The 56,504-nt window shown below is 61.4% G+C and carries 53 protein-coding genes and 1 tRNA gene (2 of these 54 cut by a window edge); 44 read left to right on the forward strand and 10 right to left on the reverse strand.

Annotated features, from left to right (window positions below):
- From Q5H92_RS22860 to Q5H92_RS22930, 15 genes are all read left to right on the forward strand, one after another.
- On the forward strand, positions 1–982 hold the 3' portion of the coding sequence (locus Q5H92_RS22860) for a hypothetical protein (protein WP_305013890.1). It extends 32 nt beyond the left edge of the window; 982 of the gene's 1,014 nt are visible here — the last part of the coding sequence; its start codon lies beyond the left edge, outside the window; its stop codon occupies positions 980–982.
- A gap of 102 nt (positions 983–1,084) precedes the next feature.
- Complete coding sequence (locus Q5H92_RS22865; protein WP_305013891.1) at positions 1,085–2,464, forward strand: S49 family peptidase; 1,380 nt, start codon at positions 1,085–1,087, stop codon at positions 2,462–2,464.
- A 50-nt stretch (positions 2,465–2,514) separates the two neighbouring features.
- On the forward strand, positions 2,515–3,522 hold the full coding sequence (locus tag Q5H92_RS22870) for a hypothetical protein (RefSeq protein WP_305013892.1): 1,008 nt from the start codon (positions 2,515–2,517) through the stop codon (positions 3,520–3,522).
- Positions 3,523–3,575: 53 nt separating this feature from the next.
- Positions 3,576–3,860 carry a hypothetical protein gene (locus tag Q5H92_RS22875; protein ID WP_305013893.1) on the forward strand — a complete coding sequence of 95 codons (285 nt, stop codon included), beginning with the start codon at positions 3,576–3,578 and terminating at the stop codon, positions 3,858–3,860.
- 27 nt (positions 3,861–3,887) lie between these two features.
- On the forward strand, positions 3,888–4,457 hold the full coding sequence (locus Q5H92_RS22880; protein ID WP_305013894.1) for a hypothetical protein: 570 nt from the start codon (positions 3,888–3,890) through the stop codon (positions 4,455–4,457).
- A 124-nt stretch (positions 4,458–4,581) separates the two neighbouring features.
- Complete coding sequence (locus tag Q5H92_RS22885) at positions 4,582–5,277, forward strand: hypothetical protein (RefSeq protein ID WP_305013895.1); 696 nt, start codon at positions 4,582–4,584, stop codon at positions 5,275–5,277.
- Complete coding sequence (locus Q5H92_RS22890; RefSeq protein WP_305013896.1) at positions 5,267–5,920, forward strand: hypothetical protein; 654 nt, start codon at positions 5,267–5,269, stop codon at positions 5,918–5,920. The genes Q5H92_RS22885 and Q5H92_RS22890 overlap by 11 nt, the downstream gene beginning before the upstream one ends.
- Positions 5,917–7,575, forward strand: a complete 1,659-nt coding sequence (locus Q5H92_RS22895; RefSeq protein WP_305013897.1) for a hypothetical protein — start codon at positions 5,917–5,919, stop codon at positions 7,573–7,575. Before Q5H92_RS22890 ends, Q5H92_RS22895 begins: the two co-directional genes overlap by 4 nt.
- Positions 7,576–7,877: 302 nt before the next feature.
- Positions 7,878–8,210 (forward strand): hypothetical protein, encoded by a 333-nt coding sequence (locus Q5H92_RS22900; protein WP_305013898.1) that lies wholly within the window; start codon positions 7,878–7,880, stop codon positions 8,208–8,210.
- Between the two features lies 1 nt (position 8,211).
- Positions 8,212–9,543 carry a hypothetical protein gene (locus tag Q5H92_RS22905; protein WP_305013899.1) on the forward strand — a complete coding sequence of 444 codons (1,332 nt, stop codon included), beginning with the start codon at positions 8,212–8,214 and terminating at the stop codon, positions 9,541–9,543.
- The gene (locus Q5H92_RS22910) at positions 9,543–10,556 is read left to right on the forward strand and encodes a DUF6712 family protein (protein WP_305013900.1); all 1,014 of its coding nucleotides are present in this window, start codon (positions 9,543–9,545) and stop codon (positions 10,554–10,556) included. The genes Q5H92_RS22905 and Q5H92_RS22910 overlap by 1 nt, the downstream gene beginning before the upstream one ends.
- A gap of 1 nt (position 10,557) precedes the next feature.
- Positions 10,558–10,851, forward strand: a complete 294-nt coding sequence (locus Q5H92_RS22915) for a hypothetical protein (RefSeq protein WP_305013901.1) — start codon at positions 10,558–10,560, stop codon at positions 10,849–10,851.
- A 10-nt stretch (positions 10,852–10,861) separates the two neighbouring features.
- Positions 10,862–11,335 (forward strand): hypothetical protein, encoded by a 474-nt coding sequence (locus Q5H92_RS22920; RefSeq protein WP_305013902.1) that lies wholly within the window; start codon positions 10,862–10,864, stop codon positions 11,333–11,335.
- Positions 11,254–11,802 (forward strand): CHAP domain-containing protein, encoded by a 549-nt coding sequence (locus Q5H92_RS22925; protein WP_305013903.1) that lies wholly within the window; start codon positions 11,254–11,256, stop codon positions 11,800–11,802. The genes Q5H92_RS22920 and Q5H92_RS22925 overlap by 82 nt, the downstream gene beginning before the upstream one ends.
- 4 nt (positions 11,803–11,806) lie before the next feature.
- Entirely contained in the window at positions 11,807–12,157 is a 351-nt protein-coding gene (locus Q5H92_RS22930; protein WP_305013904.1) for a hypothetical protein, read from the forward strand.
- On the opposite strand, the gene Q5H92_RS22935 is transcribed toward Q5H92_RS22930, so the two are convergent.
- Positions 12,154–12,528, reverse strand: a complete 375-nt coding sequence (locus Q5H92_RS22935; RefSeq protein WP_305013905.1) for a hypothetical protein — start codon at positions 12,526–12,528, stop codon at positions 12,154–12,156. The genes Q5H92_RS22930 and Q5H92_RS22935 overlap by 4 nt on opposite strands.
- A gap of 86 nt (positions 12,529–12,614) precedes the next feature.
- Here Q5H92_RS22935 and Q5H92_RS22940 point away from each other — a divergent pair, with 86 nt between their 5' ends.
- The 11 genes from Q5H92_RS22940 (at position 12,615) to Q5H92_RS22990 (ending at position 23,950) form a co-directional block, all read left to right on the forward strand.
- Entirely contained in the window at positions 12,615–13,442 is an 828-nt protein-coding gene (locus Q5H92_RS22940) for a hypothetical protein (RefSeq protein ID WP_305013906.1), read from the forward strand.
- Between the two features lie 8 nt (positions 13,443–13,450).
- Positions 13,451–13,993, forward strand: a complete 543-nt coding sequence (locus tag Q5H92_RS22945; protein WP_305013907.1) for a hypothetical protein — start codon at positions 13,451–13,453, stop codon at positions 13,991–13,993.
- Positions 13,993–15,933, forward strand: a complete 1,941-nt coding sequence (locus Q5H92_RS22950) for a SprB repeat-containing protein (RefSeq protein WP_305013908.1) — start codon at positions 13,993–13,995, stop codon at positions 15,931–15,933. The genes Q5H92_RS22945 and Q5H92_RS22950 overlap by 1 nt, the downstream gene beginning before the upstream one ends.
- On the forward strand, positions 15,934–17,424 hold the full coding sequence (locus tag Q5H92_RS22955) for a hypothetical protein (protein WP_305013909.1): 1,491 nt from the start codon (positions 15,934–15,936) through the stop codon (positions 17,422–17,424).
- 1 nt (position 17,425) lies between these two features.
- Positions 17,426–17,857 carry a hypothetical protein gene (locus Q5H92_RS22960; RefSeq protein WP_305013910.1) on the forward strand — a complete coding sequence of 144 codons (432 nt, stop codon included), beginning with the start codon at positions 17,426–17,428 and terminating at the stop codon, positions 17,855–17,857.
- A gap of 1 nt (position 17,858) precedes the next feature.
- Positions 17,859–18,029: a hypothetical protein gene (locus tag Q5H92_RS22965; protein WP_305013911.1), complete on the forward strand. Its 171-nt coding sequence runs from the start codon at positions 17,859–17,861 to the stop codon at positions 18,027–18,029.
- A gap of 17 nt (positions 18,030–18,046) precedes the next feature.
- Positions 18,047–21,505: a phage tail tape measure protein gene (locus Q5H92_RS22970; RefSeq protein ID WP_305013912.1), complete on the forward strand. Its 3,459-nt coding sequence runs from the start codon at positions 18,047–18,049 to the stop codon at positions 21,503–21,505.
- Between the two features lie 112 nt (positions 21,506–21,617).
- Entirely contained in the window at positions 21,618–22,346 is a 729-nt protein-coding gene (locus Q5H92_RS22975; protein WP_305013913.1) for a hypothetical protein, read from the forward strand.
- On the forward strand, positions 22,343–22,924 hold the full coding sequence (locus Q5H92_RS22980) for a recombinase family protein (RefSeq protein ID WP_305013914.1): 582 nt from the start codon (positions 22,343–22,345) through the stop codon (positions 22,922–22,924). The genes Q5H92_RS22975 and Q5H92_RS22980 overlap by 4 nt, the downstream gene beginning before the upstream one ends.
- Positions 22,925–23,013: 89 nt before the next feature.
- Complete coding sequence (locus tag Q5H92_RS22985; protein ID WP_305013915.1) at positions 23,014–23,295, forward strand: hypothetical protein; 282 nt, start codon at positions 23,014–23,016, stop codon at positions 23,293–23,295.
- A 70-nt stretch (positions 23,296–23,365) separates the two neighbouring features.
- Positions 23,366–23,950: a hypothetical protein gene (locus tag Q5H92_RS22990; protein ID WP_305013916.1), complete on the forward strand. Its 585-nt coding sequence runs from the start codon at positions 23,366–23,368 to the stop codon at positions 23,948–23,950.
- Between the two features lie 18 nt (positions 23,951–23,968).
- Here Q5H92_RS22990 and Q5H92_RS22995 read toward each other — a convergent pair whose 3' ends face one another.
- The 3 genes from Q5H92_RS22995 to Q5H92_RS23005 all read right to left on the reverse strand — a co-directional run bounded on the left by Q5H92_RS22995 (position 23,969) and on the right by Q5H92_RS23005 (position 25,990).
- Positions 23,969–25,216 (reverse strand): tyrosine-type recombinase/integrase, encoded by a 1,248-nt coding sequence (locus tag Q5H92_RS22995; RefSeq protein ID WP_305013917.1) that lies wholly within the window; start codon positions 25,214–25,216, stop codon positions 23,969–23,971.
- A gap of 110 nt (positions 25,217–25,326) precedes the next feature.
- Positions 25,327–25,408, reverse strand: a tRNA-Leu gene (locus Q5H92_RS23000).
- A gap of 36 nt (positions 25,409–25,444) precedes the next feature.
- Positions 25,445–25,990, reverse strand: coding sequence for an iron-sulfur cluster co-chaperone HscB C-terminal domain-containing protein (locus tag Q5H92_RS23005; protein ID WP_305013918.1), 546 nt, complete (start codon positions 25,988–25,990; stop codon positions 25,445–25,447).
- A 207-nt stretch (positions 25,991–26,197) separates the two neighbouring features.
- Between Q5H92_RS23005 and Q5H92_RS23010 the strand changes: the two genes are divergently transcribed.
- The 3 genes from Q5H92_RS23010 (at position 26,198) to Q5H92_RS23020 (ending at position 32,517) form a co-directional block, all read left to right on the forward strand.
- Positions 26,198–27,421, forward strand: coding sequence for an efflux RND transporter periplasmic adaptor subunit (locus tag Q5H92_RS23010; RefSeq protein WP_305013919.1), 1,224 nt, complete (start codon positions 26,198–26,200; stop codon positions 27,419–27,421).
- Positions 27,422–27,582: 161 nt separating this feature from the next.
- On the forward strand, positions 27,583–30,909 hold the full coding sequence (locus Q5H92_RS23015) for an efflux RND transporter permease subunit (protein WP_305013920.1): 3,327 nt from the start codon (positions 27,583–27,585) through the stop codon (positions 30,907–30,909).
- Between the two features lie 39 nt (positions 30,910–30,948).
- Positions 30,949–32,517 carry a TolC family protein gene (locus Q5H92_RS23020; RefSeq protein ID WP_305013921.1) on the forward strand — a complete coding sequence of 523 codons (1,569 nt, stop codon included), beginning with the start codon at positions 30,949–30,951 and terminating at the stop codon, positions 32,515–32,517.
- Positions 32,518–32,571: 54 nt separating this feature from the next.
- Here the strand turns inward: Q5H92_RS23020 and Q5H92_RS23025 are convergent, their stop codons facing one another.
- Positions 32,572–32,859, reverse strand: a complete 288-nt coding sequence (locus Q5H92_RS23025) for a putative quinol monooxygenase (RefSeq protein WP_305013922.1) — start codon at positions 32,857–32,859, stop codon at positions 32,572–32,574.
- A gap of 98 nt (positions 32,860–32,957) precedes the next feature.
- Complete coding sequence (locus tag Q5H92_RS23030; RefSeq protein ID WP_305013923.1) at positions 32,958–36,653, reverse strand: alpha-amylase family glycosyl hydrolase; 3,696 nt, start codon at positions 36,651–36,653, stop codon at positions 32,958–32,960.
- Between the two features lie 239 nt (positions 36,654–36,892).
- On the opposite strand from Q5H92_RS23030, the gene Q5H92_RS23035 reads away from it, so the two are divergent.
- Both Q5H92_RS23035 and Q5H92_RS23040 read left to right on the forward strand, forming a co-directional pair.
- Positions 36,893–37,117: a hypothetical protein gene (locus tag Q5H92_RS23035; protein ID WP_305013924.1), complete on the forward strand. Its 225-nt coding sequence runs from the start codon at positions 36,893–36,895 to the stop codon at positions 37,115–37,117.
- A 261-nt stretch (positions 37,118–37,378) separates the two neighbouring features.
- On the forward strand, positions 37,379–38,542 hold the full coding sequence (locus Q5H92_RS23040) for an alpha/beta hydrolase (protein ID WP_305013925.1): 1,164 nt from the start codon (positions 37,379–37,381) through the stop codon (positions 38,540–38,542).
- A gap of 154 nt (positions 38,543–38,696) precedes the next feature.
- Here Q5H92_RS23040 and Q5H92_RS23045 read toward each other — a convergent pair whose 3' ends face one another.
- The gene (locus tag Q5H92_RS23045; RefSeq protein ID WP_305013926.1) at positions 38,697–39,467 is read right to left on the reverse strand and encodes an SAM hydrolase/SAM-dependent halogenase family protein; all 771 of its coding nucleotides are present in this window, start codon (positions 39,465–39,467) and stop codon (positions 38,697–38,699) included.
- Positions 39,468–39,594: 127 nt separating this feature from the next.
- On the opposite strand from Q5H92_RS23045, the gene Q5H92_RS23050 reads away from it, so the two are divergent.
- The 7 genes from Q5H92_RS23050 (at position 39,595) to Q5H92_RS23080 (ending at position 47,091) form a co-directional block, all read left to right on the forward strand.
- Positions 39,595–40,695 carry a PhoH family protein gene (locus Q5H92_RS23050; RefSeq protein ID WP_305013927.1) on the forward strand — a complete coding sequence of 367 codons (1,101 nt, stop codon included), beginning with the start codon at positions 39,595–39,597 and terminating at the stop codon, positions 40,693–40,695.
- Between the two features lie 127 nt (positions 40,696–40,822).
- Complete coding sequence (locus tag Q5H92_RS23055; protein ID WP_305013928.1) at positions 40,823–41,257, forward strand: GNAT family N-acetyltransferase; 435 nt, start codon at positions 40,823–40,825, stop codon at positions 41,255–41,257.
- A 98-nt stretch (positions 41,258–41,355) separates the two neighbouring features.
- Positions 41,356–43,623, forward strand: a complete 2,268-nt coding sequence (locus tag Q5H92_RS23060) for a ComEC/Rec2 family competence protein (RefSeq protein WP_305013929.1) — start codon at positions 41,356–41,358, stop codon at positions 43,621–43,623.
- Between the two features lie 240 nt (positions 43,624–43,863).
- Positions 43,864–44,670: an enoyl-CoA hydratase/isomerase family protein gene (locus tag Q5H92_RS23065; protein WP_305013930.1), complete on the forward strand. Its 807-nt coding sequence runs from the start codon at positions 43,864–43,866 to the stop codon at positions 44,668–44,670.
- 127 nt (positions 44,671–44,797) lie between these two features.
- On the forward strand, positions 44,798–45,325 hold the full coding sequence (locus Q5H92_RS23070) for a sterol desaturase family protein (protein WP_305013931.1): 528 nt from the start codon (positions 44,798–44,800) through the stop codon (positions 45,323–45,325).
- Positions 45,326–45,413: 88 nt separating this feature from the next.
- Positions 45,414–46,313 (forward strand): MerR family transcriptional regulator, encoded by a 900-nt coding sequence (locus tag Q5H92_RS23075; RefSeq protein ID WP_305013932.1) that lies wholly within the window; start codon positions 45,414–45,416, stop codon positions 46,311–46,313.
- A gap of 232 nt (positions 46,314–46,545) precedes the next feature.
- Positions 46,546–47,091, forward strand: coding sequence for a sigma-70 family RNA polymerase sigma factor (locus tag Q5H92_RS23080; RefSeq protein ID WP_305013933.1), 546 nt, complete (start codon positions 46,546–46,548; stop codon positions 47,089–47,091).
- 142 nt (positions 47,092–47,233) lie between these two features.
- On the opposite strand, the gene Q5H92_RS23085 is transcribed toward Q5H92_RS23080, so the two are convergent.
- Positions 47,234–48,757: a phenylacetate--CoA ligase family protein gene (locus Q5H92_RS23085; RefSeq protein ID WP_305013934.1), complete on the reverse strand. Its 1,524-nt coding sequence runs from the start codon at positions 48,755–48,757 to the stop codon at positions 47,234–47,236.
- A 3-nt stretch (positions 48,758–48,760) separates the two neighbouring features.
- Positions 48,761–49,888, reverse strand: coding sequence for a nitroreductase family protein (locus Q5H92_RS23090; RefSeq protein ID WP_305013935.1), 1,128 nt, complete (start codon positions 49,886–49,888; stop codon positions 48,761–48,763).
- Between the two features lie 307 nt (positions 49,889–50,195).
- Between Q5H92_RS23090 and crtID the strand changes: the two genes are divergently transcribed.
- The 5 genes from crtID to Q5H92_RS23115 all read left to right on the forward strand — a co-directional run bounded on the left by crtID (position 50,196) and on the right by Q5H92_RS23115 (position 55,113).
- On the forward strand, positions 50,196–51,683 hold the full coding sequence (gene crtID, locus Q5H92_RS23095) for a bifunctional phytoene desaturase/3,4-desaturase (RefSeq protein WP_305013936.1): 1,488 nt from the start codon (positions 50,196–50,198) through the stop codon (positions 51,681–51,683).
- A gap of 117 nt (positions 51,684–51,800) precedes the next feature.
- Complete coding sequence (locus Q5H92_RS23100) at positions 51,801–52,643, forward strand: phytoene/squalene synthase family protein (protein WP_305013937.1); 843 nt, start codon at positions 51,801–51,803, stop codon at positions 52,641–52,643.
- Between the two features lie 189 nt (positions 52,644–52,832).
- A complete protein-coding gene (locus tag Q5H92_RS23105) occupies positions 52,833–53,366 on the forward strand; it encodes a hypothetical protein (protein ID WP_305013938.1) in 534 nt (177 codons plus the stop codon).
- Between the two features lie 159 nt (positions 53,367–53,525).
- The gene (locus Q5H92_RS23110) at positions 53,526–54,377 is read left to right on the forward strand and encodes a 4-hydroxy-3-methylbut-2-enyl diphosphate reductase (RefSeq protein WP_305013939.1); all 852 of its coding nucleotides are present in this window, start codon (positions 53,526–53,528) and stop codon (positions 54,375–54,377) included.
- Positions 54,378–54,384: 7 nt separating this feature from the next.
- On the forward strand, positions 54,385–55,113 hold the full coding sequence (locus Q5H92_RS23115) for a fatty acid desaturase (RefSeq protein WP_305013940.1): 729 nt from the start codon (positions 54,385–54,387) through the stop codon (positions 55,111–55,113).
- A 90-nt stretch (positions 55,114–55,203) separates the two neighbouring features.
- On the opposite strand, the gene Q5H92_RS23120 is transcribed toward Q5H92_RS23115, so the two are convergent.
- Complete coding sequence (locus tag Q5H92_RS23120; protein WP_305013941.1) at positions 55,204–55,761, reverse strand: hypothetical protein; 558 nt, start codon at positions 55,759–55,761, stop codon at positions 55,204–55,206.
- A gap of 137 nt (positions 55,762–55,898) precedes the next feature.
- Between Q5H92_RS23120 and Q5H92_RS23125 the strand changes: the two genes are divergently transcribed.
- A protein-coding gene (locus tag Q5H92_RS23125) for a thymidylate synthase (protein WP_305013942.1) crosses the window boundary here: on the forward strand, positions 55,899–56,504 show its 5' portion. Its footprint extends 189 nt past the window's final position; 606 of the gene's 795 nt are visible here — the first part of the coding sequence; its start codon is at positions 55,899–55,901; its stop codon lies off the right edge, out of view.

Consider the following 56,504-nt stretch of genomic DNA (forward strand, 5'->3'; position numbering starts at 1 on the left):
CCTGACCCAAGCCGTGGACTTGCCCGCGGAAATGGGCCCAATGGCCAGCGTCGACGCGCGGCTGGAGGCGCAGCGCATTGCCATCACCGGCCAGCAAACGCCGATTGGGCCGCGCATGCAAAACCGCAACAACGCCCTGCGGCTGGACTTTGTGGAGTCGCGTATGGATTCGGCGGAGGCCGCCCTGCTCACCGAACAGCAAGCCACCCGCCTGCAGCAGCAGGTGATTGAGCAGCTGACGTTAGGGGCCAGCGCCACCGGCGCGGAAGTCGTGGCCCTGCGCGCCCGCATCGAGCTGGTGCGCGCCGCCGGCGTGACCACGCAGGCCCAGCTCGACGCCAATGCCGCCGCCGACGCGCTGACGGTGGCCCGGGTGCAGCAGCTCGAAACGCAGGAGGCCGCCGACCACCTGGCCGACGCCGCCGTGCTGGCCTACGAGCAGCAGAACGACGCCCGCGTGGCCCTGCTGGAGGCCCGCCTCACGAAGGACGAGGCGGCCATTGCCACGGCCCAAGCCAAAGTCGACGCCGCTGAGGCCCACGCCCAGCAGGGCATTGCGGCGGCGGCCACCGCGCAAAGCAAAGCCGACACGGCCCAGGCAGCGGCCGCCGCGGCGCAGGCCAGCGCGACCACGGCCCTGGCCAACGCCGCCACCAACGCCACGGCCCTGGCCACGCTCGCGGCCGAGGTGGTCACCAAGCTGCCGGCGGCCCTGGTGCAGCGCTTCAGCATCAACACGCCCGGCGTGACGTTGCAGGCCCTCACGCCGGCCACCTTCCCCGTGGTGCTGCCCAAGGCCTTCAGCGACAACAACTACTTCGTGTTCTTCACCAAGGCCAGCGGCGCCGCGCTGCTCAACGTGCAGCTCAGCGACACGGCCACCAAAACGGCCACCTCCTTCACCTGCAGCATGCAGCAGACCGGCCTGGCCTCGCTGCTGGTGGCTGCCAGCACGGCCGAGGTGCTCGTGGTGCACGCCTGAAATACCCGGTAAGACCAACGCCCGCCCCATCCGGCGGGGCTTTTTTCTGTCCTTCGCTTCGGGCCGGCGGGCCGGCAGTTTTGCATCGTCCAATTCCCTACGATGCGATTCAATAGCCCCTTATCGGCCGCGCTCAGCGGCCAGTTCCTGTTGGAAGACTCGGCCGTGCCGGGCTTCCTCGCGCAACTGGCCCAGCTGCTCACGGCCACGAGCACCGCGCCGGGCCAGCCCCGGCCCGACGGCGCGCTGCAGCCCGCGGCGTGCTTTGCCATTTCGGCCGACGCCACGAGCGTGCAGCTGCGCGGCTACGGCTCGCTCGACGAGGTGCCCGCCGGCTCGGTGGCCGTGACCGTGGTGCGCGGCGTGATGATGCCGGAGGACGACTACGATTGGGATTACGGCTACGTGCCCGGCACCCGCACCCTGGGGGCTCGCATCCAGCAGGCCGACGCCCACCCCAACATCATCGCCCACGTGGGCCACTTCATCACGCCCGGCGGCAGCGTCATGGGCGTGGAGTCGTTTGCCGACATCGTGGCCGGCACCACCAAGCCGTTCGTGAGCTTCGTGGACATGATGTGCTCGGCCGGCGCGTGGAGCGGCTGCGGCGCTGATAAAATCGTGGTGGGCAAAACCGGCATCACCGGCAGCATCGGCACGAAGTGGGACGGCCTCGACATGTCGGGCTACCTCGAAAAAATGGGCTTGAAGCAAGTGACCGTAACGGCCACGGAATCAACCGAAAAAACGCGGGCGTTCGACGAGGCCTTGAAAGGCAAGCCGGCCCTGCTGCGCTCGCAGATGCTCGACCCGCTCAACGACGTGTTCGTGGCGGCCATCAAACAATACCGCCCCAACGCCACGCCCGACACCCTCACCGGCAAGCTGTTCGTGGGCCAGGCCGCCGTCGACGCCGGCCTGGCCGACCAGGTGGGCTCGCTTCAAGATGCCATCCAGCTCGCTTTCGACCTGGCCGGCGAGGCCGGTTCGGTGGTGGGCTCTACTACTGCTTCATCTTTTTCTTCCACCAACCCCCAATCCCCAACCATGTCGCTTTTCGGCAACAAAAACAAAACCACGGCCTTGACGGCCGTATTGGCGCTTTCGGGCCAAACCGGCCTGACGGCCGAGACCACGAAAGCCGCAAACGAGGAGCTGGCAGCTGCCGGCATCACCGACGCGGCCATCATCACACAGTCGGAATACACCGACCTCGTGGCCAAAGCCGGCCAGGTAGCCACCCTCACCGCTTCGGTGAACACGCTGACGGCCGACAAAACCAAGCTGACCACCGACCTGGCCACCGCCAACACGGCGCTGACGGCCTCGCAGGCTGAGGTGACGCGCCTCGGTGCCCTCGGTGGTGCTGCCCCCACCACGGCCGGCAAGGCTGAGGGTGACCAGCAGGATGCCCCCAAGGCACACGCCTGGTTCGACAAAAATGCCGACCACAACAAGGATGCTGAGGCTCTGCTGAGCTAATCAACATCCTCTCACACGCTTTTTCTCACCCTTTTTCTGCAAAATCCCAAATGGGCATTAACGTAACCCAACTGGCCGCTGAGCTTGGCGCTTACAGCCGGACCAACAACAAGGAGATTCGCCAGATGGCGACTCAAAAGTCGTTCACGGCTAAATTCATGAAGACCGTGATGTCGGTGAAAGGCAAGTTTCCGGCCTTGCAAAGCATCACCGGCCGCCTGGTGCAAGGCTTCACCGCTGTGTGGAGCCCCCTCGGTGTGACAAAGTTCAAGGTGAACCCCCTGGTGAACTATCAGCAGAAGGTGAACTACGAATTTGTGCCGGCTGACATCAACGCCAGCTGGGTGGCTCACCTCTACGAGGAGAACAAAAAGCCCGCTGATATGCCTATCTCGAAGTACCTCATCGAGCAGGAAATCATGCCCGCCGTGGTGCGTGACCGCGAATACCTGCTGGGCCAGGGCGTGTACGATGCCAACGACAAAGGCACGTTCGGTAAGTCGATGGACGGCATTGCCACCATCATCACCAAAGGCCTGGCCGCGAACAGCGAGAACCCGGTGTATCAGATTCCGCTGGAGCCGGTGACCCTGGCCAACATCGTCGACCAGGTGAACGAGTTCGAGCAGAAGTTGCCCATCGAGGTGAAGTCGGACATCAACAAAATCTACATGTCGGAGACGTTCACCGACCAGTACGCGCTGAACTTCTTCAAGACATACGGCGTGCACCCCACCTACACGCCGGAAGGCGGCTTGAAGACCATCGTGGGCAAACGCCAACTCATCGGCCTGCCTTCGCTGAACGGCACCAGCGTGATTTTTGCCACGCCGGACGCCAACTTCCTGCGCCTCATCGACCTGAACGACGAGCCCATCTTGAACGATGTGCAGTCGCTCGACTACAAAGTGAAGGTGTTCATGGAGTGGTGGGAAGGCCCGGCCTTCTGGACGAACCAGATGGTTATCGCCGGCGTCATCGACGGCAACATTGAAGGCCTGGCCCCGGCCGGCGCCAACCTGGAATACTACGGCAAGGCTGCCGTGGTAACGGCCTAACCTGAAACCCGCCCGCCTCCCTGCTCAGGGAGGCGGGCACATTTCAATTCAGTATGCCACTTATCGTAAAAATCACTTCGGAAACGAAGGACAAGGGTGTGTTCCGCGCTTCGGGTGTGGTGACGGCTCCGGACGGCTCCGAAAAGGGCAAGGCCGTGGTTTACGTCACCACCGGCGTGAAAGGCCCCAAGCTGGTGCTCGCAGAGGCCGGCAAAACCACTATCCTCGGCAACGAGGTGACCGAGTACAAGAGCTTCGAAGGCCCCACGGCCGCTGAGACTCCCGAGCTGGCAAAAGATGTCGAGCTGACTTTCTCCAAACTATCCTTCGCCATCTAAGCGGTTTAGCTTAGAGTAAACATCATTATGCCACTCGATTTCGAAGACATCGAAGGAACTGCCGGCCAGGACAACACCGCCGGCATCCAGCAGAACATTTACCTCGTCGACTTTAAGGATGTGCTGACGCACCCCACCTTTCCGAAGATTGAGGACGGCACCGACCTGGCCAGCCTGGCAACGGTAACCAGCAATCTGGTGCTGAAACCCACCAAAAAAGCGCACCAACTGTATTGCACGCTGGAAGCCGGCGCGGCCACGAGCGACTCGCAAGGCGAGCTCGATGGCATGAGCTTCAAAAACGGCCTGAAGTTCCTGATTCCGGGCAACAAAGCCAATGCCGATGGTTTCGTGCGTTTGGCCAAAAACGGGTCGTTCTACCTCATCTATTTCGAGCAGGACGGCACGGTGCGCATCCTCGGTCACCCGGGCTACCCGGCCAAGATGGCCAGCGCCCCCGGCACCAGCGGCGAGAAAACCAGCGACCGCAAGGGCCGCACCATTACTTTCCAGAGCGTATGGAGCGGCCCGGCCCCCGTATTCGAAGGCAAGGTGATGGTGGACACCGTGGAGCAGGTGCTGGTGTATCTGGCGTAGCTTTGCTGCACTTCATGGGGCAATAGCTGCCACATGATGAGATAAATCCTGAAAGCCCCTTGGCCTTGCCGAGGGGCTTTTTCGTGTCCTTTCAACTGGCAATTGCCGGCCGGAATTTCGGGGCATGACGGTAAAAGAATGGCTCGATTCGGAGCGTGATTACGAGGCGGGCCGGCAGCTCTACGCCGCCCTGGGGGACAACGACCGGCTCAAGCGGCTCTTTGCCGATGGGCCCACCCGCTACAACCGCGAGGCGGTGGCGTGGGAACTGACGAAGCTGGCCCGGGCGGGAAGTGGGCAGCTATCAGTTATCAGTTATCAGTTAGCAGTTATCAGCATAGATGCTTCGGCTGCCGAAAAGGATACAAGCTCAGAGCCCGAAAGCAGCCCAAACGCAACGTTTTCGTTGCAAAAGGATACAAGCTCGGCCGAAAAAGGGACCGAGCTGCTCGACGAGCTGAAGGCTGAGCAGCGCGGGCTCTACGATGAGCGGGCCGGCGTGCATGCCCAGCTGGAGGGCGCGAAGGACGAGGAAGAGCGCCGGCTGATGGCCGTGCGCGTCATGACGCTGAGCCGGCAGCTAAACACGAATTGGGAGACTTACCACTACGTGGAGGCCCACGGCGAACTGCCGCCGGCGCCGGCCCCTGCGCCCGGCCTCGACCAGCTGGCCCCGGCCGACCTGGTGAAGAAGCGCAACAACCTGCGCAGCCAGGCGAGCAAACTCAAAAAACAGCCCCACCGCGCCGATGACCTGCTGCGCGTGGAGGCCGAACTGGCACAGGTCGAACAACTACTCAACCCGACCAATGGCCAGTAAAGACCAATCGGTGATGGCCCGGGTGCAGGCCATCGTGCCCACCGAACTCACCACCAGCTTTGACCGCATTTACTACTCCTACCTCAGCGAGGAGGTGGAAGCCCTGCTCACCGAGGAGGAGCTGGAGCGGCGCGCGCGCATCGATGACGCCTGGCACTACATGGTGAAGCGCAAATCGCCGTTGGCCGCTGCGCAGTGGCTGCAGGAGAAGCTCGACGTGAGCCGGGCCACTGCCTACCGCATCGTGCGCGAGGCCCTGCAGGTGTTTGGCGATGTGGTGAAAACCAGCAAGGATGCCAAGCGCCGGCTGCTGTGGGAGTACTCGCTAAAGGGACTGGATAAGTGCCTGAAGATTGACGACATGCGTGCCTACGCGGCCATTCTGAAGAACATGACCACGTTCGAGGGCTTGAACCTGGAAGACAACACGTTCGACGGCGAAGCCATCCAGGCCCACACCTACATCATCCAAGTGGGCCGGGCCGACGGCGGGGAGCTGCGCTTCAACGCCAACGCCATCGAGGAGCTGCCCGAAACCGAGTACACCGAAGTGCTCGAGGCGGTGGAGAACATGACCACCAGCGTGGCGGAGATGGAAGAGTTGTTGGACAGGGCCGCGCAGAAAGGGAAGAAAAAGTCGTGAGCAAGCCCAAAATCAGCCCTCTGCACTTCAACCGGCCGCAGCTGCGCTTCATTGTGACGCTGATGATGTCGGCCATCTCGATTTGGGGCCGCGCCACGGGCAAATCGTCGCTCATTGCCTGGCTGATGCACCTGATTGTGGAGAATTTGCCGCGCAGCGCCTGGGGCCTGTGCGGGCAGACCTACGAGCAGATTCTGACGCGCACGCTGCCCTCCACCATTGCCAGCCTGGCCCGCATCGGCTACGTGCAGGGCATTCACTACGTGATAGGGGTGAAGCCGCTGAAGCACTTTGGCATGCCCTACGAGACGCCGCAGAAGTGGAACCACGCCATCACGTTCTACAACGGCACCGTTTTTCACATGATTTCCCTCGATGGCGGCGGGGGCTCGGCGCGGGGCCTGAACCTCGACGGCATCCTGGCCGACGAGTCGCTGCTGCTCAACAAGGAGAAGTTTGACGACGAGGTGCTGCCGGCCAACCGCGGCAACGAACGCCAGGCGTGGGCGGGCCACCGCCTGCACCACGGCGTGTTTCATTTTACCTCGATGCCCTACGGCAACCAGGGCAAGTGGCTGCTGGAGGGCGCCAAGCACTACCAGAACAGCGGCAAGGATTATGAGTCGCTCAGCCGGCAGCTCATCACGCTCCAGCTGAAGTACATCGACAACAAGGACCGCGAGGCCCGCCGCAGGGTGTGGCTCGAAATCCAGCAACTCACCAAGGAGCTGCGCTACTACTGCGACGAGAACGGCCAGCTCTACAGCGAGGCCAACGTGTTCGAGAACCTGACCAACGTGGGCATCCGGTTTCTGGAGCAGGCCCGCCGCTCGCTGACGGATTTCACGTTTCGGGTGGAAATGCTCAACCAGAAGCCCTCGACCGTGGAGGCGGGTTTCTACCCCACGCTCGACCTGGCCAAGCATACCTACGAGGCCTTCAACTACAACCACCTCGACGGGGAGGACTTCAACCTGAAGCGCCTGCTTCGCCTGCAGGAGTACCCCGATAGTAGGCAGGATGCCGATTGCGACAGCGCCCTGCCGCTGCGCATTGCGCCCGACTGGGGCGGCCGGGCCAGCTTCATCACCGTGGCGCAGGTGCACGCCAAGCAGCGCGAGTACCGCATGCTCAACGCCTACCACGTCAAGCACCCGGAGCTGATTCGGCACATTGCCGAGAAGTTCATCACCTACTACGCCTACCACCTGAACAAGCGCGTGGTGTTCATCGAGGATGCCGAGTACGGCAACAGCCGCGTGGGCAACAGCACCGAGACCTACAACCAGTTGTTCGTGCGCCTGCTGCGGGAGGCCAAGTGGAAGGTGGAGGTGAAGAAGCTGGGGCGTGCTCCCAGCTACCAGGTGCGCTACCTGCTGGCCCACGACCTGCTGGCCGAGATTGACCCCAACTGCTGGCGCATCCGCTTCAACAAGCACCACTGCAAGGACCTGCTCATTGCCATGCAGCTCACCTCCATCAAGGAAGGCTCACGTGGCATCGAGAAGGACAAGGATGCCGAGAAGGATGCCAGCGTGCCCAGCGAGGAGGCGCCGCACTACACAGACACGTTCGACCTGCACCTGGCCAGCATCGACGACACGATACTCAAGCCGTCGACCGACTGGAATGGCTTCGTGATGGTCAGCAACTGATTGGACACTGGCAATTGAGGTTAAAGGGCCGTTTCCATAGTGGAAACGGCCTTTTTGTTTGGGTGCAGCCCATTCATATACCCCTTTTTTGCCGATGGCAATTGCCAAAAAGTGATAGGGCAAGCTGGGGTACAAATCGGCGCAATGAGACGCAGTATTCTAAAAATCGCCCATAATCTGCGATTCCAGCGCGTGGGGGCACATTGGTGTGAGACGGGTTTTTTCGGGTGATTTCTGAAGGGGTGTAGGGGCTTTTTCCTGTCCTTTCAAACGGTAGGGGCCGGCGGGAATTTCGCAGGGCAATGGGAGGTAAAAAAGTCATAACGATAAAGCAGGTGCTGGCCGAAATGGCCGCGGCGGTGGAGCCGTTTGCGCTGCGCTTCGTGAAGCTCAACGAGTCGAAAGGCACCGGTGGCGAAGTCGTGGAGCTGGCGGGCCAGCTGCTCAGCGGCCGCGGCTCATCGAAAGCCCCCTCTCCAAAGGAGGGGGGTGAGGAGGTGAGCGCGCACCAGGTGCGCAAGCCCAACCACTACGACAACATGACCCGCAACCTGGTGAGCACGCTGAATGGCAACTACAGCAAGGTGCACTACCCCCTCATTCTGGAATTCAACGGCCAAAAAGTCATTCTCTAACGTGTCAGTATACATCAATCCATCCGGCTCGTTTGGCTTTATCGAGGGCACCAATGCTCTGGTGAAGCTCGGCACGGCTACCGGGCCCACGCCCGGCGCCGCCACCACCAACTCGCTGGTGAAACCTATTGGCGGCAATGCCGACGTGGCCTTTTGGGGCGAAGACAATCTGTTTCCGCAGCAGGTGGTGGCCGATATGGAGGAAAATACTTCCCTGGCCACCATGCTCCAGTGGAAGGCTAAGGCTTGGTACGGCGGTGGCCTCATCTACGGGCTGGTGACGTTCGACGAGAAAGGCGAGGAGGTGTTCAAGCAGGTGCGCCTGCCGGAAGTGCAGGAGTTCATCCGGCGTTCCAACCTGAAGCGGTTCGGCATCGAGGCGCTGGTGGACATTTCGGTGTTCAGCCAAGCCTTCCCGGAGCTGATTCTAAGCCGCGACCGCAAGCAAATCGTGTCGGTGTCGACGCAGGACGCCTGCTACTGCCGCTACGCCAAGGCGAAGACGGCCAACGACATCATGAAGCGCCTCTACATCAACGCCAACTGGGCGAATGGTGGGCGCTACGATGACGAGTACACCACCACCGTGCCGGTGCTCGACCCCTACTACGACGCCGTGGAGGGCCTGCGCGCCCGCACCGATGGCTTCAAATACATCTATCCGATTTCGTTTCCGTCGCCGGACAAATCGGAATACCAGCTGGCCAGCTGGAACACCGTGCGCCGCTCCGGCTGGCTCGACATGGCCAAGGCCGTGCTGGAGTTCAAGCGCAACCTGATGAAGCAGTACCTCAGCATCGAGTGGATGATTGAGGTGCACCCCGAATACTGGAAGTGGAAATTCAAGGATTGGGACGACAAGGACGAGGAGGAGCGCCGCCGGCTGATTAAGCAGGAGCTGACCACCTTCAGCGACGTGATGACCGGCTCCAACGGCGCCGGCAAGTCGCTCATGACCACCACCGTCCAGAACAGCAAAGGGGAGGACGTGGCCGCCTTCAAGGTGACGCCCATGGACAAGAAGATGAGCGAGGGCCTGCTGAACGAAGATTCGCAGGAAGCCCACTCGCACGTCTTCACCGCCGGCGGCGTGGCGCCCACGCTCATGGGCATCCAGCCCGGCAAAAACATGGGGGCCGGCTCCGGCTCCGACGCCCGGGTGGCCTTCAACAACTTCATCAGCACCTCCACTTTCGAGCAGGACCTGGTGCTGGAGGTGCTGCACTTCATCCGCGACTACAACGGCTGGCCCGAAAACCTGGAATTCCGCTTCAAGCAGCCCCTCATCATGACCATGGACAAAGGCAAACAAGTCCAGCAACAGACCTCGTAATGCGCTCCCTCATCACCACCCTCGACCAATTCCGGGCGCACGTGCGGCTCAATGCCTCCACGGAAGACCAGGACTATTTCCTCAGCCTGCAGGCCGATATCCTGCTGGCCGAGGATGACCACCTGCGCCCGCTGCTCGGTGACTCTTTTTACGACGGCCTGCTCGATACCGTGGCCGCGGAGGGCGACGTGGTGCAGGAGCGCCTGCGCTACCTGCTCACCAGCGCCTTGGCCAACCTGGCCATGCTCAGCTTTGCCGACCTGGCCCAACTGCAAATCAGCGGCAGCGGCGTACAGATTATCAGCAACGAACGCGAGAAAACGGCCTTTCAGTGGCAGATTGACGCCCTGAAAGCCAGCTGCGCCACGAAGGGCTTCAACCAACTGGAGAAGGCCTTGGCGTATCTGGAAGCCCACCGCACCGACTTCCCGACGTGGAACGGCGTGCCCGCGGCCGACAGCGCCCGGGCCCTGTTTCTGAACACGGCCGCGCAGTTTTCGGAGCACTACAACATCAGCAACTCGCGGCTCACCTTCCTGAATCTGCTCAGCATCAACCGCAAGATGGAGCGGTTTGCGCTGGTGCCGGTGCTCGGCCAGGCCTACTACGACGAGCTGAAGGCGCAGCACGCCTCCGGCACGCTCAGCCCCGAAAACGCGGCCGTGGTGGCCGACTACCTGCGCCCGGCCCTGGCCCATATCACCATGGGCTCGGCCATCGGGGAAATGAGCTTCGCCCTGAACGGGGCCAACTTCGAGCTGAACGTGTTCCGCCCGGATGCGTCCAACGCGAAGGAGTCGGACCCGGGCCTGCAGCAACTCCTCGAAACCAAGGGGCACGATGCGCTGCGTGACGGCGAACGGTTCCTGCGCCAACTGCGCAAGCTGCTCAACAGCGAGGCCTCGGCCCAGAAATACGCCACCTACTTCGCTTCCAGTGCCTACGACGCGCCGGCTTCGGAACTGGCTTACATCACCACCGACGCCAAGGCGCCGATTTTCTTCGGGTTCTAGGATGGGGCCATACTGGGAATACTTCTTTAAAGCAGTGACGGCCATCGGCGTCATCGCCGCCATCTACAACATCTTCTCCTCGCGCACCATCGTGTCGGAGCAGGGCCAGAAAAACAAGGTTGAGCAGGCCCTGAAGCTCGGCGAGGAGAACAAACGAGACATCGAGCACCTGAAGGAGCTGGCCGGCATTCGCGACGATGCCACCGAAAAGCGCCTCAACCAAATCGGCGACGACATCGGCTTCGTGAAAGACCTGCTGGTGAAGTGGCTCCTCGACCCCAACCGCAAATCTTAATTCTGTAACGATGCCCATTCCCAACTACTTGCGCCGGGCTGCTTCCGGCCTGCTCATGGCCGGCGCCATCTTCCTCGGCCTGCCCTTCCTGATTCGCTTTTACGACCCGACCGCCGGCAGCTTCGGGGCCGACCTGCTCAACGCCTTGGGCCTGGCCGCGCTGCTCTTCAGCGGCGTGCTGCACATGGGCCTCTACGCTTACGAAAAGTTTTTCCCGCGCTTCCAGCTCTACCAGGCCGAGAGTTTGGAAGGGGAGGGCAAGCTGTTCGAAAACCTCACCGATGCGCTGGTGAAGCCGCTTTTTACGGAAGACAACATTTACCCCAACCGGTTGGCCCAGCTCACCGAGCGGCGCAAAGTCCACCAATTTATTTTTCTAATGCGATGCGTCCGTTTATCCTTTTGCTTGCTCTGTTTGGGCTTCTTGCTGTCCCTGGCCGCCTTCATGCTCTACCTGGCGATGGTGGCCGTGCCCGGGTCGTAGCCGAAGCCCAAAAGCTGCTGGCCCAGCGCATCCGCGAGCACGGCGGCGCCAACCGGGGCCCACAGGTCGATGCCCTCATCAAGGAAGCCGGCGGCCAGATGGGCCAGCCCTGGTGCTCCTGGTCGGTGGTGGTGGAGTTCCGCCGGGCCGGCATCAAGGCCCCGCGCTTCGGCCGGGCCCGCGATTGGTTCGATAAGGTGCACACCGTTTGGCGGGCCGGCCGGCAGGTGCTCAGCCGCCCCCCGCCCCAGCCCGGCGACGTGGTGGGCTTCACCTGGGGCGCCGCTGTCATCGGCCACGTGGAGCTGCTCATTGCCTGGGGCACCGGCCCCAGCGCCCGCTGCATCGGCGGCAACACCGGCGGGGGCGGGGCCCTGCAGCGCGAAGGGGAGGGCATGTACGAGAATTGGCGCCTGAAGCGCATGATAGCCGCCGTGGCCAACGTGGTCGACAATCCGAAATACTGAACCCATGAAAGCCTGTTTTCTCCTCCTGCTCCTCATTATGGCCGGCTGCGCCCGCGAGGCCTGGCACGCCCCCATGACGGTGCCCACCGACAGCACGGCGCTGTTGCTGCCGGCCCTGCCGCCCGGCAAGTACAAGTTCACCGGCCCGGTGAACATCACCATGCAGGCCGGCAACAACAACGTGGCCACGCCCACGGCCACCGCCAAAGTGAAGGCCACGGCCGCCGCCGTGGGCCCGGGCAGCTCCGCCGCCGCGCCCATCAAAAATGGGTTGCCTTGGTGGTGGCTGCTGGTCGTGGTTGCCCTGGCTCTGCTCATTCTCAATAAGCTGGTGCGCCGCCGTTGGCTTTTTTAGCGCCCAAACTTCCGGGCCACCAGCACCTTCGCCCCGCCGATTTCGGCCCCCTTTTCCAGCATGGCCACCACGGCCGAGTAAAGCGACTCCACCGCCGTGTCGTAGCCCTCGAACCCGCTGGCCTGCGACACCTGGTAGTTGCGCCACCCCAAGGCCCCGCCACCGGCCACCGTGCGCTGAATGTCCACCCAATGAATGGCCTGGTACTCGCGCACGGCATCCAGCTCGCCCTGCCATATCACCGTCACGTTTCCCTGCTTCTCCAGCGCCTTGCGCACTTCATAAAGCGTGCGCCCGGGTAGCGGCGCGTACAGCATGAGGGTGCCGACCGGGCCGAAGCTGTAGGAGGTTTTGAGTTCGATTTGTGGCATACGTGCCGCAAAGCTGGGGCTTTTTCCTGTCCTTTCAAACGGGCCATTGCCAGGGGAATTTCGGGACAAATCACCCCCGAAACGCCATGCTAAACGTGGAATTCGGCCGCCGCCTCTACCTGGTGCCCAGCGCCTGGAACGAGCTAAGCCGCCGCCAATTGCTGCAAATCACCCGGCTACACGGCCAGGGCTTCGCCTCCGACCGGGCCCTCGACGATGCGTTCCGCCGCGTCATCCTCGGCGTGCCCGGCCGCCTGTGGGCCCGGCTCAACGGCGTGCAGCGCGTCGAGCTGCGCCACCTGGTGCCGGTGCGCTTCCTGCGCGAGCCGGCCGACTTCGCCCCGCTCACCGAGCAGCTGCTGCCGCACCTGCCCTACCTGAAGTGGTACCAGGGCCTGGGCTGCCGCTACTTCGGCCCGCGCGAAAACTTCCGCAACCTGAGCTTTGCCGAATTCATCTTCGCCGACGCCTTCTTCCTGCGCTACCTGCAGACCAACGACGAAACCCAGCTTGACCGCCTGGTGGCCACCCTCTACCGGCCCCAGCGCGCCGGCTACGCGCCGCTGGCCCCGGACTACGCCGGCGACCGCCGCGAGCCCTTCAACGAAAACCTGCTCGATGCCCGCGCCCGCCACGTGGCCCGGCTGGAGCACCACGTCAAGTACGCCGTCATGCTCTGGTACCGCGGCTGCCGCAAGGCCCTCGAAACCCGCTTCGAGTACGTGTTCACCGGCGAAAACAATCGCAAGGCCAGCGCCGGCAGCTGGGCCGACGTGCTCCACGAGCTGGCCGGCGGCGTGCACCGCATCGACGCCACCGCCGGCCAGCACCTGCTCACCGTGCTGCGCGAGATGAACCGCGTGCTCCGGCAGGCCGAGGAGCGCGCCGAAGCATCTCGCTCGCAAAATCACTAGCCCCCGTCATGCTCAACAACTCCGACTACACCGCCCTGCTCAAAGACCTGGCCGAGCGCCACAAATCCGTTTGCCGCGTGGACGGCAAGCGCGTTTTTACCAAGGTCATTGTCTCGGCCGACCCGGTGGCCAAGCAGGTCAACCTGACCACGTTTTACGCGCTGCTGAAGGATTCCTTCGGCGAGCGGCCCTTCGTGGTGGCCATGTCCTACGACACCGTGCACGAAGACAAGGGCGACGGCGCCATGCTGGCCCACCGGCGCGGCGGCTTCATGGTGCTGGCCAAAGCCAAGAACACCGAGGCCGGCCGCGACCTGGTGCTCGACGCCACCCAAACCATCGGCTACCAGCTCATGGCCGCCGTGGCCGAGGCCTTCCGCGGGCCGGTGGGCCGCCGCGCCGGCCGCATGCTCAACCTCGGCTCCCTGGCCGTCGACAGCATCGGCCCGGTGGGCGACGGCTTTACCGGCACCCGCTTTGAGTTCGATTTCACCGAGTCGGCCACCCTGGCCCTGCAGCACGACGCCACCCACTTCAACCCCGCCCCCTAATGCCCGGCCAACGTTTTGCTTCCCTCACGGCGCGCTGCGCGTCGAACAATTCCTTCAACAACGTGTACCTGCGCCTCAACGGCGTGGTGGAATCCTTCCTGCTGCAGCCCTTCGGCACGGCGCAGGTGGTGGCGGGCCGGCTGGTGGCCGCCATTCAGCAGAAGCTCACCGACACCGGCCAGGCCAGCAGCTACAGCCTGCTCAGCCGGCCGGCCGCCGACCCTGCCTTCTGGGAAGTGGTGGTGACCGGCACCACCTACGCCAGCACCCAAGACTTCACCGGCTCCAGTGGCCCCGCCGGCATTGCCCTCGTCGAGCAGCTCGACGCCATCAAGCCGGTGTTCATCGCCTACACCCGCACGCTGGCCACCTGCTTCGGCTCCAGCACCGGCACCATCGGCCTCACCATCACCAACGGCACCACCGAGCCCAGCGGCCCCTACACTTACCTCTGGGACGACGGCGTGACCACGGCCAACCGCTCCGGCCTGCCCGCCGGCCCCTACGGCGTGCGCACCACCGACACGGCCACCGGCGCCTACGCCGAGGCCACCGTCGTCGTGGGCCAGAACCCCCAGTTGGTGGTCACGCTCGCCCGTGTGGGCACCGGCCTGCAGTCCACCGTCGCCGGCGGCGTGGCGCCCTACACGTATTTGTGGGACGACGCCAGCACCGGGCCCGACCGGGCCAACGTGGTGGGCGCCGTCACCTACACGCTCACCGTCACCGACGCCAACGGCTGCAGCCAGGATGCCTCGCTGCGCTTCGAGCTGCTGCGCTACTGGTTTTCCGGCAACGCCATTCCCCTCGCCCTCGACGCCGGCGCCGCCTACCGGGCCGACCCCACCACCAAGCCCGACCTGCGCTTCGCCTGCGAAGTGTTCGTCGAGCGCGACTACCTCAGCGGCGCGTTCGAGCGGGTGGGCCCGGTGCTGGAGCAGCCGGCCGACGCCGGCGGCCGCACCACCTTCGAGGTGCAGGAGCTGCTGGAGCCCTACGTGGCCCACCACCTGCCGGCCGTGCGGCAGCCCTACATCGCGCCGGCCACCGGCCTGTTCTGCCGCTTCTACCTGCGCCACTACGAAATCACCACCGCCGGCCCAGGCGCGGCCGTCACCCTCGACGACAACTACCTGCTGCGCGGCGGCCTTGACTTCGCCGAGGCCGCCCGCGCCACCTGGTTTTCGTCGTACCAGGCCCGACAGCTGCCGTTCCTGACGTGGGAGCCGGCCACCAAGGCCGTGCTGGCCGACCAGCCGGAGTACCTCTACTGCCTGGTGCCCCGGGCCGACGTGACCGAGCTGCGCTACTGCCTGCGCCTGCTCTTCGAAGACGGCAGCACCGCCGACGTGCTGCAGGCCACCCGGTTCGACGTGCGCGTGTTCGAAGTGTACTGCCTGCCGGCGGGCTACCAGCAGCTGGGCCTTATCGATTACGAGTCGACCAGCCAGGTGCTCCAGTCCTGGGAAGTGGTGGTGAAGGACCAAAACGACGTGGCCGTAACCGAGCGCCGCACCTTTGAGCTCGACCGCCGCGCGGTGCCCACCCGCCGCTACTTCCACTACGCCAACTCGCTGGGGGGCGTCAACACGCTCTGCGCCCGGGGCCGGGCCCAGCAGCAGGACGCCACCACCACCCTCAGCGGAGAGGTGGCGCGGGCCAGCGGCTATAACCCGCTCGATGGCGACGTGGCCATCACCCGCAAAACCAAGCTGCCCACCCTCAAGTGCTACGCCGGCGCGCGCGACGTGGCCCAGCAGCTGGCCGACCAGGACTTCCTGCTCAGCGAAAAGGTGGTGCTGCTCGACGTCGACCGCTACCGGGCCGGCACGGTGAAGGACCGCACCCACACGCCGCTCGACGAGTACGACACGCGCCGGGTGCTGGAGTTTGATTTCGAGCTGCCCCGCGAACGCTTCTACACGCCCCGGCTCTCCTAAATGACTGGCTACAAAGTTTCCGACGAATGGCTGGACTTCTCCGGCACGGTGGGCCTCGAAATCCGCAGCCCGCTGTTCGACACCGCCTCGGTGCCGGGCACGCTCTCGTACCCCAACACGTTTGCCGACACGCCCCGCAACCGGCGCCTGCTGCGCTTCCCCGCCACCCGGAGCCGGCAGGCCGGCCCGGTGCCGGTGGTGGAGGCCGACTACTACATCGGCGGCACGCTGTGGCGCCGCGGCACGCTGCGCTACCAGGAGTTCGACAGCAAGGCGCGCGAATACGTGTACCAGTTCGAAGCCGACGCCGACGCGCTGGCCAGCCGGCTCGACGGCGCCACCCTGCCCGATGTGGTGAGCGCCCCCGAAGCCGTGGCCACCGCGCCCGAAACCGACGACTACGTGCTGGCCCCGGTGCGCAACAACACGTTCTACGGCGAGAAAAACCCCGATTGGGGCCGCGTGGTCAACTACTTCGCGCCCGGCGCCCCCACCGCCTCGGTCAACAACGCCGCCGGGCCGCACCGCTACGCCCTTGCCCCCATGCTGAAGGTGGTGCCCTTGCTGCGCCGCGCCCTGGGCCAGTACGGCTACGAGGTGCGGGGGTCCTGGCTCGACGACGCCGAAATCCAGCAGCTGGTGCTCTACTCCACCCGCGCCCTCGACAGCGCCGCCGGGCCAGAGCCGGCCGTGAGCTTCACGTTGGCCGAAGCCGCGCCCAACGTGCGCATCGCCGATTTGCTGCTGGCCCTGCAGCAGCTCTTTTGCCTGGGCTTCGTGTTCAACCCGGTGCGCCGGCAGGTGAGCATCGTCGCCCTGCGCGACGTGGCCACGGCCCCCGCCGCCACCCGCCGCACTGCCGGCGCCTACTTCAAGGACGTGGCCAACGCCACCGATGGCTTCCTGCTGGCCTTCGCGCCCGACGGCAACGACGAGCTGCTGAAGGCCGCGCCCTGGCCGGAGCTGCGCATCGGCGGCGCCAAGGAAAGCATCAAGCCCGAAGCCGACACGCTGCGCATGGTGCGCGAGCCCGACCCGTTGAGCCCCGGCCGCAGTTGGCTGGTGCCGGCGGCCGGGCAGGCGGGCCAGTCCCCCCGCCTCGATTTTGAGCAAGTTGACAACCGGCTGGAGCACCTGCGCTTCCTGTTCTATCGCGGCCTGCAGGCCGACTCCACCGGTGCCCTCTACCCGCTGGCCAGCAGCGGCGTGGTCGATTACGCCAACCTGCCGGTGGGCCGGTACGCCCTGGCCTGGGACGGCCCCGCCGGCCTCTACCAGCAGTGGCACAAACCCTGGCTCGACTTCCGGGCGGCCGCCCGCATCGAGGAGCGCGACATGCCGCTGAGCGTGGCCGACTTCCTGAGCCTCGACCCGACCCGCAAAGACCTGGTGCAGGGCCTCAAATTCCTGTGGGAGCGCATCAGCATCACCGCCGGCGGCGACGGCGCGCTGAGCGCGGCCACCGTCACCTACCACCAGATAGCCTCCTGACATGGCCACGCAGCGCGGCACCCTTGAATCGTGGCTGGAATTCACGCTCAGCAACCTGCGCGAGCGGCTGCGCACGCTCAAAGCCGTGGACACCGGCGAGCTGCTGGAGTCGGTGAAGGGCGTGCTCATCGGCGGGGCCGGCGACGATGTGCAGCGGCTCACCATTGCCTACGCCATCTACGGCAAGTACGTGGACATGGGCGTGGGCCGTGGCATGGGCGCCGGTGTGCGCAAGTCCAACTCCGATTACGCCCGCATCCGGGACGAGCGCGGCCAGCTCTACAAACACAGCCGTAAGGAGCGGCCCTGGTCGAGCAAAGAACTCGGCCGGCAATCGGTGCGCCTCGGCGTGCTGCTGAGCGAATACTACGGCAAAACTACCATCGTCAACCTCACGGATGCCCTGCCGGCTTCCGTGGAAATCAACCTCTAAAATGAGCCTCTCCCAACTAGCCGGCCAACGGGCCGCCCTTGAAATCCAACTGAAGGCCTGTGCGCTCAGCGACCCGCGCCGGCCCCAGCTGCTGGCCGACTATCAGCGCGTGAGCCTGGCCCTGCGCAGCGTCACCGAATCCATCCGCGGCATCGGTGGAATTAACTTATAAGTTAAGTTTTACCCCAAATGGCTGATAATAAAGAACAGCGGGTTGTTGAGATAATCCTCAAAGCCCAAGAAGCCAACGCCAGCATCAAAGACATGGCGGCCGGTGCGGCCGTGATGACGGCCCAGCTGAAGAAGATGGGCGCCGATGACCCGGGCCGCGCCGCGCTGCTGGCCGACCTGCAGGGCCTGAACGGGCGCCTGCGCACGGCCAACCAGGAAATCCGGGCCGTGGCCAAAAGCCAGGAAGAGTTGGCGGCTGAAACCAAAGCGGCCGCTGATGCCCTGGCCAAACAGGAGCAGGAGGCCGAGGCCGCCGCCGCCGCCGTGGAGGAGCTGGCCCGGGCCAATGAGCAGGCCGTGACCACCGGCAAAAAGGCAACCGCTTCGCTCACCGAGATGAAGACGGCGGCTTCGTTGATGGAAAAAGAGCTGGCCAGCCTCAGCGCCGATAACCCCAAGCGGGCCGCGCTGCAGCAGGATTTTGCCGTGCTCACGCAGCGCATCACCGCCACCAACGCGGCCATGCGCACCGTCATCAAAACCGAGGCCGAGCTGGCCGAGGAGCAGCGCCAACTCGCGGCCGCCGCCGAAAAGCTGAACCAGGAGAATATCCAGGTAGTGGTGAACGGCAAGAAGGTGGCCGCGAGCTACAATGAAATTCAGGCAGCCGTCAACCAGCTGGAAAAGGAGTTGAAAGACTTGCCCACCGGCACGCAGGAATTCATCAAGAAAAGCCAGGAACTCCAGCAGGTCCGGGAGCGCCTCGGTGAGGTGAATGAGGAAATGGGGCAAATCCCCAAGAATGCCATCCTGGCTGCGCTGGGTCTGGAAGGGGTGACCACGGCCAGCGGGCTCATGAAGTTTGCCTTCAAAGCCGCCATGGAAGCCCTGCTGCCGCTGCTGGCCATTCAGCAGATTTGGGAGTGGGCCAAGGCCTTCGTGGGGGTGGTGGAGGAAGTGGACAAGGTGCGTGCGGCCGTGAACACGGCCACCGGTGCGCAGGGCGAAATGCTCGAAACACTCACGGCCCGCACCCGGGCGCTGAGCGCCACCTTCGGCGTGGAGTATGCCGACGCGCTGAAGGGCGTGGACGTGCTGGCCAAACAGATGGGCATCAGCCACGAACAGGCGTTCGACTTGATGGAGAAGGGATACGTGGCCGGCGCCAACCGCAGCGAGGAACTGCTCGACAACATCAAGGAATACTCGGTGCAGTTCAAAGCCGCCGGCTACTCGGCCGCGGAAATGATGGAGTACCTCACCAAAGCCGAGTTGGGGGGCGTGTTCTCCGACAAGGGGGCCGACGTGGTGAAGGAATTCGGGCTCCGGATTCGGGAGCAGACGGTGGCCACGTCGGACGCGATGGACGGCGCGTTCGGCAAGAAATTCACCGACCGCATTTTCAAGGGCATCAACGACGGCTCGATGACCACCAAGCAGGCCCTGCAGGAGGTGAGCCAGGCCATGAACAACACGGCCATTCCGGCCAGCAAGCTCCAGACCGTGGTGGCCGACGTGTTCGGCGGCCCGGGTGAGGACGCCGGCACCAAGTATCTGCAGTCCCTATATAAGGTAGGGGCGGGCATGGATTCGCTGATTGACAAAACCAACGACTACACCCGCCTGCAGCTGGAGCTGCTGGAGGCCAACAAGTGGCTGGCCACAGAGCAGGAGGAGTTGGCCGTGCACTTCAGCGGCACCGGCACCGCGCTGGGCAACCTGTGGACCACGTTCAAGGCGCGGCTCTACGCCGATATCAACAACATCGTGGACGGCATCAGCCAGATTGGGTGGGTGGCCGAGGGCTCGGTGGCGGCCCTGAAGTCGTGGGCCAACAGCTTCGTGGAAACGTTCGACCGCCTGGCCAGTCGCGACTGGAGCGGGGCCAAGCAGGCGCTGAGCAACCTGGGCCGCGACGGCGGCAACGCCTACACGGCCGCCTACAACGCGGCCATGGAGCGCGCCCACCAGAACCGCCTGGCCGTGGAGCAGGCCCGCAACAAGGAAACGCGCGACGCCGAAAAAGCCGCCGCTGAAGCCGCGGCCAAAGACCAATTCGAGGGGGAAGAAAAAACCCGGAAGGAGCGCGAGGCGGCCGACAAAGCCGCCGCCACCACGCGCCTGGCCGATGCCAAAAAGCACGCGGCCGATTTGAAGAAAGCCCGCGAGGAGGCGGCCAAGGCGGAATTGGCGCTGCAGCACTCGATTGAGGATTTGCGGGTGGCGACGATTAAGGATGCCCACCTGCGCGAATTGGCCGAACTTGACCTGCAAACGCAACGCAAAATCGACGTCCTGAAAGGCTCCGAAGGGCAAATTGCCGAGCAAACGTCCTACCTGCTGCTGGCCAAGCAGGCCAAGATTGACGAGTTGACGGCGAAGTGGGAGGAGGAGAACGCCAAGAAAGCCGAGGAGGAAGCCCAGAAACGGGCCGACCGTAGTGCGGCCGCCGATGAGGAGTACCTGGCCTACCTCGAAAACAAGGTGGCCAACGGCGTGCTGAGTGAACAGGCCTACCAGGACGCCATCTACGAAGTGAAGCGGGCCGCCCTGGAAAGCCAGCTGGCCCTGCTGGTGGAGGCCGGCAACAGCGAAACGGCCGAGGCCAAGCGCGTGCGCGCGGCGCTGCTGAAGGGCGAAACCGAGCACACGTTGGGCGTAAAGAAAACCGACGAAGACCTGCGCAAATTCAAGCTGGCCATGGCGGGCCAGGCCCGCTCGCTGCTGGCCGACTCGCTGAACTTCCTCGTCGACAACCTCAGCCAGCAGAGCACCGCCTACGGCCTGTTCAAACAGGCCATGAAAGCCCTCCAGATTGCCGAAATTGGCATCAACCTGCAGGGCGAACTCGCGGCCAACGCCAAAGCCGCGGCCGAGAACCCGGCCAACGGCCCCACGGCGGGCTTCGCCGGCATCAGCCAGCTGGCCCTGGCCAACGGCCTGTCCATCGGCCGCGCCATTCTCTCTACTATTAAGGTATCCGCATTTGAGAAAGGCGGCCGCACCGACAGCGGGTTGAATCAGTTCACGCTGGCCTCGGTTGCCAGCCTGCTCAGCGGGGCCAGCGGCGGCAGCCAGGTGGGCAGCTTCGCCGGCGGCGGCGTGGTGCCCGGCGCCCAAATCGGCCTCATCGGGGAAGCCGGTGCCGAACTGGTAATTCCGAACTGGCTGTTCACCGACCCCAAGCAGGCCAACGTGATGGGCTACCTGGAAGCGCAGATTGCCAGCCGGGGCAATGCCTTTGCCGACGGCGGCCGCACCGTCGAGCGAGGCGCCGGCGTGGTGAGCGGGCCGGGCGTTGAGCTGAGTGGTGGTGCGGTGGTCGAGCTACTGCAGCAGCTGGTGCATAGCCACCAGGACTTCCGCGACGAAATCACCACGTGGCAGCGCGAGCTGGATGCGAACGTCGATTTGTTCAAAGTCAAAAAAGGACTGGAGACCATCGAGAAAACCCAAAGCGGTGGCGGGCTGAAGTAGCGCCCAGAAAACGCCTGATTAATGGGCGCAAAAAAGACCCTCAAAAATGAGCCCGCCAAGGCCGTTTTTGAGGGTCTTTTTTTGAACCGTTAAATGGGCACTATTTTCGGGTATGGATGACAACCCAAACTTGACGCTGGGCCAGTTGCAGGAAATGCGACGTGACATCAACAGTACCGATATTTCAAAACTGTATTTCATGCCAGCACTTCCTTTCCCAACCGTTGCAGAATACCAGGCCGAGCTAAAGCCGTTTACCGATGCCGACTGGCAAGTGGAATTTGTCAGCCCAAAGGATGCGCCTTTCGTGTGCATTTTTCAAGGGCATAACCCGCGGTACAATATGAACTACCGGGTGCACGTCGATACCGAGGCCCGCGCGGTACCGGACCTGATGCGCCAATACCTGCAGGAAATATGGCGCGACCTGAGGCGGGATGTTGACAAGAAGTTCTCGTTCCCGGAAATGATGGTTTACAAGCAAAGCTGGACGCACAAACCCACTGATTGGAACACATTAGCCGCTATTCTTGGAATGCAGCCGGGGCCAATTGACCGATTGCGCGATGAATTGCAGAAGCCCGATTTTCGACGATTGCATCAAATCGTCATTGGCTCGCCATTCAAGGATGCACTTGGCGACACGGTGTATGAGCATGACGTGGTGGAGCTTGCACACGGCCGCGGCAAACTGGAACTGCGCTTTGATGAGCAAGGAGGGGAATGGTGGGCCCACGACTTAATTGATGGAATTCGTAGGGTGCCGAATGCGGTGAGCGATGGGTACCGCGTGGCGCGCATCAACACCAGCGGGGGCATGGCTCGATTGCGTCAATTATGAGAGTCGCCATCTACGCCCGGGTATCGACCCGCGACAAAGGCCAGAGCACCGATAACCAGCTGCCGGACTTGCGGCGCTACGCTGAGGTGCAGGGCTGGTCTATATATAAGGAGTATGCCGAGGAAGAATCGGGCGGTACCGCCAACCGCTCCAAATTCCAGAAGCTGTTTGCCGATGCCCACCAGCGCAAGTTTGACCTGGTGCTGTTCTGGAGCCTCGACCGATTCAGCCGCGAGGGCGTGCTGCCCACGCTGCAGCACCTGAATTTGCTGGAGAGCTACGGCGTGGGCTTCAAGTCCTACACCGAGCAGTACCTGGACTCGACCGGCATTTTCAAAGATGCTGTCATTTCCATCCTGGCCGTGGTGGCCAAGCAGGAGCGGGTGCGCCTGAGCGAGCGCACGAAGGCCGGCCTGGCCCGCACGGTGGCCAAGGGCACGGTGCTCGGCCGCAAAGCCGTAGCGCCAAACGTCATCGAGGAAATCCGGCGCCTGAGCGGGGAGGGGCGCAGCGAGCGGGCCATCGCGCTGGAACTCGGCGTGAGCAAAGGCATCGTCGGCAAATACAAGGTGGCGTAGGGGCTTTTTTCTGTCCTTCGCTTCGAGGCGGTGGGTGAGGAGTTTTGAATCCCAAACCGGATTCACGTCCTCACTTTCATCATTCTTTTATGAAGCGTCACCTCCTCGCTCTCGCTGGCCTAGCCCTCCTCGGTGCTCACCTGCCCACTGCCACCACATCTTCGAAAACTCGTTCGGGTAACGAAGTATCTGTGAAGCGCACCCACTCCAGCCAACGCGTTCCTCAATCAGATTCGACGCAGGCCACGCAGCCGGCCCGCCGGGCGACTGCTCAGGTGGCGCCCTTCCTTGGTGATTCGGCCCGCTACTTCCCCAAGCAGGGCCCGCGCAAAGTGAAGTATGGCAAAAGCCGCTGGATTGTCCTTTCGTAGTTACCACGTTTTATAAGCTAAGAAGCCCCGTTCCACAGAAGGAGCGGGGCTTCTTAGCTTAATTAGAGGCATGGGAACCAACTTCACATTAATTGCTGCGTGCATAGCAGCTTTTGCGGCCTTGATTGCAGCAAGCATGTCAGCTTATGTCGCGCTCAAGGGAAAGGACACAGACTTTAAAAACGATTATTATAAGCGGATGATAGACCGAAGACTGTTGGCTTACGAGCAGTTAGAGTCTTTTATGGTATTATTCAATCGACGTAGCCCCGTCCTTATTTCAACATCCGTAGGCAGGTCTAAGCAGGAACTGTATCAATTCTTCCTGTCAGACGAAGAGTTTGAAGCATTTTATACTCGTGTTCAAGAAGTTTCAGATAAAACGCTATGGGTTAGTCATGATATTTTAACGGAACTCTATAAGTTGCACATGTGCTTGGCAGCAATCGTGAATGGCATGGGAGTCCAAGGACAAGTATTTGCACAAGAACAAAAATTAGAGGTTGAGAAACTTATTAGAGCTGGCATCGAACATGATAATGAACTCAGGGGGTATAAACTTAGAATCAGCTCTTTAATTAGAAAGGAGTTGGTAGAAATTGCCGATGTTAAAAAATTCTTTGAAGGCCTTAAAAGAAAAGTGACATTAATATAAAATTGATTAACTCGTCTTCTACGAAGCACTATCGAGCGCATCGATGCGGTCTATTTCAGCCTGCTTCATGTCCTCGTCCACGTGCACGTAGCGCATCGTCATGCTGAGCTTAGTGTGGCCCATCAGCTTTTGCAGCACTTCCACGCGGCCGCCGTGCCGGATGAACTCGGTGGCAAAGGTTTCGCGGCCCACGTGATGGTGCAGGTTCGTTTCAATGCCCAGCACGCCGGCGATGGCTTTGAGGGTGCGGTTCTCGTATTGGTCGGCGTAGTTGAAAAAGCCCTCGGTGCCGTTCTCTGTCTGTGCTTCCTGCAGGTAGCGCAGTGCCTTTCGGGTAAGCGGTAGCAGCAGTTCCTTACCCGTTTTCTCCTGGCCCTTCATCGGCCGGAACTTCAACTTGCGGTCGGTGAGCTTGGCCTGGCCGATGTGCACCAGGTCGCTGAGGCGCAGCGACGAATTGCAGCTGAAGAGAAACTTCTGTAAAATGCGGCGGTGGGGCGTTCGGGGCGCACACATTTTATAGTATGCTTCCAAGTCAGTCAGCTCGCCCGGTGTCATGGGCTTCCAACTGCTTTCGCCGATAGGCACCTTGAAGTAGGCATATGGCGGCTCGAACGCAATCCGCTCGCGTTTCGCGCGGGCCAGGTAGGTCTTCACATCTTTGTGCCGGGCCCAGCGGGTATTGAGGTCGGTCACGCCCTGCTTCCGTAGCCACCCATCAAACTCTTCCGGAAAATCAAAATTGAAGGAGTTGAAGGGTATTTTCTTGCGAAATTCCTTCAGCGCATTCAGCGTGGAGCGGTGGTTTTTCCACGTGTTCTTTTTGATTTCGCCCCGGTTCCACCGCTCGGTGATGCTGGTTTCCATGAATACCAAGAAGTCGAGCTTGCTGCCGCTGCTCTGGTAGTCGCGCAGGAATTTGGTTTTGTCCAGCTCGTAGCCACCGAGGCGGGCATCGACGAATACTTTGTTGGCCTTGGCCAGGGCTTGGCCGATGGCCAGATTATAGTCGGCCGCCTGCTGCTCCCACTTCGGGCCATACACGCGCCGGGCCACCGCCACCGCCTCAGCATAGCCTTCGGGCTGCTGGGCTTTTGGCAGTTTGGTGAGCAGCACGCCCTCTTTTTCGTCGACCAGCAGCGCCGGCCAGGTGATTTTAAGACTGATGGGTACGATTTCCCGGTTGACGATGACGCGCATCCGCACCTGCGTGGTGCCATCGGCCCGCGCGGGGGGCACCACCTTGATTTTTGCTGTTCCCGACATTTTGTAAACGACTTGTAAACATTTGTATGCGCAGGACCAAAAAATAAGGGGCCCCGGCGTGTGCCGTAGGCCCCTTATTGAGGTTTTTCCACTCATATCGTGGAAAAAAGTACCCGGAGCCGGAGTCGAACCGGCACATCTTGCGATATTGGTGTTTGAGACCAACGCGTCTACCGGTTCCGCCATCCGGGCAGGATGCTTATTCAGAACAATTCCGCTCTGCCGGTATCAGGAGCGGGCTGCAAAGGTAGCTAGCTGTTGCTGGATGCGCAACAGATAGCGCTTTTTTAGGTAGTAGGTGCGGATTTGTTGGAGCGCGGCCGGGCGGTGGTCGGCCGGGAGCTGCTCATAGCCAGCGAGAACGGGCTCGATGCCGGCGTCGAGGGTATCGGCCAGGGCCTGCGCTTCGGCGGATACTTTAGCTTGCGCCGAGGCATCAGGTTCCATTTCCAGCTCCATCAGTTGCTCATTGAGGTCCATCATGTCCATCAGGAAATCGGGCGGCAACTGCTCCTGTTTGCCTTCTTCGAGTAGGCCGTGCTGGCGCAGCAGGTAGGCCATGCGGTGGTCGGCATTTGAAAGTGTACGGTAGGCATCGGTATTGAGAGTGGCCTGGCGCAGCATCTCGGCCTGATTCTCGGGCGAGGAAGTAGCGTGGAAGTCGGGGTGCGTTTCGCGGCTCTTGGCGTAGTAGAGGCGCTTGAGGGCCGCTTCGTCGGGGCGGAAAGATTCGGGCAGGCCGTAGAAGGAGAAGTAGTCGGGGGCGTCGGGCATGGTACGAAGGTAGGGGAGCAGGGAGGCGCTCGGGCTCTTTTACCCACAATGCGGCCCGATGGTTTGGGCAGTTTCGGCTTCACAAAGCACGGGTTGGCCGATTATCTTCCCACCGGCCTCAACCCTGAGCGCGAACCCTTTCGTAACTGTTCTCATACGGCTCTTTCTCTTTTTCTAATGCTGGTGGCTTTGGGTCCAAAATATTCTGTGCTACGATACGTACTGCTGGGCTTGCTGCTGAGTACGGTGGCTTGCGGCGGTAAAAAAGGCGATGATGGCGGCGACGCTGCCGGGGGCGGCAAAGGTGGCGGGGGCAAAGGCCCCGACGGCAAGGACAGCGGCTCGCCCAAAATCCTCCCCTATGCCGTGGTGGCCGTGCAGCCCCGCTCCACGGTACTCTACAACGACTTTCCGGCCACGATTCAAGGCCAGCAAAACGTGGAGATTCGGCCCAAAGTGGACGGCTTTCTGGATGCCATTTTTGTCGACGAAGGCGCTTCCGTGAAGAAAGGCCAGCCGCTGTTTCACATCAGCGCGCCGCAGTATGAGGAGGAAGTGCGCACGGCCCAGGCGGGCATCAAAACCGCTGTGGCCGATGCGAATACGGCCCGTATGGGCGTGGAAAAACTGCGGCCGCTGGTCGAAAAAGACATTATCAGCCCCTACGCGCTGAAGGAAGCGCAGTACAACCTGCAGGCCAAGGAGGCGGCGCTAGCCCAGGCCCAAGCCACGCTGGCCAACGCCCGTACCAACGTGGGCTACACCCGCATCCTGAGCCCTGTGGATGGCGTGGTGGGCACCATCCCCAACAAAATCGGCAGCCTGGTGACCAGCGCGGCGGCCGACCCGCTCACCACCGTCACGGGCATAGCCAATGTGTACGCCTACTTCTCCGTCAACGAGAAAAGCCTGCTCAATTTCACCCGCGACATTCCCGGCAACACCTTGCAGGACAAGCTGGCCCGCATGCCCGAAGTGCAACTGCTGCTCGCCGACGGCACGCTGTACCCGCGCCAGGGCCGGGTCGAAACGGCCATTGGCCAAATCAACACCGAAACGGGTTCCAGCGGTTTCCGCGCCTCGTTTGCCAACCCGCAGGGGCTGCTGCGCAACGGCGGCAGCGGCACGGTGCGGGCGCCGCGCACGCTGCCCCAGGCGCTGCTCGTGCCCCAGAGCGCCACTTATGAGCTGCAGGGCAAGCGCTTTATCTACACGGTGGGGGCGGGCGGCAAGGTGAAAAACACCGAGGTAACCGTGGTGCCCACGCCCGACGGCCAGTTTTTCGTGGTGCAGGCCGGCCTGAAAGCGGGTCAGACGGTGGTGCTCGAAGGCGTAAACGGCCTCAAGGACAACATGCAAATCAAGCCCCGCCCGGTAAGCGCCGACAGTGTTTTTGCCGAGCATAAGGCGGGCGGCGGCGAGAATAAATGAACAATGTAGCGTGGACTCTGCGAGTCCGCGCCTGGGCAAACATCTGGGCAATGCGCGGACTCGCAGAGTCCACGCTACAATCGTCCGGCTCCCCTCTCCAAGGGAGATGGGACGGGGTGAGGTTTCACGCAAGCGCAAATGACAAGTAGTCAATTCTGATTATGCTGAAAATATTCATTGAGCGGCCGGTTTTGTCCACGGTAATTTCCGTGCTCATTGTGCTGCTGGGCTTGCTGGGGCTGTATGCGCTGCCCATTGCGCAGTACCCCGACATTTCGCCGCCCACGGTGCAGGTGTCGGCCAGCTACGGCGGGGCCAGCGCCGACGTGGTGCAGAAAAGCGTGATTGTGCCCCTCGAAGAGCAAATCAACGGCGTGGAAGGCATGACCTACATGACCTCGACGGCCACCAACGAAGGCGGCGCCAACATCCAAGTCTACTTCAAGGTGGGCACCAACGGCGACCAGGCCGCCGTGAACGTGCAGAACCGCGTGGCCAGCGCCACCAGCGTGCTGCCGCAGGAGGTGACGCAGGCCGGCGTGCAGGTGCGCAAGCGCCAGACCAGCAACCTGATAACGGCCTCCATCTACAGCGACAACCCGGCCTACGACCAGACTTTCCTGCAGAACTACGCCGAAATCAACATCATCCCGCAGCTCAAGCGGGTGAACGGCGTGGGCGACGCCACGGCCTCGGGCCAGCGCACCTACTCCATGCGCATCTGGCTGAAGCCTGACGTGATGGCCAACTACGGCCTCACGCCGGCCGACATCAGCACGGCCCTCAACCAGCAGAGCCTGGAAGCGGCCCCCGGCAAATTCGGCGAAAACGGCGACCAGTCGTTCCAATACATCATCAAGTACAGCGGCAAGCTGAAATCGCCGGAAGCCTTCGGCAACATCATCCTGCGCGACCAGGCCCAGGGCCAGATTCTGCGCCTCAAGGACGTGGCCCGCATCGAGCTCGGCGCCCAGGCCTACAACACCCGCGTCACGGTGAACGGCAAGCCCTCCGTCAGCGTATCGGTGAACCAGGTGGCGGGTTCCAACGCCTCGCAGGTCATCGAGGATTCCAAGAAAGCGCTGGCGCTGGCGGCCAAAGACTTCCCCTCCGGCGTGCATTACACACTGCTAGTCGACATCAACAAGTTCCTGGATGCCAGCATTGATAAGGTGATTCACACCTTGCTCGAATGCTTCGCGCTGGTGTTTCTGGTGATTTTTATTTTCCTGCAGGATTTCCGGTCCACCATCATTCACGGCGTGTCGGTGCCGGTGTCCATCATCGGCACGTTTTTCTTTCTCTACGTTTTCGGATTCAGCATCAACCTGCTGACGCTCTTTGCGATGGTGCTGGCTATTGGCATTGTGGTCGACGACGCCATTGTTGTGGTGGAGGCCGTGCACGCCAAGCTGGAAAACGGCTATAAGTCGCCGCGCAAGGCGGCCATTGATGCGATGAGCGAAATCAGCGGGGCCATTGTGAGCATCACGCTGGTGATGGCGGCGGTGTTTCTGCCGGTCACGTTTATCACCGGCTCGTCGGGCGTTTTCTACCGGCAGTTCGGCATTACGCTGGCCATTGCCATCCTGATTTCGGCCGTGAACGCCCTCACGCTGTGCCCGGCGCTGGCGGCGCTGTTTCTCAAGGTGCCAGAGCACCAGAAAGGGACGGAGGGCGAGGCTGCGAAGGACGGTGAAAAGCCCAAGGAAGGTGAGGACGGGGAAGACAAATCCAAGAATGGCGCACCAGCCGAACCCGATAAAAAGCCCGGCCTGATGAAGCGGTTCAGCATCGCCTTCAATGCTGGCTACGATGCTCTGGTAGAAAAATACAGCGGTGTTATTGGTTTCCTGGCAGCCCGCAAGTGGGTGGCGCTGGTGGCAGTGGGCGTGTTCGGCGGGGCTTTGTTTTTGTTGATGAAAAACACGCCGTCGAGCTTCGTGCCGCGCGAGGACATGGGCGTGATTTTCGTCAACATCACCCTGCCGCCGGCCGCTTCGCTGGAACGCAGCGCCGCCGTGGCCGATGAGGTGGACAGCCTGGCCCGCACCATTCCGCAAGTCCAAAACGCCCTGCGCACGGTGGGCCAGAACGCCCTGGCGGGCCAGGGCAGCTCTTATGCTCAGGAAATCATCGCCCTCAAAAACTGGGACGACCGCAAGGATGTGAGCAACGAGGACGTCATCGCTCTCATGAAAAAGAAAACCGCACACATCCGCGACGCCAAGCTGGTGTTCACCTCGCTGCCCACCATCTCGGGCTTCGGACTGAACGGCGGATTCGAGTTTCAGCTGCAGGACCGGGGCGCCCACAGCGTGGACGAGTTCTACAAAGTGGCGCAGAGCTTCCTGGCCGCGCTGGCCAAGCGCGAGGAAATCCAGTACGCCACCACCTCCTTCAACCCCACGTTTCCGCAGTATTTGATGACGGTAAACGCTGTGAAATGCGCCGAGGCCGGCGTGCCCGTGAGCGGCGTGCTGGCCGTTATGCAGGGTTACTACGGCAGCCTGTACGCGTCCAACTTCAACGATTTTGGCAAGCAGTACCGTGTTATCATTCAGGCCGATACAAACTACCGGGCTAACATTGCCGGATTGGGCAAGGTGCAGGTGCGCACCGGCAACAATGTGATGGCGCCCATCACCGAGTTCGTGAGCCTGGAGCGCGTGTACGGCCCCGAAAGCGTGGCCCGCTTCAACCTCTACAACTCCATGGCCGTGCAGGGCTCGCCCAATGAGGGCTTCAGCACGGGCCAGGCCCTCACGGCCATCGAGGAAGTGGCCAAGCAAAGCCTGCCGCCCGGCTACAGCTACGAGTTTTCGGGCCTGAGCCGGGAGGAGCAGAACAGTGGCTCGCAGGCCACCTATGTGTTTGCGCTGTGTCTGATTTTTGTGTACCTGCTGTTGAGCGCGCAGTACGAGAGTTACTTGCTGCCATTTGCAGTGCTGCTGTCGCTGCCCGTGGGCCTGACGGGTACGTATGTGTTTGCCAAGCTTTTCGGCATCGATAACAACATCTACCTCCAGATTTCGGTGATTATGCTCATCGGCCTGCTTTCCAAGAATGCCATCCTCATCGTGGAGTTTGCCGCTGAGCGTCGGCTCACTGGCATGAGTATTCAGGATGCGGCCCTGGAGGGCGCCAAAGCGCGCCTGCGGCCTATTTTGATGACGTCGTTTGCCTTTATTTTTGGGCTGATGCCGCTGCTGTTTGCCAGCGGCGCAGGCGCAAACGGTAACCGCTCCATCGGGGCTGGGGCCATCGGGGGCATGCTGTTCGGCACCCTGCTGGGCGTGTTCGTGATTCCGGTGCTCTACATGGTTTTCGAGGGATTGCAGGAGCGGATTAGCGGCGAGCCCAAGGAAAAAATGGAGCAGATGAAGCGTGAGGAGGAAGAACCAGGGGCGGCACCAGCGCCGGAAAACAAACCGGCCAATGACGAGAAACTATCCCCAGCGCCTCAGCCCGCACCGGCGGCCGGATAGGCAACCGGCGTTTTTTCTAAGCTTAAAATAGAGGGCATCATGTTGAACCCGAAATCAATAAATCTTACGCAATACAGTCCCGGGCGCCACCGGAAACTGTGGTTCTGGCTGCTGCCGCTGCTGGCCTCGTGCGCCACGCTGCACCCTTACAAAAAGCCCGATGAGGCCGCCGCCAACCTCTACCGCGGCGTGAGCACCACCGATACTACCTCTGTGGCCACCATGCCTTGGCGCGCCGTGTTTGCCGATGCCCAGCTGCAAAAGCTGCTCGAAGAAGGCCTCAACCAGAACCTGGATTTGCGCATTGCCCTCACCCGCATTCAGCGAGCCGAGGCCAACCTGGCGCAGAGCCGGGCAGCTTTTCTACCCAGCTTGTCGGCGCGCGGCACGGCCACAGTGGCCCGCGTGTCGAACGGCAACACCGGTGTGGGTACGGTGACGGGCACAGGAACAACGGGCACAGGCGGAACGGGCACCGGCGGTACCGGTGGCACAGGCACCGGTGGTACCGGGACTGGTGGAACGGGTGGCACTACGGGCACCGGCGGCACGGGCACCACCGACCCCAGCGCCGTTGTCACCAGCCGCTTCAGCGAGCAATACCTGCTCACGCTCAGCTCCAGCTGGGAGGCCGATGTGTGGGGCAAGTTGCGCAGCACCAAGCGCAGCTACGTGGCGGCTTTGATGCAAAGCGAAGCCTACCGCCGCGCCGTGCAAACCCAGCTGCTGGCCGACATCGCCAACAATTATTACCTGCTGCTGGCCTACGATGCGCAGCTGGAAATCACGCGCCAGACGGTCGAGTTCCGCCTCAAAGACGTGGAGGTGACCAAGTTGCTGAAAACCGCCGCCATCGTAACCGGTGCCGCCGTGGCCCAGAGCGAGGCCAACCTCTACGCCGCTCAGGTGTCGATTCCGGACCTGCAGCGCAGCATCCGCGAAACGGAAAATACCCTCAGCATCCTCGTCAACCGCGCGCCGGGGGCTATCGAGCGCAGCACGCTGGCGGCCCAGGCCCAGCCCGAATTGCTGCAAACCGGCGTGCCCAGCCAGTTGCTGCGCAACCGCCCCGACGTGCAGGAGGCTGAAGCCGCCTACCGTTCTTATTTCGAGCAAACCAACGCCGCGCGGGCTTATTTCTACCCCTCGTTCACCATTACCGCCAATGGCGGCCTTACTAACACTACCATCTCCGACCTGTTTTCGCCCAATGCCATTTTTGGTACCTTGGTGGGCGGCGTGCTTCAGCCCATTTTCAACCAAGGTCTCAACCGGGCGCGGCTGCGCAATGCCCAGGCCCTGCAGGAAGAGTACCGCTACACTTACCAGCAAACGCTGCTCACGGCCGGACAGGAGGTTTCCAACGCACTGTTTGCCTATCAGACGGCCGGCGAAAAGGCCGCCATCCGCGTCAACCAGCTGGCCTCTCTGCGCCGGGCCGTCGATTTTACACAGGAGTTATTGCGATACAGCTCGGCTAACTATACCGACGTGCTTACCTCACAGCAAAGTTTACTCGCGGCCGAACTCAGCAGCATCAACGACCGCCTGCAGCAGCTGCAAGCCACCACCGACCTTTACCACGCGCTGGGCGGCGGCTGGCGCTAGAGGCAGCAAAAAGAACGTCATGTCTCGGCAAACCCGACATGACGGCCTGCTTTATCAAGCCACAACGTGCGACGAAAAAGCCACCGGCGGGGCCGCAAACAGCTTCTTCGTCGCCGGCCATACCTCGCCGAAGAGCGCCGATTTTCGGTAATCGTTGAGCGCATCCTCGTCGTCCCAGTGGCTGTGGGTGCAGTAGATGTGCGGGTCCTCAGCATCCTGCCAAAGCTCCAAGTGCCGGCAGCCCGGCTGCTGCCGGATGCGCTGCCTGGTGGCGTGGAAAAGCGTGAGAAACGCAGGCACCTGCTCCGGCACAAACGTCATGCGTACAATGCGAATCAGCATCTAAAATTGATTTTTGGAAGCCGCAAAAATAGAAATCCCCGACCTCGCCAGATGAGGCCGGGGATTTCTATTCAATCCAACCAAGGTCGGTCAGGGTTTTAATCGCGCACCACGCGCAGGCGCTGGCTCGCGCCATCGGGCCCGGTGATGGTGAGCAGATAGATGCCCGGCGCGGCGCTCCCGAGTGCATGGCTGAGTGACTCGGCCAGCGCAATGCGGGAAGCCGGCGCCGGCGCAAACAGCGTGCGCCCGAGTACGTTGCTGAGCGTAATACGCAATGGGGTGTCCTCGTTCGAAATCGGCCCGCCTAACAGCTGCAGCGTTTCGCCGTGGCTGGGATTGGGCACCAGCGCGTAGGGGCTGGCCGCGGCCGAAACGTAAACCACAGCGCTAAAATGCGCGCTGCCGTCGAGGTCGCGCTGGCGCAACCGGTAGAATGCGGCAGTCGTTGCGTCCGCGTCCTGGTAGCTATAAGTGGCGGGCTGGCTGCCGCCGTGGGCCGGTACAGTGCCCACGCGGCTAAATGCTTTGGCATCAATTGATTTCTCAACTTCGAAACCAGCATTGTTTTTTTCCTGCGCCGTGGCCCAACTCACCCGCACGGCGTTCAGGCCGGTGCGTTGAGCGGCAAACTGCGTGAGCGTCACCGGCAGGGGAGCGGCGCCATTGCCAAGGGCAAACAGCGGGAAGGAATTCACGCCGCTGCGCGTAGCCACGTAAGGCCCCGCGCCACTGATGCTGACGCGGCCCAATTCTGTCCAGGTGCTGCTAGAGGTACCCGCGTTGCCGAACAGGCTGGCCTGGGCGGGCGCGAAGCTGGCGTTCTGGTCGGCGGCATCGAACTGCACGCTCACATCTATCACCGGGCCGGTGGCCAGGGCCGGTGTGGCCTCCCAGGTGCGGTTCACAAAATCGGCCTGCCGGGCGTAGGGTGCACCGCTGCGCCCATTGGTCAGCAGCCCGCTGAAAGTGCGGACTTGGAACGTGGTGCCGGCGCCCGAATTAGCCAGCGTCATCGGCGTGTAGGAGGCCGCCGTGCCCACCGGAAATACCACGGCCGCTCCGCCCGCAGGCACGGGCCGGGCCACGTAGCCCCCGCTGGCTGCCACATCAGGCGTCACCACGTAGCGGTTGGCATCGGCGCCGCTAATGGTGGCGGTGCTGCTCAAGGTTAGGCTCTGGTTAGCAACCACTAGGTGGCCGGCCGTGAAGGTCAGCCCCTCACTCACGCTCACGGGACTGAGCAGTCGAACATCTGCGGCATTGTTAATTTTAAGGTTGTTAATAGCCAGCGCCGCGCTGCTGCCAGTGCTAAGTGTTTGCGCCATGCTGCCGTTAAGTTCCAGCGTGCCTGCGCCGGCGATGGCACCGGCGGCCGTCACGTTGCCGCTCACCTGCCAGGTGGTGCCGGCGGCCAGCGTGAGGCTGGCGCCACTTTCCACCGTCAAATCGTGCGCGGCGAGGGTGCCGGCGCCCAACTGCGGGGCGAAGCTGGTGCCGGCCGGAATCAGCACGTCGGTGCTGGCGGTGGGCGTCACGCCGGCTTCCCAGTTGCGGCAGTCGGCGGGGTCGGCCGAGGCGTCGTTGCTGGTCCAGATGGCCACTTGGTTGGTGGGCAGCGGAGCTGTGAGGGTATTCACAGCCAGAGGGGCGGTGTAGCTCACTTTCACGAAGCCGCGCTGGCCGGCCGCGGTGGCGGTGGTGTTGCGCACTTTCAGGGCCAGCCAGCCGGTGGTGCCAGGGGTGTAGGTGCCAGTGGCGGCGGCCGTGCCGGTGGCGCTGCTCAGCAGTTGCCCGCGCAGGTCATACACCCCAATGGTGAGGCTGCGGGTGTTGCCGCTGGCCTCGGGAAGCAGGCTATAATTGACCGGCTGGCCGGCCTGGACGAAGATTTTGCCCGCCAGTCGGGTGTTGGTCGAGTTGCTGGGCAGGGCGCCGCCCTGGCCCAGGCCGCCGCAGTTCAGGTCGCCGAGGTCGTCGGCCATTTCCCACTCCTGGGTGGTTTCGGCGGCGCGGGGCGGGTTGTAAGTCGAATTATCCTGGCCCACCGGCGCCCACACCGAGTAGCCTCGGCGGCCCAGCAAGGCGGTGCCGTTACAGGGCGGCGTGTTCACGTCGACGTACGCGTTGCCGTCGTTGCCCCTAAACACGGTGTGCACGGCCGTGCCATTGGCACCCGAATAGTCCTTGAGCTGCGTGCCCACCGCAAAATCGGTCCGCACCGTGTTGTTCTGCCAGGTGTTATAGTTGTCGTTTATGCCAATCAGCGCCTTGGTGCTGCGTTCCATCACTAGATGGTCGTTGGAGGCAAAGGGCACTTTGTAGGCTCCGTTCTTGAAATTAAGGTGCTGGTGGCACCAGAGCAGATTCACCAGGTCGTCGCGCACGGGCAGGTCGGCGGCGGAGGTGGGCAGGTGGGTGTAACGCTTCCCGGTACTGCCCACGTTGAATAAGTCCTCGAAATACAGGTGCGGGTTGCCATCCACGGCAAAGGCCACCGCGTAGGCCGCCGACAGCCGCACATCAAACGGGTCGATGTGGGCGGCCAGCTCCTGGCCGGTGTTCCAGCCCGTGTAGTTGCCGTTGGCGTCGAGCTGGGGCCGGAAGGTGTCGTGGTTGTTCACGAAGGGCGCCGTGCGGTGCACGTAGGTGTTCGAGGCCGCGTAATGGGCTACGCGCAGGCCCTGCTGCTGGCCCGGAATATCGGCCAGGTTATAGCCGCCATTGCCGCTCACCATGTTGTAGATGGCCCCGCGCAAACTAAAATCGAAGGTGCCCATCAGGAAATCCTGGCCGCCGTTCTGCCCGTTCACGTCGTTGGTGTACCGGTCCTCGTCGGCGGCGCTGCCGATGTATTCGCCCACGTTGAACATGCTTTCGCCGCCGTTGGCCCAGCCAGCGTAGTACTTCAGGTTGAAGCTCAAATCCTGCTGCGCGTTGTAGCTGAAGTGCTTCACCGCGTCCCAGCGGAAGCCGTCGACGCCGGTCTGCTTCTTCATCCACACTATCCAGTTGCGGGCCTGGGTTTGGCTGTAGCCTTGGGTTTGGGCCGGGTTGAAAGCGCCAGGGTAGAGGGCCAGGTACTGGGGGCTGAGGGGGCCGTAGCCGTCGGTGCTGCCCAGGCCGTCGTTGCCGTAGCAAAAATCGGGACCGAAGTAGGGCGCCGTCATCTCGCTGCCCGTATCGTTGTGGCCCAGGTGGGGGTGGAAGTTGGCGTAGTTCTTGGGCCAGCGGCCCTGGCGGGCAGCGTAGGCGGCGCCGTTGTCGCCGGTTTCGGGCTGCGGGGTGGCAAAGGAGCTGTAGCGGAAGGTTTTGTAGCCCGAGTTGGTGGCCATCGAGTAGGTGGGCTCGGGGTCCTGGCCGCCGTCGCCGGTGGCCGTGCCAGCCCCGTCGGTGTGGTTCAGCACCACGTCCTGAATCACCTCAATGCCGTTGGCGTGCAGCACGGCCACCATGCGCAGAAACTCGTCCTTCGAGCCGAAGCGGGTCCGCACGTCGCCCTTCTGGAACTTGTCGCCCAGGTCGTAAGGGTCGAAAGGCGAGTAGCCCACGTCGTTGGTGGCGTTCTTGTTTTTGGGCGTGGGCGGAATCCAAACGGCATCAATGCCCATGCTTTTCAGGCGCGGGGCCAGCTCGGTCAGGTAGTCGGCCCATTTAAAGCGATAGTTGCCGTTGTAATAATCCCACCAAAAAGCTTGCAGCACCACGCGCTTCACGGTGGTTTGGGCGGCGGCGGGGAAGTGGCTCAGCGAAGCCAGCAGCCACAATGCCAGCAGGGCGTAACGTCTTCTCATCTAAACTATAAAATGCAGGGTGGGATGGACCACAAATTTACAAATACTTAGCCTTCGTCAGGAGTTCCCCAAAAGGCCGTTTACACCCCTTCACAAAGGTTTGCGGAACCTGAGATAAACGAATTTTCAACTACGACTTGACCGCTAAATCGCAGTCTTATAGCCAACTATTGGCTCATCCAGCCGTTATGCATCCTGAAAACTGTTCTTTCAAATTCCACATTCACCGTTTACTTACCATGAAATCTTCCCTCATTCGTTCCGCTGCATCCGCCTGGTTTTTGGTTCCCGCCCTGGCCGGCGGCTTGCTGCTAAGCAGCTGCAACAGCGAGCCCAAAGCCACCGAAGCCGATAAAACCGCCACCGTGGTTTCGAGCGACACCAACGCGGCTTCCGATAGCACCGCCACCACCGCCAGCCCCGACAGCGCCGGTATGGGCACCGATACCACGATGGCCAAGTAAAGCTTGTGTTGTCAGCCTCTTCTGGCTTAAATTACATATTCCTGCTGCATCCCGTCAGGCGATGTCAGCGGGAATATTTGGTTTATAACGGGTTTGATTTAAGCTCATCTGTAAAAATAATTCGATTCGCGGACAAGTCCCTCGGGCTTTGATATAGCGTAATGGGTTGAAAAAATGCAATGATTCCAACCTCCGATTAAAGGATTCGTAAGGGTTAAACATCCATTTTTTGCTAATCACCATCACACTCTTTTTACGTTCATGAAACACCCTATCCGCCGCCCGTTAGCCCTGCTGATTGCCCCGGTACTCACCGGCGGCCTGCTCCTGAGCAGCTGCAACAGCAGCACTACCTCCACCGAAACCACTACCCCAGGCGCCACGGCCGACACCACCGCCACGGCCGCCAAGCCCGACAGTGCCGGCATGGCCAGCACGCCCGGCGAGGTGAAGCCCACCATGGCCAAGCCCGCCTGGGGCCCCAACATCAAGCCCGAGATGCAGGCCGTGATTGAGCAGCTCATGAGCTTCAACAACAAGCCCTTCCCCGAGCTCACCGCCGCCCAGGCCCGCAAGCAGCCCAGCGCCGCCGACGCCGCCATGAAGCAGATGCGCGTGAGCGGCATCCCCGCGCCGCCCCTGAACTGCGACACAATGACGATGAAGCTGATGCCCGGCGTGAGCGCCCGTGTTTACACGCCCAAGGGCGGCGCCGGCCCGTTCCCGGTTATCGTGTACTACCACGGCGGCGGCTGGGTGATTGCCACGAATGATACCTACGCCGCGTCGGCCCAGGCCCTATGCGAGCAGGTGGGTGCCATCGTGGTATCGGTAGAATACCGCAAAGGCCCCGAGCACAAATTCCCGACCGCCCACGACGATTCCTTCGCCGCGTACCAGTACGTGCTGAAAAACGCCGCCAGCATGAAGGGCGACCCCAACAAAATTGCCGTGGTGGGCGAAAGCGCCGGCGGCAACCTGGCCTGCAACGTGAGCATCATGGCCCGCGACAAAAAAGTGGCCCTGCCCAAGTACCAGGTGCTGGTGTACCCCATCGCCGGCTCCGACACCAACACGCCGTCGTACCAAGCCAACACCGAAACCGCGCCGCTCAACAAGGGCGGCATGGAGTGGTTCTTCAAGAACTACCAGCGCACGGCAGCTGATTTGAAAGACCCGCGCATCAACCTCGTAGCCGCCAACCTGAAAGGCCTAGAGCCCACCACCATCATCGCCGCCGACTACGACCCGCTCACGAGCGAAGGCAAAACCCTGGCCGACAAGCTGACCGCCGCCGGCGTGAAAACCAACTACAAGAAATACGACGGCACTACCCACGAATTCTTCGGCATGGCCGCCGTGGTTCCCGAAGCTAAAGAGGCCCAAGGCGTCGCCGTTAGCGACCTGAAAGGCGCGCTGAAATAGGCTTCGGCTACCTTAGCTGGCTGACATAGAACGTCATGCTGAGCGGAGTCGAAGCATCTCTACCGCAATAGTAAATGAATTACTGGCGCGGTAGAGATGCTTCGACTCCGCTCAGCATGACGTTTTTTTTAATGCTTGGCTGACCACAAAAGCGCTACTCCACCGGAAACCGCACGTCCACCTGCGAGTCAAAATGCAAGCCCAGCAGCTCCGCAGCGTTGCCCTGGCAGATGCCCAGGCACAGGCAGTTCTGGCTGTTGAACACGGCCACGGCCTCACCGGGAGGGGCGGCCGAGAAGTGCGGGTGTACCTCGCGCACCACGTCGCGCCCGAAATGCACGGCGAATTTGCGGCCGTGGCCCACGGCCTCTACCGCCGTGCGGGAAATGTTGGTAATCAGGTTGCCGTAGTGGTCCACGTGGGCCACGTGGCCCGTGATGCGGTGGTCCTGAATGCGCACCTGCCGGTTGTTGAGGCGGTGGAAATCCTGCACCACGGGGCCCAGTGAGGTCATTGGCTCGCCCTGGGCTAGGGCCACGGCGGCGGGCAGTAGCACGTCGCGGGTGGGGGAGGCCGTGACGGCGGCGGGCAGGGCCACCAGCTCTTCGGGGGCGCTGTTGGTGAGCAGTGCCAGGATGCCGTTGTCGCCGGCCAGGAAATAGTGGCCCTCGAAGCGCGCCACTTGCCAGCCCGGCTCGGGGCCCGCGCCGTGGTCATCAACGCCGATGACGTGCGCCGTGCCCTCGGGGAAATCTCGAAACACGGATTGGAGAACGTGAACGGCGTGCGCGATGTTGAAGGGTTCGACGCCGTGGCTGATATCGACCACGGTGGTGGCCGGGGCCAATTGCAGAAGTCGCGCTTTCAGCGCCGCCACGTAATGGTCGCGGTAGCCAAAATCGGTCAGCAATGTTATCAAGCCCATGCCTGCGTTCGGTAGTTTTTCGTAGTATTGTCGGGCCGCCCGAACCGGGGCAAAAGTAGCCGGTTTATGCGGAAAGGCCCGTTTCTTTTTGCCTGCTCACTCCGTTTCTTTCCCCCTCTCCCCGTCCTTGGTCGAAAAAATCATCACCCTCGAAAACATGTCCCTGGTCGACTTTCTCGGCCCCGACAATCAGAATATCCGCCAGTTAGCCGCCGCTTTCCCGGGTTCTAAAATCATCAGCCGCGGCAATGAAATCAAGATTCAGGGCCAGCCGGCAGTCATCTCCCGTATCAACGATTTATTGTCGTCGCTCATCGAGCACTACCACCAGTACGGCCAGATTACCGACAAAACGGTGAACCAGTACCTCTCCGCCACCTCCGAGGAGGCCGAGGGCCGGGTGCTGGCCGCCTCGCCCGACGTGCTCTTGTTCGGGGCCAAGGGCGGCGTCATCAAAGCCAAAACGCCCAACCAGCAAAAGCTGATTGACACGGTGATGGCCCACGATTTGACCTTCACCCTGGGCCCCGCCGGCACCGGCAAAACCTATATTTCGGTGGCGCTGGCCGTGCGGGCGCTCAAAAACAAAGAGGTGAAGAAAATCATCATCTCGCGCCCCGTGGTGGAGGCCGGCGAAAGCCTGGGCTTCCTGCCCGGCGACATGAAGGAGAAGGTCGACCCCTACCTGCGGCCGATTTACGACGCCCTGGAGGACATGATTCCGGCTGAAAAGCTGAAGTTCTACCAGGAAAATAAAATCATCGAAATCGCCCCGCTGGCCTACATGCGCGGCCGGACGCTGAACAACGCCTTTGTGCTCCTCGACGAGGCCCAGAACACCACGCCCTCGCAGTTGAAGATGTTCCTGACCCGCATGGGCCCGACGGCCAAGGTGATGGTGAACGGCGACCGCAGCCAGATTGACCTGCCCACCCGCCAGAAATCGGGCCTGATGCAGGCGCTGGATATTCTGAAGAATGTGCAAGGCATCGGCTACGTGGAAATGACGTCCGAAGACGTGGTGCGCCACCGCCTGGTGAAGGAAATCGTGGAAGCCTACGACAAATTCGACAACGAAGAGCAGATGCGCCAGGGCCAGCAAAGCGCCGCCAACGGCCAGCGCCGCGACGAGCGCCACGAACGCCGTCTGCGCGAGCAGGGCCTGTTGACGGATGCCCCGGCGGCGGAAGAACCCGAACTGCCCGTAAACCACGAGCAGGCGATGTAATTTCTGCTTTCTTTAACCTGTCATCCTGAGCGTAGCGAAGGACCTTATCACGTCAGAACACATTTCGTTCATCGGTGATAAGGTCCTTCTCTGCGCTCAGGATGACATTTTTTTAATTCCTCCAACCATGTCCGCCACCGCCTACCGTATCACCGACCTGCGCGACCTCGACGCCGCCTTCACCATCCGCGAGAAAGTATTCGTGGAAGGCCAGGGCGTGCCGGCCACCCTTGAAAACGACGTGCACGACCGCACCGATGCCCGCCACTACCTGGCCCGTGCGGCCGATGGCATGCCCGCCGGCGCCGCCCGCTGGCGCGAAACCGAAAACGGCGTGAAGCTGGAGCGCTTCGCCGTGCTGGAAGGTTTTCGCAACCAGGAAATTGGGGCGGCGCTCCTCCACGCCGTGCTGGCCGACGTGCAGGCCGAGCTGCCGGATGCGCCGGTGTATTTAAATGCCCAGATTCGGGCCGTGCCTTTCTACGCCCGTCACGGCTTCAAAACGGAAGGGGAAATGTTTGAGGAAGCCAATATCCAGCACTATAAGATGGTGCTGGAATAGGCCAGCAGCTTACGGTGTAGCGCGGAGGAGGTAATTACGCGGATTTGTGACCAAACCGCTACATTGCCAGCTCAATATACTCTCCGCCTCTGCCGCAAATGATTACCTGGGCTACCTTTCCGTTCGTTCGCTACACGCCCGCGCTGATTGGCGGAATTGTAGCCTACTTGTATCTGGGCGAAACCTGGCCGGAAATGTGGCCCGTGGCCGTGGGGCTGGCAGTGGTGGCCATTATATTCATTACCTGGGCTATTCGTCAGCGGAAACCGGCTGCGAGCGACGCGGCCGGCATCGTGGCATTGGTTGCTGTGGTGGTGTTTGGGGCGGCGCTCACCCAGCGCGCCACCGAAAGCCGGCGGGCCGACCATCTTTTTCGCTTTGCCGATAAAATTGATTGCTATCAGGCGGTGGTGGACGAGGCCACTGTCGTGCGCAAGGCCACTTTTGCCACCACGCTGCGGGTACAATCGGTGCGCGTGAGCGGGCGCTGGCAGCGGTCCACGGGCGGCGTGCGGGTGTCGCTGCCGCGGGTGGCGGGCATCGCTCAACCGCGCTACGGCGAGGTCTGGCTCATCCGCGGGCACCCCGACCCCAGCAAGCCGCCGCTCAACCCCGGCGAGTTTGATTACCGCCAGTACCTGGCTTATCGGCAAGTGTACCACCAGCAGTACATCCACCCCGACCAGTATAAAGTGTTGCGCTCCGACCCGCCGAATATTCTGGTGGCGCTGAGTATGAATTTTGCGGAACAGCTCGACGGCGTTTTTCGCCAATACATCAAGGCTAAGCGCGAGTACGCCATTGCCTCGGCGCTGGTGCTGGGCATCAAGGACGACGTGGATGCCGACACCAAACAGGCCTACAGCAGCACGGGCACCTCACACATTATGGCCGTGAGCGGCTTACAGGTGGGCCTATTGTATCTGGCGCTGACCTGGTTGCTGCAGAAGCTTTTCGGGCGGCTGCCGGGGTTCCGGTTGTGGTCGGCGCTGCTGGGGCTGACGGTTATCTGGGGCTATGCTTTTATCACGGGCTTGTCGGCGTCGGTGCTGCGGGCCACGGTGATGTTTACGTTTCTCATCATCGGCCGGGCCTGGGGGCGGCAAAGCTCTATCTTCAACACGCTGGCCGTGGCGGCGTTTTTCCTGCTACTCTGGAACCCGTTTCTGGTGGCCGACGTGGGTTTTCAGCTCTCATTTCTGGCGGTGCTGAGCATCGTGTATATCCAGCCGCGCATTGCCCGCTGGCTGGATGTGAAAGAGTATTTCTATGCCCGGCAACGGGCCTGGCAGTCGAAGGCCGGAAACTGGCTTTGGCGGACAATTGGCTGGTTCCTAGACAAGGTGTGGCAGGCCGTGGCGCTCTCCTTGGCGGCGCAGGTAGCCACGTTTGGTCTGGGGCTTTATTATTTCCACCAGTTCCCGTTCAGCTTTTTGTTCTCAAATCTGGTGGCCGTGCCCATTTCGAGCGCGGCTGTTTACGTGGGCCTGGCGCTGTTACTGGTGAAAGGCCTGGTGGCGTGGCCAGGTATTTGGTTTCCATCGGTTTCAGCTGCATTGGATTGGGCTCCCCAAGGCGTTGCCTGGGTTTTCGAAAAAATGGTCTGGCTATTCAACGAATACATTTTCCTTATTAGCCGCTACTTTTCCGGCTGGGTCGTGCGAGAAATCCACGTTTCGGCCCTGCAAACGGTGCTGATATTTGGCCTCATCGGCACCTTTCTGGCTTGGCTCAATACCCGGCAACTGGGCTGGCTGCGTGGCATGGCCCTGCTGCTGCTGTGTTACGCCGGCAGCCGCGTAGCCGAGGCGCGCGCCGTGGCGCCCACTGAAGAATTCATCGTGTACAGCATCCCGCGCCGCTCGGCGGTGGGTTTCTGGCAGGGCGCGAGTGCCGAGTTCGTTACCCCCGATTCGGTGGCGCTCAACGAAACCGAGCGCACCTACCGCCTCCTGCCCGGCATCATCCGCAAGGCGGCCCGGCGCACGCACTACAGCGTGGGCTGGCGCGGCACCACCGTGCCGGTGCAGCGCCTGACCGATGCTGACAGCACGGCTGAAAATTCGTTTTTTCGTTCAGGACCGGTAGTGCTGGCGCAGTGGCGCGGCCTGCGCGTAGGCTTCGTGTCAGGTCGCATTCCTTCGGCTACGCAGCAGGTGCCAGTTGATGTGTTAGTACTGCGCCGCAATGCCCACGTGAAACCCGAAACGCTGGCGGCTGTATTTGGCATCAAGGCGAAGGTCGTGTTCGATTCAAGTTGCAAAATCTGGTACGTGGCGCGACAGGATTCCAGCCTGCGCGCCCACGGCTTCCGCACCTGGGACGTGACGGCTCAGGGCGCCTTTCGGATAGCGCCGCCGCTGTAGAGGTGCGTCCAAGCGGTATTCAACCCCTACTCAGGCAACCTCCCGCCGATGCGGCCCGAGTTGCCGATGGAGCGATGTATAGCCTAATAGCCAAGCTATTTGGGCGGCATGGATGCCGGCTTGGTCGAGCACATCCGACCAAGTGTCGCTTTTTTCCGTTTATTGCCTAGCCGGATGCCACCATTCCACCCCGATTGGCGTCTTGGTTACAACCATCCGTCCGCGCCGACCCCGCTCCTCATGGAAAACCTGCTCACGCCCGAACTCGAAGCCCTTCGCTACATCCGCTACGAAGCCCAGGACCGCATCGGCTACATCACCCTCAACCGTCCCGACAAGCGCAACGCGCTGAACGCCGATGTGGTAACGGAACTCAAGCAGGCTTTCGAGTTTGCTGAAAACGATGAGCATGTGAAAGTTGTCGTATTGCGTGCGGCCGGCGACGTGTTCTGCGCCGGCGCCGATTTGGCATACATCCAGGACCTGCAGGGCTTTGGCTACACCGACAATCTGGAAGACTCGACGCACCTGATGCAGCTATTCCACCAGATTTATACCCTCAAAAAAGTGGTTATTGGCCAGGTGCAGGGGCACGCGCTGGCCGGCGGCTGCGGCCTAGCCGCCATCTGCGACATGACGTTTGCCGTCCCCGAGGCCAAGTTTGGCTACACGGAGGTCAAAATCGGCTTCCTTCCAGCCATAGTGAGCGTGTTTCTGGTGCGCAAAATAGGGGAGGCGCGCACCAAGCAATTGCTGCTCAGCGGCGACCCCGTTTCGGCCCAAACGGTGCTCGACATGGGCCTTATCACCTTCATGGTCCCCAAAGAAGAATTGGCCGAAACCGTCCGCATTTACGCCCAGCGCCTGTGCCGCGAAAATTCGGCCCAGAGCATGGAGGTGACCAAGGAAATGCTGGCCCGCCTGCCCGAGATGGACCTCGAGGAAGGCCTGCGCTACGCCGCCCAGCGCAACGCCGAAGCCCGCGGCTCCGACGACTGCCGCCGCGGCATTGCCGCCTTCCTGAGCAAGGAAAAGATTGGCTGGTAAGTCAGAATTCATTTATTCGTAGCCCTAAACCTAAATAACGCCGCTTCGTTCACGGAATTAATCCGGCGCGAAGCGGCGTTTCGGCGTCATTTCCAAACAACCCCTTTCCCGTTCGGGTTACTTCCGCATGACAGCACTGGCCGCCATTGGCATCACCCTCGCCACCTTCGGATTCATGGAATTCTGGGCGTGGTTCATGCACAAGTTTGTGCAGCACGGGCCGCTGTGGTTTTTGCACCGCTCGCACCACGTACGGCACCCGCACCCGGTGGAGCGCAACGACTTGTTTTTCCTGATTTACGGCGCTATTTCGGCTTTGCTTTTCATTACCGGCGATAATGGTGGGCGTTGGTGGTTTTGGGTGGGTGTGGGCATTGCGGCCTATGGCACGGTTTATTTTTTCGTGCACGATGTGCTGATTCACGGCCGGCTGCGCTTCTGGAAAAAGTCAGACAATATCTACCTCCGGGCACTCAACATGGCCCACAAAACCCACCACAAAACCATCGGCCGCGACGGCTCGGCCGAATTCGGCCTGCTGTGGGTATCGCCAAAATACCTGGAGCTGGCCCGGAAGCAGGCCCAGAATCGAGCCGGTAAAAGTCAAAACAAGGTAGGTCATGCTGAACGCAGTGAAGCATCTTTACCTCAGTAGTAAACTCTTAAAATTGGATTAGTTGCGCGGTAAAGATGCTTCGGCTTCGCTCAGCATGACGTTCTTCTACTCACCCCAACCAACCCCAATGGGCCACTTCTCCATCAGCGACTTAGAGCAGCTTTCGGGCGTTAAGGCGCACACCATTCGGATGTGGGAGCAGCGCTACGGCCTGCTGCGGCCCGTGCGCACGGCCACCAACATCCGCACCTATTGCGAGAGTGACCTGCGCCGCCTGCTGAACGTGACCACGCTGTGCAGCCGGGGCCAGCGCATCTCGCAGGTGGCCCGCCTGAGCGATGCCGAAATTCAAGCCGCCGTGCTGGCCTGTTGCAACGACGTGCACGACTACCACCAGCAGGTAAACGCCCTGCTAGCCGCCATGCTCGGCTTCGACGAGCAGCGCCTGAACTACTTGCTGAATGAGGCCAGCGCCCGACTGGGCTTCGAGAAAATGATGTTGTTTGTGGCCTATCCGCTGCTGCAGCGCATTGGGCTGATGTGGCTGGCGGGCACCGTCAATCCGGCGCAGGAACACCTGCTGGCCCATTTGCTGCGCCAGAAAATGTTGGCCGCCACCGATTCTTTGCCCTGTGTGCCCGCCACGGCCCGGCGCTGGGTGCTGTTTCTGCCGGCCAATGAGCTGCACGAGCTGGCGCTGCTATTTATGAACTACGTGTTGCGGGCCCGCGGCCAGCACACCCTGTATCTGGGTCAGAATATGCCAGTGGAGGAATTGACGGCCGTGTGCGAAACCTACCAGCCCGATGCCTTGGCCACGGTGCTCACCACCCAGCCGGAGCGCAGCCGGGTAGGCGAGTTTGCGCACGCCCTTTCGGCCTGTTGCCCCGATAAATTGGTGGTGCTCTACGGGCCGCTGGCCCGGCAGGAAGGGCTGGTGTTGCCCAAAAACTGCGTTTCGCCGGAGTTGATGACGGACTTTCTGGCCTTGGTAGCCGAAAGTGCCACCGAGCCAGTGGCCGCTTAGCCCACCAACCCAAACCGTCGGGCGACAATGGCTCGTACTTGGTCGGCAAGCTTCATTATTTGATAATGGGCAAAGGCGGAACAAGAGCCCGGCAAATCCTTGGCCGGGTGTACCTTGCCGCGCCGGCTTAAAAGAAGTAGGCGTGCCGAGCGAAATAGTTTGGCCGGGGCTAGCTGAATTTGCGGCGGGCTCGTATATTTGTTTAACAAACGGTCACGAAAAGCTAAACAGCATGAACTCGCTCGAATTCACCTCGCAAGTGCAGAAAATTTCGCTGACGCTCCGGCCCGCCGCCATGAATTTGACGCGAGACGCTGACGACGCCAAGGATTTAGTGCAGGAAACCCTCCTCAAGGCCCTGCTCAACAAGGACAAGTTTAAGGCCGGTACCAACCTGAAGGCGTGGTTGTATACCATCATGCGCAACACCTTCATCAACAACTACAACAAGATTACCAAGCGCAGCTCCAACATTGACAGCACGGAGTATTTCCAGTATTTCAACACCGACCAGAACTACATCACCCACAACGGCGCCACGTCCGATTTCGTGGTGCGCGACATCAACGAGGCCATTTCCAGCCTCGGCACCGACTACCGCACGCCGTTCATGATGTACTACATCGGCTACAAGTACATGGAAATTGCCGAGAAGCTGCAAATTCCCATTGGCACCGTAAAAAACCGCATTCACATCGCCCGCAAGGACCTGAAAGCGGCCCTGCAAGTGTACGCGCCGGTAGGAGCCAGCGCCGGCGGCGACGTGGTGGAGGAGTAGGTTTCTAAGGTTAGAAATTGAACGCCCGTCGTTTCCAAGTCTGGAAGCGGCGGGCGTTCGGCTTTTGTAGCGTGGACTCTGCGAGTCCGCGCATGCTAGGAACCGCGCCCATGCGCGGACTCGCAGAGTCCACGCTACGGTTCTACGCCGCTTGAATGTACCGGCGCTTTATGCGAATGTCCTCGTCCGCAAACGGCCCGGTTTTGTAGGCAAAGAACTCCACCTGCGGTTTTTGGCCTTCGGGCACCATGCGCCACGACTCGCGGAAATCCTGGTTGATGCGGCGCAACTCCTCGAAGAACAAATCATTCAGCGCGGCGTCGTTGCGGATGCGCAGGGGCTGGCGCTCGGCCAGCTCGAAGCAGATGCGGAGCTGCTTGTCGGCCTGCGGGCCTTCGCTGGTGAAGAGCGTGAACGAGGCCACCCGCTCGGCCAACTCGGGCACGCCGAGGAGGGCTTCCTGCACATCGGGCGGCGAAACTTTACAACCGAAGTAGGCCACGGTCATGTCGGCGCGGCCGTAGTGTAGCAGAATGGGCAGGTCGGAGTAGGAGAGGGCGAAATCCTCGGGGCGCAGGCCGCAGCTGCGAAGCAGGCGCTTCAGTTCTGGAAAGCGGATGATTTGGGCGCGGTCGTGCAGGTTGTAGCGAATTTTGGGCGACAGGTAGTTGGGCCGGCAAAGCGTGACCAGCAACTCGCCGGCGCGGGTGGTCTCGAGGTGGAAGTCGGCGGGGTTGAACTGAAACACCACCGGCACCGCGCCGGGAAAATGAAGCAGCTTGGCGCGCAGCGCCGGGCTGGCCAGCAACGCCTTGCGCAGGCCAATGGTGAAATCATTCTCGGCCGCAATGTTCAGCTCCAAATCCGACGCGCCCAGCGAGCCATACACCCGGCGGATGCCCTTGGCCAGCAGGTAGTCGCGCATCAGCTCGCTGATGCCCTCGCCGCCATAAATCATGCTCACGTCGTACGCGGCCCAGTCGATGCCGGCCGTATCGACCAGCAGCTTGAGAAACGGCGGGTAGCCAAGGACGAGGTAGCGGTGGCCGGGGCCAAAAAAACGGAGCGTATTGGCGATTTTGGGCACGTCGGGACCGGTCGATTTTAGCATGGAAATGTCGGTGAGGCCCATGGTGATGTTGATGCCCGTGGCCCAAGGGCCCATGGCAAACGCATTTAGAATGAAGTGCGGGCCCTCACCAATGAGGCGGGTGAGGCCAAATTCGAGCATGCGCTTATTGGCCTGCCGCTCGGCGTGGCCGCGCACCCAGTTGGTGGGCACGCCGCTGCTGCCCGACGACTCGTCCACAATCACGCCGTGGCTCGGTACGCGCCCGCCCCGGCAGCGCGCCCCGATGTCGAAGCGCTTCACGTAGTTTTCCTTGTCCATCACCGGCACGCGGCCCAAATCGGGCACCACCAGGCTGCGGAACCGCATGCGGCCAAACGGGTGCTCGGCCAGAAACTGCCGGTAGGCCGGGGTGCGGCGGCGCGCTTCCTCAAACACGGCCAGTGCCTTCAGCTTGCCCAGATTCCAGCGCAGGCGCTCCATGTGGGGCAGAAACAGTAGCAGCATGGTGCCGTTGTGCAGCTCCAGCAGGTGGCGCCAGCCTTCCAGCACTTGCACCAGGGCGACCAGGAAATAGGTTCTCAGGTTGGTTTTCATGATTTAGGAAGGAATGGCAGTAAGAAAAATGTCTTGTGTGTTGAGCCGGAGGCTGCGGGGCGGCTCGGTGCTGTAGCCCAGGCGCACCAGTAGCCAAAGCGGTGCATCCGAAGGCTGGTGGCCAACTTTTTCGAGGAACTGGCGGTGCGCCGCCTCATTGGTCACCACCGAGCCGAAGGGGTGGAGGTACACACCGTGACGCGTCATTTCCAGCCACAGCTGCTGCATAAGCGTACCGGCCTGCAGCCAGTCGACGCGGGTTTCGAAGCGGCCTTGCAGCCAAGCTACTGTGCTGGTGCCGTGCATCGAATGGCGGTATACTTTGCCCAGCACGTTCCGCTTCCACGGGCTACGAAACCGCTCGGGATGAAAGAAAAAGTTGTGCATCAGCCGGCCCGGAAAACCCATGCAGTGGCTCCAGAGACCATCTTTTTTGGTATTCGCTTCATCAGTTGTCGTGCGGATGAGGCCAGCCAACTCCTGCCGCACGGGCGCGTCATCGAGGTCGGTGAAGAGCGTTTGGCGGTTGAGGTCGAGGATGAAATCGACCATCGCCGCATCGTTGGAACAGGTGAGCTGGTGGCCGTGAGCCGCCGCCAGACTCGCCAGCTGCTGCTGAATCTCGGCGGCGACGGGGCGGCCGTCGTAATGCAGACGCGAGGTGCGGCGCTGCTTGAGCAGCTCACGGTCGAAGACCGAGGCGGGGCCGGTTTGGGGCGTGGGCTCCAAGCGTAAATCGGCGAACAGCTGCGGCGTATTGGCGGCATAGTTCAGGCGGGGCTCATTGGTGTGCCGGACTTGCAGGCCATAGCCCAGCGGGGCGGCGGCAATGCGCAGGCTCTCGATGAACATACCCAGTCCAACGATGGTGAAGCAGGAAGTAGGGTCGGTGTGGGGCAGTAGGCGGGCTGGCTCGTAGTAGAGGCGCGCTTCGGTATTGCTGAGCACCAGCAGCTTCCACGGCTGCACGTTGTGTGGCGAGGGAGACCAGCGGGCATAGTCAACCAGTTCGGCCCAGCGGGCCTGCGCGGCGGCATCGGCCGTGCGGGCCTGCGCGGCCTGCCGGAGCTGACCCAAGAGGGCAAAACCGGCGCCCAGGGCGGTTCGAAACAGAAAGTCACGGCGTTTCATGAGTGGAGGCGTTGCGGGTGAGATGGGAACGTTAGCGGTATTGGCGCTGCGTTATTATGCTCCAAAGGTGTGATAATGCCCCTGCCATTGTAAAGCTCATTTTTGGGTATGACGGACTTTTAATATGATTGTTTTAATGTGATAATTATCTGAATTAAAAGTAATTGTATGTGTTTGCAAGGATTTTTGAAATAGAGGAAGCGTAGACGAAAATCTCCAGCTTGTGCAATCGGGTTGCAGCAGCCGGCTAAAACAAAGTCTTCGGCCGGATTGTAGCTTGCGGCATCTTCACTCGTATTCCGGTTTGTTGAATTCTTCCCCTGCTGCTCGTTCTGCTGTTGTTATTGGTGCCGGCTTCGCGGGGCTGGCCGCCGCCACCACGCTGGCGCAAGCCGGCTGGCGCGTCACCATCCTCGAAAAGAACGAAGGCCCCGGCGGGCGGGCGCGGGTTTTTCACGCCCAGGGCTTCACCTTCGACATGGGCCCGAGCTGGTACTGGATGCCCGACGTGTTCGAGAAATACTTTGCCCGCTTCGGCAAAAAAGTGGCGGACTATTACGAATTAATCCGCCTCGACCCGTCGTATCAGGTGATTTTCAAAGGGCCCGAGGCCGTGGATATTCCGGCCCGAATGAGTGAGCTGCGCGCCCTGTTCGAGCGCTACGAGCCCGGTAGCGCCGCCCGGCTCGACGAGTTTCTCAAGCAGGCAGCATATAAGTACGAAGTAGGCATCAACCGGCTGGTGTATGCCCCGAGCCGTTCCATCTTCGAATTTGCCGACCCTAAGCTGCTGGTGGATATGGTGCGGATGGACGTGCTGCAAAGCATGCACAAGCACGTACGGAAGTTTTTCAAAGACCCGCGCCTGTTGGAGCTGGTGGAGTTTCCCATCCTCTTCCTCGGCGCCACGTCCGAAAACACGCCCGCCCTCTACTCCCTGATGAACTACGCCGACCTGGCGCTGGGCACCTGGTACCCCAAAGGCGGCATGCACAAGATTGTGGAAGGCATGGTGCACCTGGCCGAGGAACTGGGCGTGCGCATCGAATACAACCAGGAAGTGACGGAAATTGTAGTGGAAAACGGCCGCAGCACCGGCGTGCGCACCGCCAGCGGCTTCCACGCCGCCGATGTCGTGGTGGCCGGGGCTGATTACCATCACATTGAGCAGCAAGTACTCAAGCCGGAATTTCGCCACTACGACGAGCAGTATTGGGATTCGCGCACCATGGCCCCTTCGAGCCTGCTGTTCTACCTCGGCGTCAATTGCAAGCTCGACAAGCTGCGCCACCACAACCTCTTCTTCGACGAGGACCTGAACCAGCATGCCCGCGAGATTTATGAGCAGCCGCAGTGGCCCACGCGCCCGCTCTACTACGCCTCCGTGCCCAGTAAAACCGACCCCACCGTTGCCCCCGAAGGCCAGGAAAACCTGTTTCTGCTCATCCCGGTGGCGCCCGGCCTGAGCGACGATGAAGCCACCCGCGAGCGGTACTACGACCTGCTGATGGCCCGGCTGGAAAAGCATTGCGGCCACACAATCCGCGACGCGGTGGTGTTCAAGCGCAGCTACGCCCACCGCGACTTCATGGCCGACTACCACAGCTTCAAGGGCAACGCTTACGGCTTGGCCAACACCTTGAAACAGACCGCCATCCTCAAGCCTACGCTAAAGAGTAAAAAAGTGGCAAATTTGTATTTCACGGGCCAGCTTACCGTGCCCGGGCCGGGCGTGCCGCCCTCGCTCATTTCGGGCCAGGTGGTGGCGGGCGAAGTGCTTAAGGAAATTAAATAGCCCGTCATGCAGAGCGCAGCGAAGCATCTTTACCGCACTAATCCATTTGCCTGAATTGCGTTGCGCAGTAAAGATGCTTCGCTGCGCTCTGCATGACGTTCTTAATAGTTAACCAAAGTGGACCACGTTAAACTCTTCACCGATACCAGCCTGGCGTGCAGCAAGCTTATCACGGGGCGCTATAGCACCTCGTTCACGCTGGGCATCCGCACGCTCGATGAGCGGCTGCACCTGCCGGTGTACGCCGTGTATGGCTTCGTGCGCTGGGCCGATGAAATCGTGGATACCTTCCACGACCATGACAAGGCCGCGCTGCTGGCCGACTTCCGCCGCCAGACCTACGAGGCGCTCGATGCCGGCCTGAGCTTCAACCCGGTGCTGCACGCCTTTCAGGACGTGGTGCGGCGCTACGGCATCGACCGCGAGTTTATCGAGGCGTTTCTGCACAGCATGGCGCTTGATTTGGAGGACCAGAGCTACCACCCCGACCTGTACAATGAATACATCTACGGCTCGGCCGAAGTGGTGGGGCTGATGTGCCTGCGCATTTTTTGCGACGGCGACGATGCCCAGTTTGAGCGGCTGCGCGAGCCGGCCCGGCGCCTGGGTTCGGCGTTTCAAAAGGTGAATTTCCTGCGCGATATCCGCTCCGATTACGAGGACCGGGGCCGCGTGTACTTCCCCGGCGTGGTGTATTCGCGGTTTAACGACGCGACCAAAAGCGAGATTGAGGCCGACATCAAGGCCGATTTTGAGGCCTCCTACGAGGGCATTCAGCAGCTGCCGCGCTCGGCTAAGCTGGGCGTGTACCTGGCGTATGTGTACTACCTGAAGCTGTTCTACAAAATCAAAAAGCTGCCGGCGGCGCGCATCCTGGGCGAGCGGGTGCGGGTGCCCGACAATACCAAGCTGCTGCTGCTGCTGGGCTCGTATTTCCGCTACCGGTTGTCGCGCATTTGAGGGTGGTTTTGGGCCCGGCTTTTGCCTGGGCACAAAACACTAGCGGCCCTACGCCGTAGTTTTGCCAATATGCGTATTCCTGAGTTCCATTTTTTAGCAGTGCTGTCCGTGGCTTGGTCGTCGTCCTCGGCGGCCGATTTGCCCAACATTTTCCGGCCAATGGAGGCACTTGCGCAAGATTCGCTTCCTATGGCTGCCGCGCCCCGCGCCGCCTGTGCTGCCGCATTCAACTTCTTTAATCCCAACGCCGTGTCTTCGTCGCCCTACCATCCCGCCATCCTGCGCCGCCACTACGAGCAAGCCGCCGCCGACAAAACGGCCGGGGAAAAATTCTACAAGCTGCTGGCCGATTACAAAGACCGCGACGCCCTGGTGCTGGGCTACAAAGCTGCCGCCGAAGCCATTCGTGCCCGCGACGCGTCGATGTTCAACAAGCTGACCTACGTGCAGGATGCCGCCCGCACCTTCGAGCAAGCCGTGAGCCTCGACCCGCGCAACCCGGAAATCCGCTTCCTGCGCTTTTCAGTGGAAAGCAATCTGCCGGCCTTCCTGGGCTTGAGCAAGCACGTGGATGAGGACAAAGAGCTGCTGCTCAATGCCGCCCTGAACCACCCCGGCACCGGCCTCGACGCGGAAGCCTTCCGCACGGTGCGCGGTTTTCTGGTAGGGCGTGGCCATGTGAGCGACGACGACGCGCAGAAATTGAGCAAAGTGAAGGAGTAGAATCCGGGTAGCATAAGCTGCCGCTCCTGGCCCTTTTAAGCGGAAGCTTGTGCCTCATTTTAGCCTAACCGAAACTCAAATAGGCCTGGCTAACGTATTTTCGGCTACCCGGCCCGATTTACGCAACCTTGCGGGTAGGTTGCTGGTTACCGAGGTCCTATGCCGAACCTGTCGCTCAGCGTCCGAATTGACCCCAACTCTGGTTTTTGCTTTGGCGTGATTTACGCCATTCAAATGGCCGAAGACCTGCTCGACGAGCAGGGCTACCTCTATTGTCTGGGCGATATCGTGCACAACGACGAAGAAGTGCAGCGCCTGGAGGCCCGTGGCCTGCGCATCATCTGCCACGAGCGGCTGGCCGAGCTGCGCGATGAGGCGGTGCTTATCCGCGCCCACGGCGAGCCACCGGCCACCTACCAGATGGCCATGGAGAATAACCTCACGCTGATTGATGCCAGCTGCCCGGTGGTGCTCAAGCTCCAAAACCGCATCAAAACCAGCTACGACAAGAAGGAGCAAATCTTCATCTACGGCAAGCACGGGCACGCCGAAGTCCTGGGCCTGCTGGGCCAAACCAGCGGCAACGCCGTGGTTTTCGAGAACCTTGATGAGCTGCTGAGCCACGAACTGCCCGAAAACATCACCCTCTACAGCCAGACTACCAAGAGCACCAATAGCTTTTACAACATCAAGAACCAACTGGAAACTCGGGGCTACCAGGTGAATGCCAACGACACCATTTGCCGGCAGGTGAGCAACCGCGACAAAGACCTGCGTCGTTTTGCCGCGCAGTTCGACCAGATTGTGTTTGTGTCGGGCACCAAAAGCTCCAACGGCAAGGTGCTTTACCAGGTGTGCAAGGAAACCAACCCGCAAACGCACTTCATCTCCAACGTGGCTGAAATTGACGCGGCCTGGTTCCAGCCGGGGCAGTCGGTGGGCATTTGTGGGGCCACCAGCACGCCGATGTGGCTGATGGAGCAGGTGCGCGACCGGCTCATGGCTTTATAAGCAAGGCATGAATTCTACCGCGGCCACTATAGCCAAGCGCGTTGCGCCCGCGCCCGTCGGCACGACCGGCTTGGCTATTGGCGGACTGATTGTGGTACTATGGGCGGCGTTGCTGGGCTTTTTGCTGGCCCGGTACCAGCCAAATTGGTATTCGCCCGCGCCGTATCTGCTGGCTTTGCTGCAAACGCACCTTTACACCGGCCTCTTCATCACCGCGCACGATGCCATGCACGGGGTGGTGAGCCCTAACAAGCGACTGAATAATACGCTGGGCACCCTGGCCGCCGGGCTGTTTGCCTACAACTGGTTTCCCGGCATGCTGGCCAAGCACCACGCCCACCACCGCCACGTGGGCACCGATGACGACCCCGATTTCCACGACGGCCGCCACCCGGGCTTCCTGCGTTGGTTCGTGCGCTTCGCCTGGAACTACGTGACGTGGTGGCAAGTGCTGCTCATGGCCGTGACGTACAACGTGCTCAAGCTGTTTTTTCCGCAGGCCAATGTCATTGCCTTCTGGATGATACCCGCCGTGCTGGGCACTTTCCAGCTTTTTTTCTTCGGCACCTATCTGCCGCACCGGGGCGAGCACGCGGCTGATAACCCGCACAAGTCGCGCAGTCAGTTTCGGCACCACCTATGGGCCTTTGTGAGCTGCTATTTTTTCGGGTATCATTACGAGCACCACGACCAGCCCTACCTGCCTTGGTGGCGCCTGTGGCGGGCGAAATCCTGACCACGGATTGCTCGGATTTTATGGACGAACAAGAAACGTAGGCAACAAAAAGCCGATTCGTTTCCGAAGCGACTTTTTCACAAGAGAGAATTATTTGCTTTCCCTTAGTAATTCACGTGCGGCTATTAGTGCGGAAGGCACCAAAGCATTGGCCATAACAATTTGGCTGAGTTCTTCGGCCGTTTTTTTGGAGAATCTTTCTTTAAAAGCCGCTATTTCTTCCTGCTGTGCGCGGGCAATTTTTTCTTCAGATGGCTTGATGAGCGCAGAGAGCTTTGTGGTAATTCTCTTTGGATATAAAAAAAAGGTTACCAAGCCAATAATTGCTAAAGTCGGGCTTGAGCCAATTTGCAGCGAGCCAAACGCAATGTAAAAATTTACTTCGCTTAAAGTAAAGTTTATCAGGCCCAGAACCCCAAGCAGGAAAGTCAGGGCAAAGAAATATTTGAAATAGCGCCTCAGAAAAAAGAAGGAAGCAAGCGTTGCACCCGTGGCGACAAAAGCGCCGTAATGCTTGGCGTTTAAAACATAATCCACAGGAGCACCTGCCTCATTAGTGGTGCCTTTGAGCCAAAAAATGAGCGTGCTGATGCAACAAATTGCCATAATCAGCGCGGGAACGAGTGGTCGGTAACGACTATTCATCATTTCTGAAAGAGGTTGAATCTACACCATCGAAAGGTAGTGTGCTGGAATAAGATAAAGCATAGCCTGTCCGCCAACCACCTGCTGGCTCTTAAATTTGGCAGACAAGATTACAGAACTCCGGTTTGCTTCCTATTCCCATGCGCCAATACCAAGCCCTGCTCCGCCAAATCCTCGATACTGGCACCGTGAAAACCGACCGCACCGGCACCGGCACCGTGTCCATATTCGGCCCGCAGATGCGGTTTAATCTGGCCGAGGGCTTCCCGCTGGTGACGACCAAGAAGGTGCACCTGAAAAGCATCATCCACGAGCTGCTGTGGTTTTTGCAGGGCGATACCAACATTGCCTACCTCCGGGAGCATGGCGTGAAAATCTGGGACGAATGGGCCGATGAAAACGGCAACCTCGGCCCCGTGTACGGCCACCAGTGGCGCTCCTGGCCCGACGGTCACGGCGGCCACATCGACCAGATTGCGCAGATTATTCAGCAGCTCAAGACGCAGCCCGACTCGCGCCGCATCCTCGTTTCGGCCTGGAACGTGGCCGAGCTGCCGGAGATGAAACTACAGCCCTGCCACGCCCTGTTTCAGTTCTACGTAGCCGATGGCAAGCTCTCCTGCCAGCTCTACCAGCGCTCGGCCGATGTGTTTCTGGGCGTGCCCTTCAACATTGCCAGCTACGCGCTGCTCACCCTCATGGTGGCGCAGGTGACGGGCCTGCAGCCCGGCGAATTCATCTGGACC

Origin of the sequence: Hymenobacter mellowenesis (genome assembly GCF_030581005.1) — a bacterium.
GTDB lineage: Bacteria > Bacteroidota > Bacteroidia > Cytophagales > Hymenobacteraceae > Hymenobacter > Hymenobacter mellowenesis.

What these genes read in the sequence shown, in the direction of transcription:
- Q5H92_RS22865 (WP_305013891.1), top strand. Translation starts at nt 1,085, where the DNA reads ATGCGATTCAATAGCCCCTTATCGGCCGCGCTCAGCGGCCAGTTCCTG.
- Q5H92_RS22870 (WP_305013892.1), top strand. Translation starts at nt 2,515, where the DNA reads ATGGGCATTAACGTAACCCAACTGGCCGCTGAGCTTGGCGCTTACAGC.
- Q5H92_RS22875 (WP_305013893.1), top strand. Translation starts at nt 3,576, where the DNA reads ATGCCACTTATCGTAAAAATCACTTCGGAAACGAAGGACAAGGGTGTG.
- Q5H92_RS22880 (WP_305013894.1), top strand. Translation starts at nt 3,888, where the DNA reads ATGCCACTCGATTTCGAAGACATCGAAGGAACTGCCGGCCAGGACAAC.
- Q5H92_RS22885 (WP_305013895.1), top strand. Translation starts at nt 4,582, where the DNA reads ATGACGGTAAAAGAATGGCTCGATTCGGAGCGTGATTACGAGGCGGGC.
- Q5H92_RS22890 (WP_305013896.1), top strand. Translation starts at nt 5,267, where the DNA reads ATGGCCAGTAAAGACCAATCGGTGATGGCCCGGGTGCAGGCCATCGTG.
- Q5H92_RS22900 (WP_305013898.1), top strand. Translation starts at nt 7,878, where the DNA reads ATGGGAGGTAAAAAAGTCATAACGATAAAGCAGGTGCTGGCCGAAATG.
- Q5H92_RS22910 (WP_305013900.1), top strand. Translation starts at nt 9,543, where the DNA reads ATGCGCTCCCTCATCACCACCCTCGACCAATTCCGGGCGCACGTGCGG.
- Q5H92_RS22915 (WP_305013901.1), top strand. Translation starts at nt 10,558, where the DNA reads ATGGGGCCATACTGGGAATACTTCTTTAAAGCAGTGACGGCCATCGGC.
- Q5H92_RS22920 (WP_305013902.1), top strand. Translation starts at nt 10,862, where the DNA reads ATGCCCATTCCCAACTACTTGCGCCGGGCTGCTTCCGGCCTGCTCATG.
- Q5H92_RS22930 (WP_305013904.1), top strand. Translation starts at nt 11,807, where the DNA reads ATGAAAGCCTGTTTTCTCCTCCTGCTCCTCATTATGGCCGGCTGCGCC.
- Q5H92_RS22935 (WP_305013905.1), bottom strand. Translation starts at nt 12,528, where the DNA reads ATGCCACAAATCGAACTCAAAACCTCCTACAGCTTCGGCCCGGTCGGC.
- Q5H92_RS22940 (WP_305013906.1), top strand. Translation starts at nt 12,615, where the DNA reads ATGCTAAACGTGGAATTCGGCCGCCGCCTCTACCTGGTGCCCAGCGCC.
- Q5H92_RS22945 (WP_305013907.1), top strand. Translation starts at nt 13,451, where the DNA reads ATGCTCAACAACTCCGACTACACCGCCCTGCTCAAAGACCTGGCCGAG.
- Q5H92_RS22950 (WP_305013908.1), top strand. Translation starts at nt 13,993, where the DNA reads ATGCCCGGCCAACGTTTTGCTTCCCTCACGGCGCGCTGCGCGTCGAAC.
- Q5H92_RS22955 (WP_305013909.1), top strand. Translation starts at nt 15,934, where the DNA reads ATGACTGGCTACAAAGTTTCCGACGAATGGCTGGACTTCTCCGGCACG.
- Q5H92_RS22960 (WP_305013910.1), top strand. Translation starts at nt 17,426, where the DNA reads ATGGCCACGCAGCGCGGCACCCTTGAATCGTGGCTGGAATTCACGCTC.
- Q5H92_RS22965 (WP_305013911.1), top strand. Translation starts at nt 17,859, where the DNA reads ATGAGCCTCTCCCAACTAGCCGGCCAACGGGCCGCCCTTGAAATCCAA.
- Q5H92_RS22970 (WP_305013912.1), top strand. Translation starts at nt 18,047, where the DNA reads ATGGCTGATAATAAAGAACAGCGGGTTGTTGAGATAATCCTCAAAGCC.
- Q5H92_RS22975 (WP_305013913.1), top strand. Translation starts at nt 21,618, where the DNA reads ATGGATGACAACCCAAACTTGACGCTGGGCCAGTTGCAGGAAATGCGA.
- Q5H92_RS22980 (WP_305013914.1), top strand. Translation starts at nt 22,343, where the DNA reads ATGAGAGTCGCCATCTACGCCCGGGTATCGACCCGCGACAAAGGCCAG.
- Q5H92_RS22985 (WP_305013915.1), top strand. Translation starts at nt 23,014, where the DNA reads ATGAAGCGTCACCTCCTCGCTCTCGCTGGCCTAGCCCTCCTCGGTGCT.
- Q5H92_RS22990 (WP_305013916.1), top strand. Translation starts at nt 23,366, where the DNA reads ATGGGAACCAACTTCACATTAATTGCTGCGTGCATAGCAGCTTTTGCG.
- Q5H92_RS22995 (WP_305013917.1), bottom strand. Translation starts at nt 25,216, where the DNA reads ATGTCGGGAACAGCAAAAATCAAGGTGGTGCCCCCCGCGCGGGCCGAT.
- Q5H92_RS23005 (WP_305013918.1), bottom strand. Translation starts at nt 25,990, where the DNA reads ATGCCCGACGCCCCCGACTACTTCTCCTTCTACGGCCTGCCCGAATCT.
- Q5H92_RS23015 (WP_305013920.1), top strand. Translation starts at nt 27,583, where the DNA reads ATGCTGAAAATATTCATTGAGCGGCCGGTTTTGTCCACGGTAATTTCC.
- Q5H92_RS23020 (WP_305013921.1), top strand. Translation starts at nt 30,949, where the DNA reads ATGTTGAACCCGAAATCAATAAATCTTACGCAATACAGTCCCGGGCGC.
- Q5H92_RS23025 (WP_305013922.1), bottom strand. Translation starts at nt 32,859, where the DNA reads ATGCTGATTCGCATTGTACGCATGACGTTTGTGCCGGAGCAGGTGCCT.
- Q5H92_RS23030 (WP_305013923.1), bottom strand. Translation starts at nt 36,653, where the DNA reads ATGAGAAGACGTTACGCCCTGCTGGCATTGTGGCTGCTGGCTTCGCTG.
- Q5H92_RS23035 (WP_305013924.1), top strand. Translation starts at nt 36,893, where the DNA reads ATGAAATCTTCCCTCATTCGTTCCGCTGCATCCGCCTGGTTTTTGGTT.
- Q5H92_RS23040 (WP_305013925.1), top strand. Translation starts at nt 37,379, where the DNA reads ATGAAACACCCTATCCGCCGCCCGTTAGCCCTGCTGATTGCCCCGGTA.
- Q5H92_RS23045 (WP_305013926.1), bottom strand. Translation starts at nt 39,467, where the DNA reads ATGGGCTTGATAACATTGCTGACCGATTTTGGCTACCGCGACCATTAC.
- Q5H92_RS23055 (WP_305013928.1), top strand. Translation starts at nt 40,823, where the DNA reads ATGTCCGCCACCGCCTACCGTATCACCGACCTGCGCGACCTCGACGCC.
- Q5H92_RS23060 (WP_305013929.1), top strand. Translation starts at nt 41,356, where the DNA reads ATGATTACCTGGGCTACCTTTCCGTTCGTTCGCTACACGCCCGCGCTG.
- Q5H92_RS23065 (WP_305013930.1), top strand. Translation starts at nt 43,864, where the DNA reads ATGGAAAACCTGCTCACGCCCGAACTCGAAGCCCTTCGCTACATCCGC.
- Q5H92_RS23070 (WP_305013931.1), top strand. Translation starts at nt 44,798, where the DNA reads ATGACAGCACTGGCCGCCATTGGCATCACCCTCGCCACCTTCGGATTC.
- Q5H92_RS23075 (WP_305013932.1), top strand. Translation starts at nt 45,414, where the DNA reads ATGGGCCACTTCTCCATCAGCGACTTAGAGCAGCTTTCGGGCGTTAAG.
- Q5H92_RS23080 (WP_305013933.1), top strand. Translation starts at nt 46,546, where the DNA reads ATGAACTCGCTCGAATTCACCTCGCAAGTGCAGAAAATTTCGCTGACG.
- Q5H92_RS23085 (WP_305013934.1), bottom strand. Translation starts at nt 48,757, where the DNA reads ATGAAAACCAACCTGAGAACCTATTTCCTGGTCGCCCTGGTGCAAGTG.
- Q5H92_RS23090 (WP_305013935.1), bottom strand. Translation starts at nt 49,888, where the DNA reads ATGAAACGCCGTGACTTTCTGTTTCGAACCGCCCTGGGCGCCGGTTTT.
- Q5H92_RS23105 (WP_305013938.1), top strand. Translation starts at nt 52,833, where the DNA reads ATGGCTGCCGCGCCCCGCGCCGCCTGTGCTGCCGCATTCAACTTCTTT.
- Q5H92_RS23110 (WP_305013939.1), top strand. Translation starts at nt 53,526, where the DNA reads ATGCCGAACCTGTCGCTCAGCGTCCGAATTGACCCCAACTCTGGTTTT.
- Q5H92_RS23115 (WP_305013940.1), top strand. Translation starts at nt 54,385, where the DNA reads ATGAATTCTACCGCGGCCACTATAGCCAAGCGCGTTGCGCCCGCGCCC.
- Q5H92_RS23120 (WP_305013941.1), bottom strand. Translation starts at nt 55,761, where the DNA reads ATGATGAATAGTCGTTACCGACCACTCGTTCCCGCGCTGATTATGGCA.